The organism is Herbidospora sakaeratensis (assembly GCF_001570525.1).
Classification (GTDB): Bacteria; Actinomycetota; Actinomycetes; order Streptosporangiales; family Streptosporangiaceae; genus Herbidospora; species Herbidospora sakaeratensis.
Genome location: NZ_BBXC01000031.1, coordinates 1 through 56,665, shown reverse-complemented (window position 1 = coordinate 56,665; position 56,665 = coordinate 1). Strand labels below are relative to the sequence as shown.

The 56,665-nt window shown below is 70.8% G+C and carries 53 protein-coding genes (1 of these 53 cut by a window edge); 20 read left to right on the top strand and 33 right to left on the bottom strand.

What is annotated here, in order from left to right:
* Positions 1-3,288 carry the 5' portion of a bifunctional nitrate reductase/sulfite reductase flavoprotein subunit alpha gene (locus AW271_RS37330; RefSeq protein WP_218008282.1) on the bottom strand. Its footprint begins 648 nt before the window's first position, so 3,288 of the gene's 3,936 nt are visible here — the first part of the coding sequence; it begins with the start codon at positions 3,286-3,288; its stop codon lies off the left edge, out of view.
* A 642-nt stretch (positions 3,289-3,930) separates the two neighbouring features.
* Here AW271_RS37330 and AW271_RS37325 point away from each other — a divergent pair.
* The 4 genes from AW271_RS37325 to AW271_RS37310 are packed head-to-tail and all read left to right on the top strand — an operon-like array spanning position 3,931 to position 6,165.
* Complete coding sequence (locus AW271_RS37325) at positions 3,931-4,260, top strand: PadR family transcriptional regulator (RefSeq protein ID WP_062342957.1); 330 nt, start codon at positions 3,931-3,933, stop codon at positions 4,258-4,260.
* Positions 4,261-4,262: 2 nt separating this feature from the next.
* Entirely contained in the window at positions 4,263-4,667 is a 405-nt protein-coding gene (locus tag AW271_RS37320) for a DUF1048 domain-containing protein (protein WP_062342955.1), read from the top strand.
* On the top strand, positions 4,664-5,422 hold the full coding sequence (locus AW271_RS37315) for an ABC transporter ATP-binding protein (protein ID WP_062342953.1): 759 nt from the start codon (positions 4,664-4,666) through the stop codon (positions 5,420-5,422). Before AW271_RS37320 ends, AW271_RS37315 begins: the two co-directional genes overlap by 4 nt.
* Positions 5,419-6,165, top strand: coding sequence for an ABC transporter permease (locus AW271_RS37310; RefSeq protein ID WP_062342951.1), 747 nt, complete (start codon positions 5,419-5,421; stop codon positions 6,163-6,165). The genes AW271_RS37315 and AW271_RS37310 overlap by 4 nt, the downstream gene beginning before the upstream one ends.
* 292 nt (positions 6,166-6,457) lie before the next feature.
* On the opposite strand, the gene AW271_RS37305 is transcribed toward AW271_RS37310, so the two are convergent.
* Positions 6,458-6,706: a hypothetical protein gene (locus AW271_RS37305; RefSeq protein WP_062342949.1), complete on the bottom strand. Its 249-nt coding sequence runs from the start codon at positions 6,704-6,706 to the stop codon at positions 6,458-6,460.
* Between the two features lie 32 nt (positions 6,707-6,738).
* Positions 6,739-6,933, bottom strand: coding sequence for a hypothetical protein (locus tag AW271_RS40455; RefSeq protein ID WP_157555056.1), 195 nt, complete (start codon positions 6,931-6,933; stop codon positions 6,739-6,741).
* 1,256 nt (positions 6,934-8,189) lie between these two features.
* On the opposite strand from AW271_RS40455, the gene AW271_RS37295 reads away from it, so the two are divergent.
* The 4 genes from AW271_RS37295 (at position 8,190) to AW271_RS37280 (ending at position 10,503) form a co-directional block, all read left to right on the top strand.
* The gene (locus tag AW271_RS37295) at positions 8,190-8,564 is read left to right on the top strand and encodes a GntR family transcriptional regulator (protein WP_061298369.1); all 375 of its coding nucleotides are present in this window, start codon (positions 8,190-8,192) and stop codon (positions 8,562-8,564) included.
* A 5-nt stretch (positions 8,565-8,569) separates the two neighbouring features.
* Complete coding sequence (locus AW271_RS37290) at positions 8,570-9,466, top strand: ATP-binding cassette domain-containing protein (protein WP_218008281.1); 897 nt, start codon at positions 8,570-8,572, stop codon at positions 9,464-9,466.
* Complete coding sequence (locus AW271_RS37285) at positions 9,463-10,158, top strand: hypothetical protein (protein ID WP_062342941.1); 696 nt, start codon at positions 9,463-9,465, stop codon at positions 10,156-10,158. Before AW271_RS37290 ends, AW271_RS37285 begins: the two co-directional genes overlap by 4 nt.
* Positions 10,159-10,269: 111 nt before the next feature.
* Positions 10,270-10,503, top strand: coding sequence for a hypothetical protein (locus tag AW271_RS37280; protein ID WP_062342939.1), 234 nt, complete (start codon positions 10,270-10,272; stop codon positions 10,501-10,503).
* A gap of 320 nt (positions 10,504-10,823) precedes the next feature.
* Here the strand turns inward: AW271_RS37280 and AW271_RS42725 are convergent, their stop codons facing one another.
* Positions 10,824-10,985, bottom strand: a complete 162-nt coding sequence (locus AW271_RS42725; protein WP_275935796.1) for a TrmO family methyltransferase domain-containing protein — start codon at positions 10,983-10,985, stop codon at positions 10,824-10,826.
* Positions 10,986-11,069: 84 nt separating this feature from the next.
* Here AW271_RS42725 and AW271_RS37275 point away from each other — a divergent pair, with 84 nt between their 5' ends.
* Positions 11,070-11,468 (top strand): MmcQ/YjbR family DNA-binding protein, encoded by a 399-nt coding sequence (locus AW271_RS37275; protein WP_062342937.1) that lies wholly within the window; start codon positions 11,070-11,072, stop codon positions 11,466-11,468.
* Between the two features lie 389 nt (positions 11,469-11,857).
* On the opposite strand, the gene AW271_RS37270 is transcribed toward AW271_RS37275, so the two are convergent.
* The 3 genes from AW271_RS37270 to AW271_RS37260 form a co-directional block, all read right to left on the bottom strand.
* Positions 11,858-12,622, bottom strand: coding sequence for a DinB family protein (locus AW271_RS37270; protein WP_062342935.1), 765 nt, complete (start codon positions 12,620-12,622; stop codon positions 11,858-11,860).
* A gap of 269 nt (positions 12,623-12,891) precedes the next feature.
* Positions 12,892-13,101: a hypothetical protein gene (locus tag AW271_RS40450; RefSeq protein ID WP_062342932.1), complete on the bottom strand. Its 210-nt coding sequence runs from the start codon at positions 13,099-13,101 to the stop codon at positions 12,892-12,894.
* A 104-nt stretch (positions 13,102-13,205) separates the two neighbouring features.
* The gene (locus AW271_RS37260; RefSeq protein WP_062342930.1) at positions 13,206-14,369 is read right to left on the bottom strand and encodes an acyl-CoA dehydrogenase family protein; all 1,164 of its coding nucleotides are present in this window, start codon (positions 14,367-14,369) and stop codon (positions 13,206-13,208) included.
* A gap of 110 nt (positions 14,370-14,479) precedes the next feature.
* On the opposite strand from AW271_RS37260, the gene AW271_RS37255 reads away from it, so the two are divergent.
* Positions 14,480-15,790, top strand: a complete 1,311-nt coding sequence (locus AW271_RS37255) for a UDP-glucose dehydrogenase family protein (protein WP_157555053.1) — start codon at positions 14,480-14,482, stop codon at positions 15,788-15,790.
* A 340-nt stretch (positions 15,791-16,130) separates the two neighbouring features.
* Here AW271_RS37255 and purE read toward each other — a convergent pair whose 3' ends face one another.
* The 3 genes from purE to AW271_RS37240 are packed head-to-tail and all read right to left on the bottom strand — an operon-like array spanning position 16,131 to position 18,679.
* Entirely contained in the window at positions 16,131-16,613 is a 483-nt protein-coding gene (gene purE, locus AW271_RS37250; protein WP_062342991.1) for a 5-(carboxyamino)imidazole ribonucleotide mutase, read from the bottom strand.
* A 13-nt stretch (positions 16,614-16,626) separates the two neighbouring features.
* Positions 16,627-17,697, bottom strand: a complete 1,071-nt coding sequence (locus AW271_RS37245) for a 5-(carboxyamino)imidazole ribonucleotide synthase (protein ID WP_062342993.1) — start codon at positions 17,695-17,697, stop codon at positions 16,627-16,629.
* Between the two features lie 49 nt (positions 17,698-17,746).
* Positions 17,747-18,679, bottom strand: a complete 933-nt coding sequence (locus tag AW271_RS37240; RefSeq protein WP_062342926.1) for a hypothetical protein — start codon at positions 18,677-18,679, stop codon at positions 17,747-17,749.
* A 236-nt stretch (positions 18,680-18,915) separates the two neighbouring features.
* Here AW271_RS37240 and AW271_RS37235 point away from each other — a divergent pair, with 236 nt between their 5' ends.
* Positions 18,916-19,398 carry a GtrA family protein gene (locus AW271_RS37235; RefSeq protein WP_174553144.1) on the top strand — a complete coding sequence of 161 codons (483 nt, stop codon included), beginning with the start codon at positions 18,916-18,918 and terminating at the stop codon, positions 19,396-19,398.
* Here the strand turns inward: AW271_RS37235 and AW271_RS37230 are convergent.
* The 10 genes from AW271_RS37230 to AW271_RS37185 form a co-directional block, all read right to left on the bottom strand.
* Positions 19,371-20,642 (bottom strand): sensor histidine kinase, encoded by a 1,272-nt coding sequence (locus AW271_RS37230; protein WP_062342924.1) that lies wholly within the window; start codon positions 20,640-20,642, stop codon positions 19,371-19,373. The genes AW271_RS37235 and AW271_RS37230 overlap by 28 nt on opposite strands.
* Positions 20,643-20,647: 5 nt before the next feature.
* A complete protein-coding gene (locus tag AW271_RS37225) occupies positions 20,648-21,316 on the bottom strand; it encodes a response regulator transcription factor (protein ID WP_030451323.1) in 669 nt (222 codons plus the stop codon).
* Positions 21,317-21,577: 261 nt separating this feature from the next.
* Positions 21,578-22,060: a bacterioferritin gene (gene bfr / locus AW271_RS37220; RefSeq protein WP_062342923.1), complete on the bottom strand. Its 483-nt coding sequence runs from the start codon at positions 22,058-22,060 to the stop codon at positions 21,578-21,580.
* Between the two features lie 15 nt (positions 22,061-22,075).
* Positions 22,076-22,255 (bottom strand): (2Fe-2S)-binding protein, encoded by a 180-nt coding sequence (locus AW271_RS37215; protein ID WP_062342920.1) that lies wholly within the window; start codon positions 22,253-22,255, stop codon positions 22,076-22,078.
* An 86-nt stretch (positions 22,256-22,341) separates the two neighbouring features.
* A complete protein-coding gene (locus AW271_RS37210; protein WP_062342918.1) occupies positions 22,342-22,854 on the bottom strand; it encodes a PH domain-containing protein in 513 nt (170 codons plus the stop codon).
* Between the two features lie 42 nt (positions 22,855-22,896).
* Positions 22,897-23,712, bottom strand: a complete 816-nt coding sequence (locus tag AW271_RS37205; RefSeq protein WP_062342916.1) for a biotin--[acetyl-CoA-carboxylase] ligase — start codon at positions 23,710-23,712, stop codon at positions 22,897-22,899.
* A 143-nt stretch (positions 23,713-23,855) separates the two neighbouring features.
* Positions 23,856-26,504 (bottom strand): phosphoenolpyruvate carboxylase, encoded by a 2,649-nt coding sequence (locus tag AW271_RS37200; protein ID WP_062342914.1) that lies wholly within the window; start codon positions 26,502-26,504, stop codon positions 23,856-23,858.
* Between the two features lie 68 nt (positions 26,505-26,572).
* Positions 26,573-28,126, bottom strand: coding sequence for a hypothetical protein (locus AW271_RS37195; protein WP_062342912.1), 1,554 nt, complete (start codon positions 28,124-28,126; stop codon positions 26,573-26,575).
* Positions 28,102-28,866, bottom strand: coding sequence for an ABC transporter ATP-binding protein (locus AW271_RS37190; RefSeq protein ID WP_062342910.1), 765 nt, complete (start codon positions 28,864-28,866; stop codon positions 28,102-28,104). The genes AW271_RS37195 and AW271_RS37190 overlap by 25 nt, the downstream gene beginning before the upstream one ends.
* A 37-nt stretch (positions 28,867-28,903) precedes the next feature.
* Complete coding sequence (locus AW271_RS37185; RefSeq protein WP_062342908.1) at positions 28,904-30,217, bottom strand: APC family permease; 1,314 nt, start codon at positions 30,215-30,217, stop codon at positions 28,904-28,906.
* 83 nt (positions 30,218-30,300) lie between these two features.
* Here AW271_RS37185 and AW271_RS37180 point away from each other — a divergent pair, with 83 nt between their 5' ends.
* The 5 genes from AW271_RS37180 (at position 30,301) to AW271_RS37165 (ending at position 35,342) form a co-directional block, all read left to right on the top strand.
* Positions 30,301-31,890: an acyl-CoA carboxylase subunit beta gene (locus tag AW271_RS37180; RefSeq protein ID WP_062342906.1), complete on the top strand. Its 1,590-nt coding sequence runs from the start codon at positions 30,301-30,303 to the stop codon at positions 31,888-31,890.
* Positions 31,887-32,090 (top strand): acyl-CoA carboxylase subunit epsilon, encoded by a 204-nt coding sequence (locus AW271_RS39265; protein ID WP_083974178.1) that lies wholly within the window; start codon positions 31,887-31,889, stop codon positions 32,088-32,090. The genes AW271_RS37180 and AW271_RS39265 overlap by 4 nt, the downstream gene beginning before the upstream one ends.
* Positions 32,091-32,204: 114 nt before the next feature.
* Positions 32,205-33,143, top strand: coding sequence for an NYN domain-containing protein (locus tag AW271_RS37175; protein ID WP_062342904.1), 939 nt, complete (start codon positions 32,205-32,207; stop codon positions 33,141-33,143).
* A gap of 328 nt (positions 33,144-33,471) precedes the next feature.
* Positions 33,472-34,848, top strand: coding sequence for a DNA-3-methyladenine glycosylase 2 family protein (locus AW271_RS37170; RefSeq protein ID WP_062342988.1), 1,377 nt, complete (start codon positions 33,472-33,474; stop codon positions 34,846-34,848).
* Positions 34,845-35,342 (top strand): methylated-DNA--[protein]-cysteine S-methyltransferase, encoded by a 498-nt coding sequence (locus AW271_RS37165; RefSeq protein ID WP_062342902.1) that lies wholly within the window; start codon positions 34,845-34,847, stop codon positions 35,340-35,342. The genes AW271_RS37170 and AW271_RS37165 overlap by 4 nt, the downstream gene beginning before the upstream one ends.
* 62 nt (positions 35,343-35,404) lie before the next feature.
* Here AW271_RS37165 and AW271_RS37160 read toward each other — a convergent pair whose 3' ends face one another.
* The 12 genes from AW271_RS37160 to AW271_RS37105 form a co-directional block, all read right to left on the bottom strand.
* Positions 35,405-36,334 (bottom strand): hypothetical protein, encoded by a 930-nt coding sequence (locus AW271_RS37160; protein ID WP_157555050.1) that lies wholly within the window; start codon positions 36,332-36,334, stop codon positions 35,405-35,407.
* Positions 36,331-36,942, bottom strand: coding sequence for a hypothetical protein (locus tag AW271_RS37155; RefSeq protein WP_157555047.1), 612 nt, complete (start codon positions 36,940-36,942; stop codon positions 36,331-36,333). Before AW271_RS37155 ends, AW271_RS37160 begins: the two co-directional genes overlap by 4 nt.
* A 62-nt stretch (positions 36,943-37,004) precedes the next feature.
* Positions 37,005-40,205 (bottom strand): hypothetical protein, encoded by a 3,201-nt coding sequence (locus AW271_RS37150; RefSeq protein WP_062342898.1) that lies wholly within the window; start codon positions 40,203-40,205, stop codon positions 37,005-37,007.
* On the bottom strand, positions 40,202-40,663 hold the full coding sequence (locus AW271_RS37145; protein ID WP_157555044.1) for a pilus assembly protein TadG-related protein: 462 nt from the start codon (positions 40,661-40,663) through the stop codon (positions 40,202-40,204). The genes AW271_RS37150 and AW271_RS37145 overlap by 4 nt, the downstream gene beginning before the upstream one ends.
* 20 nt (positions 40,664-40,683) lie before the next feature.
* Complete coding sequence (locus AW271_RS37140; RefSeq protein ID WP_245653390.1) at positions 40,684-41,076, bottom strand: TadE/TadG family type IV pilus assembly protein; 393 nt, start codon at positions 41,074-41,076, stop codon at positions 40,684-40,686.
* Entirely contained in the window at positions 41,069-41,512 is a 444-nt protein-coding gene (locus AW271_RS37135; protein WP_245653389.1) for a TadE/TadG family type IV pilus assembly protein, read from the bottom strand. The genes AW271_RS37140 and AW271_RS37135 overlap by 8 nt, the downstream gene beginning before the upstream one ends.
* Entirely contained in the window at positions 41,509-41,733 is a 225-nt protein-coding gene (locus tag AW271_RS37130; protein WP_030451345.1) for a hypothetical protein, read from the bottom strand. Before AW271_RS37130 ends, AW271_RS37135 begins: the two co-directional genes overlap by 4 nt.
* Before the next feature lie 2 nt (positions 41,734-41,735).
* Entirely contained in the window at positions 41,736-42,674 is a 939-nt protein-coding gene (locus AW271_RS37125; RefSeq protein WP_062342893.1) for a type II secretion system F family protein, read from the bottom strand.
* Between the two features lie 199 nt (positions 42,675-42,873).
* Positions 42,874-43,755 (bottom strand): type II secretion system F family protein, encoded by an 882-nt coding sequence (locus tag AW271_RS37120; RefSeq protein WP_062342891.1) that lies wholly within the window; start codon positions 43,753-43,755, stop codon positions 42,874-42,876.
* A complete protein-coding gene (locus AW271_RS37115) occupies positions 43,752-45,056 on the bottom strand; it encodes a TadA family conjugal transfer-associated ATPase (RefSeq protein ID WP_062342889.1) in 1,305 nt (434 codons plus the stop codon). The genes AW271_RS37120 and AW271_RS37115 overlap by 4 nt, the downstream gene beginning before the upstream one ends.
* Entirely contained in the window at positions 45,053-45,793 is a 741-nt protein-coding gene (locus AW271_RS37110) for a CpaE/TadZ family protein (protein ID WP_062342887.1), read from the bottom strand. The genes AW271_RS37115 and AW271_RS37110 overlap by 4 nt, the downstream gene beginning before the upstream one ends.
* Positions 45,794-45,796: 3 nt before the next feature.
* Positions 45,797-46,498, bottom strand: a complete 702-nt coding sequence (locus tag AW271_RS37105) for a hypothetical protein (protein WP_062342886.1) — start codon at positions 46,496-46,498, stop codon at positions 45,797-45,799.
* Positions 46,499-47,047: 549 nt separating this feature from the next.
* Between AW271_RS37105 and AW271_RS37100 the strand changes: the two genes are divergently transcribed.
* Positions 47,048-51,541 (top strand): type VII secretion EssC family protein, encoded by a 4,494-nt coding sequence (locus AW271_RS37100; protein ID WP_062342884.1) that lies wholly within the window; start codon positions 47,048-47,050, stop codon positions 51,539-51,541.
* Positions 51,542-51,588: 47 nt separating this feature from the next.
* On the opposite strand, the gene AW271_RS37095 is transcribed toward AW271_RS37100, so the two are convergent.
* Positions 51,589-51,861, bottom strand: a complete 273-nt coding sequence (locus AW271_RS37095; RefSeq protein ID WP_030451352.1) for a WXG100 family type VII secretion target — start codon at positions 51,859-51,861, stop codon at positions 51,589-51,591.
* Positions 51,862-52,065: 204 nt separating this feature from the next.
* Between AW271_RS37095 and AW271_RS37090 the strand changes: the two genes are divergently transcribed.
* The 3 genes from AW271_RS37090 to AW271_RS37080 all read left to right on the top strand — a co-directional run bounded on the left by AW271_RS37090 (position 52,066) and on the right by AW271_RS37080 (position 56,625).
* Positions 52,066-53,811, top strand: coding sequence for an acetyl/propionyl/methylcrotonyl-CoA carboxylase subunit alpha (locus tag AW271_RS37090; RefSeq protein WP_062342881.1), 1,746 nt, complete (start codon positions 52,066-52,068; stop codon positions 53,809-53,811).
* A gap of 199 nt (positions 53,812-54,010) precedes the next feature.
* Complete coding sequence (locus AW271_RS37085; protein ID WP_245653388.1) at positions 54,011-55,300, top strand: hypothetical protein; 1,290 nt, start codon at positions 54,011-54,013, stop codon at positions 55,298-55,300.
* A gap of 125 nt (positions 55,301-55,425) precedes the next feature.
* Entirely contained in the window at positions 55,426-56,625 is a 1,200-nt protein-coding gene (locus AW271_RS37080; RefSeq protein ID WP_062342877.1) for a pentapeptide repeat-containing protein, read from the top strand.
* Positions 56,626-56,665: the final 40 nt, after the last annotated feature.

Sequence of the window (56,665 nt, the reverse complement as noted above, 5' to 3'; positions counted from 1 at the left end):
TTGCAGTCGCCGGAGCGTGCCGGCCCACTCCTGCGGGGTCGCCCTGACCGGGTGTTCGCCGATGACGTCGACGGCCTGGCGGCCCCAGGACCACTGCGCGAGCTCGTTCTTGTTGTCGGGGCGCAGGAGTTTCCTGAGCTCGCGGGCGCCGGTGCGGTCGGCGGCGAAGCGCAGCAGGTCGGTGGTGATCTTCGTGATGTCCAGGTGCCGGAGGAAGGCGTCCCTCAGTGGCAGGGTTCCGACGCCGTCGAGCTCGATCTCGGCGGCGCCGTCGAGTCGGGTGACGGCGAGCCACTCGGCCACGAGGTCGGGACAGTTCTCCGGACGCACGCCCAGGGCGTCGCCCACCCGATAGGTGAGAGGGCTGTCACGCAGGTCGAAGGTGAACCGGCGCACCTCCTTGGTCGCGCCGGGGCGGCTGAGCAACTGGTTGCCGACAAGAGGCGTCGACACGCCGGGCGATGCGACGGGGGCGGGCGGCGGAGCCGCCGGCGGACGGGAGCCCAGGACGGTGAGGACCTCGGACAACCACGCCTGCGCGGCGACCTCGTAGTCGGGTTCGCAGTCGGTCCGGTCGGCCAGGCGGACGGCGCCGAGTTCCTCCAGGCGCCCGTCCAGTCGGCGGCCGTGGCCGCAGAAGTCGTCGTAGGAGGAGTCGCCGAAGGCCAGCACCGCGAACCGCACGCCGTCGAGCCGGGCGGCGTCGGCGGCGGCCAGGCTCTCCCAGAAGCCGGCGCCGTTGTCGGGCGACTCGCCGTCGCCGAAGGTGCTGGTGATCAGCAGCAGGTCGGCGCCGGGGAAGGCCTTCGGGTCGGTGTCGGACATGCCGACGAGCCGCACCCGGTGGCCGGCGGCGGTGAGGCGCTGCGCGGCGACGGCGGCGAACTCCTCCGCGTTCCCTGTCTGCGACGCCCACAGGACGACCACCTGGGCCCCGGTGTCTTCTTCGGCGAGCTCGGGGAGACGGGAGAACATGCCGGCCAGCACGCCGTTGACCCACAACGCGTGGTCGGCGGCGAACGGCGCTCCCGGCGGCAGCACCGGCACGCCCGGCGTACCGGATCGCAGGCCGGTGAGGAACCCGGCCAGGTAGCGGCGTTCCTGGTCGGTCAGGACCGGCGGCACGGTGTCGGCCAGGCCGAACACGTCGGCCGGAACGGCCGGTGCGGCGACCCGGCTGAGCGCCACCGCGCACACCTTGAGCTCGGGCTGGAACGAGATCGGGTCGACCGCGTCGCTGGTCACCGCGTTGACGCTGAGATATTCGCCGAACAGGTCGTTCCAGTGGAAGGGCGCGAAGCAGGCGCCGGGCATCACCCGGTCGGTGAGCACCGCCGGGAGCACGGCCCGCCCGCGCCGTGAGGCCACCTCGACCGAGTCGCCCTCCTCGACGCCCAGGGCCCGCGCGTCCGACGGGTGGATCTCCAGGAACGGGGCCGGGTTCAGCTTGTTCAGCTTGCCGACCCGGCCGGTCTTGGTGAGGGTGTGCCACTGGTGCTGCACCCGGCCGGTGTTCAGGACGAACGGGAAGTCGTCGTCGGGCATCTCCTTGGCCGGCAGGTGCGGGCGGGGATGGAACACCGCCCGGCCGCTCGGCGTCGGGAAACGAAGACCGCCGTCGGGCTCGCGGTAGCGGATCGGGTTGCGGTCGGGCCCGCCGACGGCCGCCGGCCACTGGACGGGCGTGGCCCGTAGCCTGTCGTAGGTGACTCCCCGCAGGTCGTAGCCGGTCTTCGGGTTCGCGGCGCGCTTGATCTCCGCGAAGATCTCCTCCGCGCTGTCGTAGGAGAACCCCTGCTCGTAGCCCATCGCACGGGCGACCGCGGCGATGATGCGCCAGTCGGCGGTGGCCTCGCCGGGCGGGTCGACCGCCTGCCTGGCCAGGGTGAGGTTGCGCTCGCTGTTGATCAGCACGCCCTCGGCCTCGACCCACATCGCGCCCGGCAGCACGACGTCGGCGTAGGCGTTGGTCTCGGTCTCGGCGAAGACGTCCTGGGTGACGACGAACTCGGCCGCCTCCAGCGCCTCGATGACGGTGCGCCGGTTGGCCACCGACGCGATCGGGTTGGTGCAGATGATCCAGCAGGCCTTGATCTCGCCCGCGGCCATGCGCTCGAACATCTCGATCGTGCCCCGGCCCGCGCCGTCCGGGCGGATCGTGCCGGGCGGCAGCCCCCACAGGTCCTCGGCGAACGCCCGCTCCTCCTCGACGAGCACGGACCGCTGGCCCGGGAGGCCGGGCCCCATGTAGCCCATCTCCCGGCCGCCCATGGCGTTGGGCTGGCCGGTCAGGGAGAAGGGCCCGCTTCCTGGACGGCAGATCGCGCCCGTCGCCAGATGCAGGTTGACCAGGGCGTTGGTGTTCCACGTGCCGTGGGTGCTCTGGTTGAGCCCCATGGTCCAGCAGCTCATCCACTCCCCCGCCGTGCCGATCCACTCGGCCGCCTGACGGATTGCGGCCTCCGGGAGGCCGGTGATCTCGGCGACCGTCGCGGGCGGGTAGTCGTCCAGGAAGCCGGGCATCGCCTCCCAGCCCTCGGTGTGCGCGGCGATGAAGGCGGGGTCGGTGTGCCCGTTCTCGGCCAGCAGGTGGAGCAGGCCGTTGAGCAGGGCGAGGTCGGTGCCCGGCCTGATCTGGAGGAACAGGTCGGCCTTGTCGGCCGTGGCGCTGCGCCGGGGGTCGACCACGATCAGCTTCGCGCCCGCCTTGATCCGGTCCATCATGCGCAGGAACAGGATCGGGTGGCAGTCGGCCATGTTCGACCCGATGACGAAGAAGACGTCGGCCCGGTCGAAGTCGTCGTACGAACCGGGCGGCCCGTCGGCCCCGAGCGACAACTTGTATCCGGTGCCCGCGCTGGCCATGCAGAGCCGGGAGTTCGACTCGATCTGGTTGGTGCCGATGAACCCCTTGGCCAGCTTGTTGGCCAGGTACTGGGCTTCGAGGCTCATCTGCCCGGAGACGTACAGGGAGACGGCGTCGGGTCCGTGCTCGTCGATGACGGCGCGCAGCCGCCGGGCCGTCTCGGCGACGGCCTCGTCCAGTCCCACCCGGGCGGGCTCCAGGCCGCGTTCCCGGCGGACCAGCGCGGTGTCCAGGCGTCCGGGCGCGGCGAGCATGTCGGCGGTGGTCGCGCCCTTGGTGCACAGGCGGCCGAAGTTCGCCGGGTGGTCCTTGTCGCCGGAGACCTTCCGGACCGTACGCCGCCCGTCGGGCCCCGTCGCGACGTCGAGGACCATGCCGCAGCCGACACCGCAATACGAACAGACCGTCCGCACCTGCGCCACGGCGTCCCCCCTCGACGACTGATCGCGTCGAACGTATGAAATGCCCGTTTCGGGGTTGTGACGGCTGGGGGTCAGGAGGTGTTTCGAATGTCAACCGGATGGCACATCGACGAAACCCGCCAGGGCCACAGACGGGTGCGCTGCCACGCGTCACCTGCCCGGTCAGGCGGCTGGCAGGTCAGCGGGGAACAGCGGGAGGGATCGCAGCAAGTCGCGCAGGTTCTCGCTCATCCCCCCGTGATCCCCCCGCCCACTCCAGCACGACGAACGGGATGTCGCTCGACGGGTGGTGACTGCGCCGTCTGGTGATCCGGTAGGGCTCTCCCGCCGGCAGGTGGACGACGCCGATGTGCTGCCCGACACGGGTGAGCATTCCGTGGCACGGCCCACCGATGCAGAGGGCGTTCGGCGCGTTCGTCATTCGTGGGGACCTCCGAGCCGGCGGGGAATCCGCAAGAGACTACTCATCGGATCGAGCCCACCTCACTCCGGGGTCGGCGGAGAGTCTCTTGTCAACCATTCCCCGGTATACGTATGCTCATACGTATACCAAGACGGCGGTATTCAGCATTGCTATGTACCGGTAGTCAGTGTTACTTTGTACCAGTAGCTAGCGACGCTGAATAGCCAGATGGGGTGTCCATGGGCAAGCAGATGACGGAGATGCTCAAGGGAACGCTGGAGGGCATCGTGCTCGCGATCCTCGCCGTGCGGTCCGCGTACGGCTACGAGATCACCGCCTGGCTGCGCGACCAGGGCTTCGCCGACATCGCCGAAGGAACCGTCTACGCCCTGCTCGTCCGGATCGAGCAACGCGGGTTCGTCGACGTCGAGAAGGTCCCCTCCGAGAAGGGGCCCCCGCGCAAGGTCTACTCCCTCAACACACAGGGACGCGACCACCTCGAAGAGTTCTGGAGGACCTGGAGCTTCCTCTCCGAACGACTGGAACAGCTCCACAGAGGAGGCAACTAGCCATGGCAGAAGAGTCCGGCGAAGACAAGAACCGCTTCCTGAAGTACCTGGAGGTGGTCACCGGATCGTTCGACGACAAGAGGCGCTACCGGCACTACAAGGCACGAATCGCGAAGCTCCCCGACGACTACCGCACCGCCTTCGAGGCGATGGAGCGCTACCTGATGTTCTTCGGCCGGGCCGACGGCCCCGGCGCGATGGAGATGTACGAGGACCTCGCCGACCTGGCCGAGCAGAGCGCCGCCGACCGGACGCCGATCCGCGACATCTTCGGGGACGACCCCATCGAGTTCGTCGAGACGTTCATCCAGAACTACCCGATCGGCAGATGGATGGGACGCGAGCGCAACCGGTTCACCAACGCGGTCGCCCGGGCGGCCGGAGAAGAAGAAGGGACCAGCCGATGAGTCAGGCGATCCAGGTTCGTGGCCTGGAGAAGTCGTACAAGGACCTGAAGGTTCTGAAGGGCGTCGACTTCGAGGTGGCGCCGGGCAGCATCTTCGCCCTGCTCGGCTCGAACGGCGCCGGCAAGACCACGGTCGTGAAGATCCTGTCCACCCTGCTCAGGGCCGACGCGGGCAGCGCCGGCGTCAACGGCTTCGACGTCGCCAGGCAGCCGGCCGACGTGCGGAACTCCATCAGCCTCACCGGCCAGTTCGCGGCCGTCGACGAGATCCTCACCGGACGGGAGAACCTCGTCCTGGTCGCCAGACTGCGCCACCTCAAAGACGCCGGCACGATCGCCGACGACCTGCTGGCACGGTTCTCGCTGACCGACGCGGGCGGCCGGAAGGTGGCCACCTATTCGGGCGGCATGCGCCGCCGCCTCGACATCGCGATGAGCCTCATCGGCAGCCCGCCGATCATCTTCCTCGACGAGCCCACCACCGGCCTCGACCCGCAGGCGCGCATCGAGGTGTGGGCCGCCGTCAGGGAACTCGCCGCCCAGGGCACGACGGTCCTGCTCACGACGCAGTACCTCGACGAGGCCGAGCAACTCGCCGACCGCATCGCCATCCTCCACGAAGGAAAGATCATCGTGACCGGCACCCTCGCCGAGCTCAAGCAGCTGCTCCCGCCCGCCAAGGTCGAATACGTGGAGAAGCAGCCCACTCTCGAAGACGTCTTCCTCACCCTCGTAGGCACGAAGGACCAGAAATGACCGACATCTTCACCCTGACGGGCCGTTCTCTACGCCACATCAGCCGCAGCCCCGACACGATCATCACGACCTGCGTCACCCCGGTCATGTTCATGTTGTTGTTCGTGTACGTCCTGGGCGGCGCGATCCAGACCGGATCCGCGTCCTACGTGAACTACCTGCTGCCCGGCATCCTGCTCATCACGGTCGCCTCCGGCATCGCCTACACCGCGTTCCGCCTGTTCATGGACATGCAGAACGGCATCTTCGAACGTTTCCAGTCGATGCCGATCGCCCGCTCGTCGGTGTTGTGGGCCCACGTGCTGACCTCGCTCGTCGCCAACATGATCTCGCTCGTGGTCGTCGTGCTGGTCGCCCTGCTCATGGGCTTCCGCTCGTCGGCCGGACTGGCGTCGTGGCTCGCCGTCGCCGGCATCCTGATCCTGTTCACCCTCGCGCTGACCTGGCTCGCCGTCATCCCCGGCCTCACCGCCAAGACCATCGACGGCGCGAGCGCCTTCTCCTACCCGCTCATCTTCCTGCCGTTCATCAGCTCGGCCTTCGTGCCGACCGACAGCATGCCCGGCCCGGTCCGCGCCTTCGCCGAGAACCAGCCGGTGACCTCTATCGCCAACGCCCTCCGCAACCTGTTCACCGAACAGCCGGTCGGCGACGACATCTGGATCGCCCTGGCCTGGTGCGTCGGGATCCTGGTGGTGACGTACTTCTTCGCGATGTCGACCTACCGCCGCAAGATCTCCTAGCCGGCACACGACCCATCGTCCTGGGCGCCCAGGACGACAGGATCGCGCCCTCCACGCCCTACTTGAGCAACTGCCGGGCCATCACCATGCGCTGGATCTGGGTGATCTTCTCGCTGGGAACCGGCTACCAGGCAAGAAGTTTCGATCAAGCGCCTGAGCAGGGCAAACGCTTGTCGGTGACGTCCACCTTCTTTGACCATCGTCCGGCCTCTCACGGAACGGCCACGACCAGCTGAGGGCCGAGCTCGCCACCGCCCTGTCCGGTTCCGCGCCGAACGAAAGCGCCCCTCAGTCACTGATCATCTTCCTGCATAAACCTGATCATGTAGGCCCGACTCATGCCGCAGTGACCGAATTTCGGTGGACACTCCCGCGTCGTCTCGGGATCGGCCGTCGGCGCCCGTTTCCCGGCAACGCGGGCCCAGTAGGCGAGGTTGTCCCGGTCGGTCAGCGTGTCGGGGTGTTCAGCGCCCTGGACGCGTTCGCGGATGGGCAGCAGCGCGGCGAACTGATCCCGCGCCCCGGCCGCGTCCCCCGCCATCCCGGTGTAAAAGGCCAGGTCGGCTTGGGCGGTCAGGGTGTTGGGGTGTTCGGGGCCGTGGTGGTCGAGCTGGGCCTGGTAGCGCTGGTGTCGCAGGGTTTTGGCGGGGCGTAGTCCCCGCTGGCGTTGAGGTAGTCGATCACCTGGTACATCACCGGCGATCGCGGGGGCAGGGCCGCGCGGGCGTGGGCCAGCAGCCGCCGGTAGGCCGGCCACCTGCCGATCACGTTCGGATCCTCAGGCAGCTCGGCGGTCAGCAGGTCAGCGGCTAGGGCGCGGACGCTCTGACGCTCGTGTTGGGGGAGGTCGTTCAAGGTAACGGCCTGGACCAGGCGATGGACGCTGACGGCGTCGGAGCCGGTGCCGCTATCCGGGCTAATGGTGATCATGCTGTAGGAGGCCGGCAGCCCCAGCGCCTGGCCGATCTGGAGTTCATCGGCGTCGGGCAGGCGTCGGGCAGATGACGCAGGACGGTGATGGGCAGCTGGTCGGGGGCGTAGCAGGCCAGCAGGGCCAGTAGCCGGGGGGCCAGCGGGTTCTGGGTGGCGATCCGGCTGCGGGTGATCGTCCAGACTTGGGCGATGACCGGACACCACCACGATCAGCGCGGCCACCCCGGCCGCGATTCGCCAGCCTCTCCCGCTCCCCACCCGCTCATCGTCGCCGCTACCGCACATACCGGCAGCACATGCGCGCAAATCGTGATCAGGAACGCGCCGACCCCACAAGCGGCCGACAACCGATGATGCAGGCCCAATCGATGCGTGTTCGTCCCGTTTCAGGGAGCATCGAGGGCACGCCGAGATCCGCCACCACCTCCTCAGCGCCGCCGGACGGTGCACGGGATCGAGCACCTCGCCGATCTCGCTGACCTTGTCGATCTCGTCGATCTCGTGGCGGCATCTCGTTCTCGTGTGCTCGTGCTGGTCGGTCCGGTGATCGCGTAAGTAGAGGCTACGTCTCGCAGCGGCCCCGCCACCTTCACGGTGTCGGGGCCGTTCGCGTTCACCGGCCAGGCCCATCGTGAAGATTGCCCGCCGGGAGCCGGAGCGTCGATGCTCACCGCCAGGCACCCGCAGCTGTCACACGCCTGCGTAGCCAGGTGGCCGTCAGCGCGGTGGCGCCGGAGCCGCAGCCGCGGCGCTTCCCGCGGGCCGGTGGTGAGGGCGATGCCGTGTTCCTCGCCCGCCTTGTTCCTCACCCGCCTCGCCCAGGCCGAGCCCGCGGATCAGCACCGGTCCGTGGTGGTCCCGCCACGGGTCCCCGCTCGGCCCGGCCCGAGTCGGTGCCGAGACCGGCCTGGTGACCGGCCGGAGGTCCGCCCGGACGGCCGGCAGAGGGAGTCGTATCCGTAGGGGTAACGCTTCGTGATTGTCTCAGTCTGGAGAAGTCGTACAAGGAGCTGCGTGTGCTTGACAGCCGCGGCGCGCGGTTGCATGGTTAGTTACACATGTAGCTAACCAGTTGGGCGGCTAAGCCAACGATGGACGATGACCGACCGATCTTCCTTCAGATCGCCGAGCTGATCGAGAACTCCATCATCGACGGGTCGCTGGTGGAGGAGGCCCAAGTCCCGTCCACCAACGAGCTTGCCGCCTTTCACCGGATCAACCCGGCCACCGCGGCCAAGGGCGTCAACCAACTCGTGTCGGAGGGAACGCTCTACAAGCGGCGCGGCATCGGCATGTTCGTCGCCGAGGGCGCCCGGGCCAGGCTGCGCGAGCGGCGACGGGAACGGTTCACCGAACAGTACGTGGAACCCCTGCTCGCCGAGGCCCGCAAGCTCGGCATCGGCCACGACGAGCTGATGAAGATGATCGACTCATCCGGTGCGGTTGTCGGAAGGGACCTGGGATGACGGCGGTGGCAACCGCACACGGGCTGACCAAGCGCTTTGGTGACGTCACGGCGCTCGACGACGTGAGCTTCGAGCTGGCCGAGCACACGATCTACGGCCTGCTCGGGCGCAACGGGGCGGGCAAGACCACCCTGATGCAGATCCTCACCGGGCAGGCGTTCGCGTCGTCGGGGAAGGTGTCGGTCTTCGACGCGCCACCGGTGGAGAACCCGGCCGTCCTGTCGAAGGTGTGTTTCGTCCGGGAGAGCCAGCGCTACCCCCACGTCTACACCGTGCGCCACGTCTTTCGCACCGCACGCCGGCTGTTCGCGAACTGGGACGACACGTTCGCGCACAGCCTCGCCGCGGACTTCCAGCTACCGGCCGGGCGGCTGGTCCGCAGGCTCTCGCGGGGCATGCTGTCGGCCCTCGGCGTGACCGTAGGGCTGGCCGCGCGGGCGCCCCTGACGTTCTTCGACGAGCCGTACCTCGGGCTCGACCCGGCCGCCCGGCAGCTTTTCTACGACCGCCTGCTCGCCGACTACGCCGAGCATCCCCGCACCGTGGTGCTGTCCACCCATCTCATCGACGAGGTGAGCGATCTGGTCGAGCGGGTGCTGCTCCTCGACCGTGGCCGGCTGCTGCTCGACGAGGACGCCGACGACCTGCGCGGGCGAGCGGTGGCGGCCACCGGACGGGCGGAGGCCGTGGACGGGTTCGCCGCCGGACGCACCGAGTTGCACCGCGAGCGGTTGAGCGGCCTGATCCGGGCGACCGTCCTCGATGGGCTGGGACCGCACGCGAAGGCGCTCGCGCAGACGCTGAACGTCGAGCTGGAGCCGCTGTCGCTGCAGCAACTCGTGGTCCGCCTGACCGTACCGCCGACGACGACGGCGCCGGCGGACCGGGAGGCCGCCCGATGAACCGCATCCGTCAGGTGGCCCGTCTCCAGATGCCGGCCTGGCCGCAGATCGTGGGCTGGACGTGGAGCATCACAGCCGTCGCGTTCGGCATCAACCTGCTGAGCGTCATGGCGAACTACGACCCGGGCGACGGTGTGACGACCACCGGCGGCGTGGTCAGCCTGTGCGGCGGCGTGATCGGGATGGCCACCGTCTCGGTCACCCAGATCTTCCCGTACGCGCTGGGCATGAGCGTGACCCGCCGGGAGTTCTACCTGGCCTGGTCGCTGCTCGCGGTCGTCCAGTCGGTGCTCTACGCGCTGGTGCTCTGCCTGCTGCGCGCCGTGGAACAGGCCACCGGCTACTGGGGGTGGGGGATGCGCTTCTTCGGCCTGCCGTTCATGGATGACGCCAACCCGGTGCTGCTCCTGCTCGGGTACGCGGTACCCATGCTGGTCCTGACCCACCTCGGGATCCTGCTCGGCACGTTGTACCTGCGCTGGGGCACCACCGGCGTCCTCGCCAGCCTCACCCTGACGTTCACAGCGCTCGGGCTGGCCGCCACGCTGATCACGTGGACCCGGCAATGGCACGCGATCGGCCGCTGGTTGCTCGACCAGTCCCCCACGGCGCTGCTCGCCGGCTGGCCGGTCCTGGTGGCCGCCGCGTTCGCGGTCGGCGGGTACAGGCTCATCCGCCGTGCCACGGCGTAGGCGCGGCGGGCACTCGGCCGCTCCGGACACCGGACAACGCGAACGCCAACTCCGCCGTGATGGGCCGCCAGATTGTCAGCCCTGTCCGCCCACGTCCTTGGGAGAGACGCAATGACGAACAACAACACGCCCCCGCCCGCCGCAGGTCTCGGGATCTGGGCGAATCTCGGGATCTGGATCGCATTCGGCGCTGCCTTCGGCCTCCTCGTCGGCGTCGTCGTCGGGGGTGTCTTCGACAACCTCACTTACGGAATCGGGCTAGGTTCGTTCTTCGGTCCAGGCCTGGGTGTGGCCGCCTGGGCCGTCTTCATCGCGCCGCGAAGGAATGCCCGCCGCGACTCCTGAGCGTCGCGCCCGAGTATCGGCCCAGATCACCGATCAGGAGGTTCGCCCTGGATGAAGGAACCTCCCTCCACCAACCAGGACTGAAGCAAGCACCGGACACATAGACAGCGTGGGCTCTGCGAAGAGCCTGATTACTCTGGCCACTGGCCGTCGATCGGCCTCAACCTCTCGGCTTTGGTTCCTTCGCCCCACGGCTGGCGGTGTTTCATAGGCGTCCGTCTATGAAACGCCCGCCGGAATCGACCGGAGTGATCTCGCGGGCCCAGCCTTCAGCCGACCGGTTCTGTGGGACGAGATCTTCCGGGGCCCGCGATCCAGTTTCAGTAGTACTGATGCATCAGGTTGGTTGCCCAATGGGCTTGCCGTACCTCGTCCTGCGGCGCGAACTCGCGGAGGTACGGCTTGATGTCCAGCACCGGCGTGCCATCCAGGGCGTCAAGATCGGCCACGTGAAGCGCGCGTCCAGGGCCCGATAGTCCTATGACGTCGGCGCGGCCCCGCCAACCCCGCAGACTCTGAGGTGCTGATGTCCTACCCGGCGGGCAGGATGGGCGCGGGAGGTACAGATGAGCGACATCGCGGACGTTCCACCCGCCGTTGTGGGCCGGTTCCGGGTGATCTGCGGGGAGCTGCCCGAGGCGTACGAGGAGCCGGCGTGGATCGGCTTGCGGTGGCGGATTCGCCGGGGGACGTTCCTGCACGTCTACACCACCGACGAGAGGGGGTCGGCGTACATCGAAACGGACGATCCGGCCATCCTGATGACCTTCCGGGCGCCGCCCGGGGAGTTGGCCGCGCTGGCGCATGCCGGCCCTCCGTTCTTTCGGGCCGACTGGGGTGTGAATGTCGTGGGAATGGTGCTGGACGACGAGACGGACTGGGTCGAGGTTGCCGAGCTGGTGACGGACAGCTATCGCGTGCAGGCGCCCCGCCGCCTCGCGTTCCGGCTGAAAGCAGGTGGATGAACCGCCGGCTACCTCCCCACGTTGCCGCTTATCCAGGTTCGGTGCTGAGAAACATTCCTATTCACGGTGGGATAGGTCGGGTTGCCGCACTGACCAGAGATATTTCAGGAGACGATTCCGACGACGACATCACTTAGTGCCGCGTGCTCCGGCCGTCTGGCCGGATTTGCGGGTGCAGTTCATTCCGGGCGTGATCGGCTTGAGGAAGACCTCTCGTCGTTCGTTGGGGAAGCCCGCATTGCTGGTCTTTCCGTAGCCGGTCGTGACTACCTCGCCGGTCGGCACCGCGCCCTGGCTGGGCAGTGCGGGTGCGATGAGGGGCTCCGACAGCAAGATGGGCTGGTCAAGCGCAGGATCCCGAGATCGCCGTCCATCGCCGGGACGCGCCTTCACTCGGTTCGCGCACCGGCCTCGAGCACGGTGAGGTCGCGGACCGCATACCGGTGATGCTCGGCCTCTTCCTTGCACACCACCGTGAGGCAGCGGCGCACGACGTACTCCTTGTCCGGGTAGGGGTCGGCCGGCTTGCGACCACACACCCGATCGAGCTCGGCCTCGGTGAGCTCGTCGACGACCCGGCGCATCGTGGCCATGCGGGCGAGCCGCGGCGCGAGTACCTCGTCGAGCGTCGGGGTGGCATCGAGGGTGAGCCCGAGCTTCGCCGATGCTTCGGCCGGCATCCCGCCGGCAGGAAGGCCCAACGGGTGGTACGGCGCGTCCTCCTCGAGCACGGCGTTGCCGATCCAGGCATCGCTGGCCATCAGCAGATGCCGCTGCGTCTCGACGAACGACCATTCGCCGTCGACCTGCTCGTGCAGCTTCGCCTCGGGTAGGCGCCTGGCGCGGTCGAGCGTCTCCTCCCATTGCCTCTCGATGGCATCCCAAGCGGCCCGGTATTCGGCGGCGGACGTGGCCTCACGGGCCAGCACCCGGTTGGGATGCAGCCGGTCGAGCTCGGCCTCGACGTAGGCGGTCACGTCGACGTCGTTGACAACGACACGCTCGAAGCCGCCACCGAGGGAGACGCTGCCCCCATAGCAGTCCACGATCTTCAGGCCGGTGACGTCGCAATCGCGAATTTCGAGGCCGGAGAGGTCGCTCAGGTGGATACGAGCACCACGGAACTGGTCACTTTGGGTGTACTCAGCAGGCATCGGGACAGTTTCCCGTATCCGTCCCGCCTGTGCCAGTGAATGGCACAACGTGAGGGTTGCGTGTTGCGTCTGGGAGGGGGAGTGCGGGATCGAGCATCTTGGCGAGCGCTTGACGATCGATCTTGCCCGCACGGTTGAGGGGGTCGGAGTGATTTGGAACGAAATCCCGATTTTGGACAAGGTCAGACGGGGTCGCCATGATCACGAATTTGGCGGCTGGGCGCATGCCTCTTACTTACGACCCCTCATGGGCGGGTTAAGGCCTGCGATCAGCCCTCGTCTTCTTCGTGCTGGGAGGGGTCTCGTAGCGGGCGAAGGCCTTCGCCGGGCTGGGAGGCGATGAAGTTGTAGCGGCCCAGCGTGTTGATGTGCTTATAGCCGAGGGGTGAGACCCGGGGTTCACTCTCCGTGTCTATGCGCACCTGATGCCCGGCTCCCACGATCGAGCTCGTCAAGCGATCGACGACCGCCTGTTCCATCCGCCTCTCATCTCTCACGGAACAGTGATCCTTTAGGTCGCTGGAGCCGAACCACGAAACCCCGCCACAGGTACATCCCGGGCGGGGTTTTCGCTGTTCAAGTCCTACTTGAGCAACTGACGCGCCATCACCATGCGCTGGATCTGGTTGGTCCCCTCATAGATCTGGGTGATCTTGGCGTCGCGCATCATGCGCTCCACCGGATAGTCCCGCGTGTACCCATAACCGCCAAGCAGCTGCACCGCGTCAGTAGTGATCTCCATCGCCGCATCCGAAGCGGCCGTCTTCGCAGCCGAAGAGAAGAACGTCAGATCCTTCACCGGCGTCCCGTGCATGGCCAGCTCCGACTTGGCCGCCGCCGCGTACGTCAGCTGCCGCGCCGCCTCCAGCTTCATCGCCATGTCGGCGATCATGAACTGGACGCCCTGGAAGTCGCCGATCGCCTTCCCGAACTGCCGCCGCTCCTTGACGTACCCGATCGCGAAGTCGAGCGCCCCCTGGGCGATGCCGAGGGCCTGGGCCGCGATGGTGATGCGGGTGTGGTCGAGGGTCGCCAGGGCGGTCTTGAAGCCCGTTCCGGGTTCGCCGATCATCCGCGAGGCGGGGATGCGCACGCCTTCGAGGATCACCTGCCGGGTCGGCGAGCCCTTGATGCCGAGCTTCTTCTCCTTCGGCCCGAACGAGACGCCCTCGTCGGACTTCTCGACCACGAACGCGGAGATGCCCCGGGCGCCGGCCGACGGGTCGGTCACCGCCATGACGGTGTAGAACTCGGAGATCCCGGCGTTGGTGATCCACGTCTTCACGCCGTCGAGGACGTAGGAGTCGCCGTCGGCCACGGCGCGGGTGCGCATCGCGGCGGCGTCGGAGCCGGCCTCGGCCTCCGACAGGGCGTAGGAGAACATCGCCTCGCCCCGGGCGACGGCGGGCAGGTAGGCCGCCTTGAGCTCCTTGGACGCCGACAGCAGCAGGGGCACCGTGCCGAGCTTGTTGACCGCCGGGATCAGCGAGGACGACGCGCAGACGCGCGCCACCTCCTCGATGACGATCACCGCGGCGAGCGCGTCGGCGCCCGCGCCGCCGTATTCCTCGGGCACGTGGACCGCGTGGAAGTCGGCCGCGACGAGGTCCTTGTAGGAGTCCTCGGGGAACTCCTCGTTCTCGTCGGCCGCGGCGGCCCGCGGGGCGATCTTCTCTTCTGCCAGGGCGCGGACCGCCTCGCGGAGCATGTCGTGCTCCTCCGCCGGCGCGTACAGAGGAAAGCTCATGTACGGATTGTAGGACGTCCAACTATCACAGCGGTGGGCGATCTGCCCCGGATAGTCTCATGTAGCATCACACACCCTGATAGATGCAGGTCATCGAGGGGAGCGGCGGCGTGACACACCGACTGACGGTCCTGGGGACCGGATATCTGGGCGCGACGCATGCCGCGTGCATGGCGGAGCTCGGCTTCGACGTGCTCGGCCTCGACGTCGACCCCGACAAGATCGCCCGGCTGCGGCGCGGCGAGTCGCCGATCTACGAACCGGGCCTGGAGGCCCTGCTCAAGAAGCACGTGGCCACCGGCCGTCTCCGGTTCACCACCTCCTACGAGGAGGTCGCCGAGTTCGGCGACGTGCACTTCGTCTGCGTCGGCACCCCGCAGAAGAAGGGCGAGTACGCCGCCGACGTCTCCTACCTCGACCAGGTCGTCGACTCCCTCGGCCCGCACCTGCGCCGCGACTGCGTCGTGGTCGGCAAGTCGACCGTGCCCGTCGGCACCGCCCAGCGCCTGGCGACCCGGCTCCGGCGGCTGGCCGGCGACCACGTCGAGCTGGCCTGGAACCCCGAGTTCCTCCGGGAGGGCTACGCCGTCGACGACACCCTCCACCCCGACCGGATCGTCCTCGGCGTCGCCTCCCCCCGGGCCGAGCAGATCCTCCGTGAGGTGTACGCGCCCCTCGGCGAGATCCCCATCGTGGTCACCGACTTCCCGACCGCCGAACTCGTCAAGACCGCCGCCAACGCGTTCCTGGCCACCAAGATCTCGTTCATCAACGCCATGGCCGAGGTCTGCGAGGCCACCCAGGCCGACGTGAAACTACTCTCCAAGGCGCTCTCGTACGACGAACGCATCGGCGGCCGCTTCCTCAACCCCGGCCTCGGCTTCGGCGGCGGCTGCCTGCCCAAGGACATCCGCGCCTTCATGGCCCGCGCCGGGGAACTGGGCGCCGACCAGGCCCTGACCTTCCTGCGCGAGGTCGACGCGATCAACATGCGCCGCCGCGCCCGCATGGTCGACCTGGCCCGCGACATGGTCGGCGGCTCGTTCCGCAACCGCGTCGTCGGCGTCCTCGGCGCCGCCTTCAAGCCCAACTCCGACGACATCCGCGACTCCCCCGCCCTCGACGTGGCCGCCACCATCGGCCACGAGGGCGGCTCCGTCACCGTCTACGACCCGGTGGCCCTCGACAACGCCCGCAAGGCCCAACCGACCTTGGGCTACGCCGAATCGGCCCTGGACGCCTCCCGCGACGCCGACGTGGTCCTGCTCCTGACCGAATGGCAGGAGTTCGTCAACCTCGACCCCCACACCCTGGGCAGGGTGGTCAACGTCCGCAACATCGTCGACGGCCGCAACGCCCTCGACGCCACCGTCTGGCGCGAGGCCGGCTGGAACTACCGAGCCCTGGGCCGCCCGCAGTAGACCATCACCAAACCGCGATAGACGGACACTAGACCACTCCATACGATCACGGTCATGTCAAACGACCACTTCGTGACGTATACCACCCCACGGGGAAGTGTGATCACCCTCCCGTTCCTCAGCGAGCAGCAGAGGAACGCCGTCGTCGCCGCCCTCCATCCAGGCCCCAAAGGCGGCCACACCGTCGTCGACGGCGAAACCTGCACTCGGTGCCAAGGAGTCGGCGGGTGGCACGAGGTTGTCGAGTTCAAAACGTCATCCGGCGCCACAGTCGTCACGCGAAAATGGGTTAACTGCCGCCAATGCGGAGGGACCGGACAAACACCGAAGAAGTAGGCGCCTACGAGACGCCCTCCGACGCGGCCTTCCGGAGTGCCTCGCCCTTCGCGTAGGCCGTCTTCTTCAGGTCGGCCTGGAACTCCACCATGCGCTCCTGCAGCGCCGGGTCGGACGCCGCCAGGATCCGTACCGCCAGAAGACCCGCGTTGCGTGCCCCGCCGACCGCGACCGTCGCGACCGGCACCCCCGCCGGCATCTGGACGATCGACAACAGCGAGTCCATGCCGTCGAGGTACTTCAGCGGCACCGGCACGCCGATGACCGGCAGCGGGGTCACGGAGGCCAGCATGCCGGGCAGGTGGGCCGCGCCGCCCGCGCCCGCCACGATCACCTTCAGGCCACGGGAGGCGGCCGACTTGCCGTAGGCGATCATCTCCTCGGGCATGCGGTGGGCCGACACCACGTCGGCCTCGAAGGACACGCCGAACTCGCGGAGCGCCTCGGCGGCCTGGCCCATGACGGGCCAGTCCGAGTCGCTGCCCATGACGACGCCGACGTCAGGCACTGATGGGTCCTCTCAGACAGGTGACCGCGTGCCTCGCCCGGGCGCGGACCTCGTCGAGGTCGTCGCCCAGGGCGGTCACGTGGCCGATCTTGCGGCCCGGACGGACGTCCTTGCCGTAGAAGTGGATCTTGATGCCGGGGTCGTTGGCCATCACGTGCTCGTAGCGCGAGTAGACGTCGGGGTCGTCGCCGCCCAGCAGGTTGGCCATCACGACCACCGGCGCGGCCATCTCGGGCGAGCCCAGCGGCAGGTCGAGCACCGCCCTCAGGTGCTGCTCGAACTGGGAGGTGCGGGCGCCCTCGATCGTCCAGTGACCGGAGTTGTGCGGGCGCATGGCCAGCTCGTTCACCAGCAGGCCCGTGGCGGTCTGGAACATCTCGACGGCCAGCAGGCCGGTCACGCCGAGCTCCTCGGCGATGGTCAGGGCGATGCGCTGCGCCTCGGCGGCGAGCTCGGGGTCGAGACCCGGAGCGGGCGCGATCACCTCGACGCAGATCCCGTCTTCCTGGACGGTCTCCACGACCGGGTAGGCCACCCCCTGCCCATGGGGCGAGCGCGCCACCAGCACCGCGAGCTCCCGCTCGAACGGCACGATCTCCTCGGCGATGAGGTCGACCCCGTGGGAGACCACCTCGTCGACCTCGGCCTGGGTGCGGGCCACCCACACGCCCCGGCCGTCATAGCCGCCCCTGACGGCCTTCAGCACGACGGGGGCGGTGAAATCGGTCGAGCTCCACTTGGGGCACGGCACCCCGAGAGCGGTCAGCCGCTCGCGCATGACCCGCTTGTCCTGGGCGTGGACCAGCGCCGCGGCGCCCGGCCGGGCCGGCACCCCGAGCGACTCGATCAGCTCGGTCGGCACGTGCTCGTGGTCGAAGGTCACCACGTCGCAGCCCTTGGCCAGCGCCATGAGGTCGTCGAGGTCGCGGTGGTCGCCGAGCCGGGTGTCGACGACGACCTTGGCCGCGCTCTCGTCGCGCGATCCGGCCAGCACCCGGAGCTCGACGCCGAGGGCGATGGCGGCCTGCTGGGTCATCCGGGCCAGCTGCCCGGCGCCGACCATGCCGACGATGAAGGGGCTGTTCACGAACGGGAAGCTTACCCAGCCTCGCTCAGGCGTTCGTCACGGAGGCCAGCCTGCGGCCCATCCCCACGGTCGTCATCCGGCCGTCGGCGTCGACCTTCGTGGCCAGGAACAACAGCTCCTCGGCGGTCACCTCGCCGAGCCGGCCGCCCCCGGCGAAGGCGCGCAGGTCCCGCTCGGGGAAGGAGGGCTCGGCCAGCTCGCTCCGGCCGGGGCCGGGCGTCTGGGTGGTGACCACGCGCAGGGTGTGGAAGACGAGGGACGCGCCGCCGGGCAGGGCCAGCGCGTGGGCCGGCGCGCCGCGCACCAGGCGCACGTCGACGCCGACCTTGTCGGGGCGGTGGGCGGCCGGGGCCCGGGTGATCGAGTCGCGCAGCCCGCGCATGGCGTCACCGGAGGAGACGCGGATGCCGTTGACGCCCGTCGGGTCGGTCAGATAGGTCAGGCAGCGCTGCGCCACCAGGCTCGCGGTGACCTGCGGGTTGACGTCGCCGGTGGGCACCACGGCCTCGGTCACGGACACCTCGGGGGCGCCCTCGGGCACCGGGATCGGCCCCAGGGCCAGCCGCCAGCCGTCCTTGGCCTGGGTGAACACGAAGTAGGCGGGATCGGGCTTCCTGGCCAGGGCGGCGAACCAGGGTTTGCCCTTCGCGCCCCGGCTGGGCGGCAGGTAGAACTCCGGCTCGGCGTAGTCGAACCGGGCGCCCTCGTGGCCGAGCGCGGTGGCCGTGCAGGCGGCGCCGCCCAGCTCGGAGGCGGGGGCGGCGAGCAGCCGGGCGACGCCGTCGCAGTCGCTGTCGCCCCAGGCGGTCTCGAGTTCGCCCAGCCCGGCGAAGGCGGCCTCGGCGGCGGCCAGTGTGAGGGTCTCGGGCTCGCGGGAGGGAGACTCCCGGGCCGTGGTCTCGGCGGGCAGCCCGCCGCAGGCGGCGGAGAGGCCCAGCACGATACCGAGGATCGCCATCCGGCTCAGTCGGCCCATGAAGATGCCCGCACCTCTTTCAAATGTGCGCGCGGGTGTGACGTCGGGCGCCAACGTAGCCCGTGGCGACCCCGATCGGGCCGCAAAGTCTCAAATTTCTTGAAATGTTCTTGGACGACCTGGGCAGAAAGGGACTCAGAGGAAGCTTTCAGCCCGCCTAACAGCCCCAACCGGTAGCCTGAGACGACCCCATCCCACCAGGAAGGACTGTGCGGCTCGTGCAGCAACTCATCCGCGGCGCATACGCGCGATTCGCCACCCTCCTCCACGAGTTGATCAAATTCGGCTCCGTCGGGGCCATCGCCTTTGTGATCAACTTCGGTGTGGTCAACATCCTGTGGGCCATGTGGGGCTCCGAGGGCACCCTGTCCGCCAAGGTCATCGCGACGGTCGTCGCCGCGACCTTCGCCTACTTCGGCAACCGCTACTGGACCTTCCGCCACCGCGAGCAGAGCGGTCTCGCGCGGGAGTACGTGCTCTTCTTCGTGCTCAACGGCGTCGGCCTGCTGATCGAGCTGATCTGCCTCGGCCTGAGCCGCTACACCCTCGGTCTCGAGAGCATCGTGGCCAACAACATCGCCACCCTGATCGGCACCGGTCTCGGCACGCTGTTCCGCTTCTGGTCGTACAAGCGCTGGGTGTTCATGGCCCCGCCGGTGGTCCAGGAGGAAGGTCAGGCGGGGCCGCTCACCACGCGGTAGCCCTTTTCGTCGTCGCCGACCTTCCGGAGGAAGATCGCGAACGTCGCCGGCCGGGGTTTGACCAGCTCCAGCCGGCCGCCGTCGGCGGCGACCAACGACCGGGCGAGCGTGAGCCCGAGCCCGGTGCCGCTGCCGCCGGTCACACTCCGTTCGAAGATCCGGGTGCGGATCTTCTCGGGCACCCCCTCGCCCTGGTCGGAGACCTCGATGACGATCGACTTCTCCGAGCTCGTCGTGGTGATCGACACGATGCCGCCCCCGTGGTGCAGGGAGTTGTCGAGCAGCGTGGCCACGACCTGGCTGAGCCCGCCCGTGGTGGCCAGCGCGTGCAGGCCCCGGCTGCCGGTGAGCTGTATCGACCGGTGGGAGCGCCGGAACGCCGGATCCCACTCGGTGATCTGCTGGACCAGCACCTCGTCGACGTCGATCGGCTCGGCCTGGGAGTGGCGCTGGCGGCGGGCCGCGTTGAGCAGTTCGTCGATGACCGCCGTCAGGCGTTCGGCCTGGACGATCGCCGCCTCCCCCTCCTCGCGCACGATGGCCGGCTGGGACGCCGCCGCGACGATCTCCTCCAGGCGCATGGTGAGCCCGGTCAGGGGCGTGCGGAGCTGGTGGGACGCGTCGGTGGCGAACTCGCGCTCCCGGCCGAGCAGCTCGGAGATGCGGATCGCGCTGCGGTCGAGCACCTCGGCGACCCGGTCGAGCTCGGGGATGCCGTAGCGGTGTTTGCTCGGACGGGCGTCGCCCGAGCCCAGCCGCTCCGCGATCTTGGCCAGATCGAGGAGCGGCAGCGTGAGTCTGCGCGACGTCACGACCGCCAGCCCGATGGCCACGACCAGCGCGGCGACCGCCAGGGCGATGGTCAGCAGCAGCCGCGCCCGGATGTCCCGGTCGATCTCCGCGGTGTCGCGGCTGAGCCGGACGACGCCGTTCTCGGAGCGCGCGTCTTCGGTCAGCGACCGGTTCACGGGAGGTTCGACGCCGACGGTGATCGGCTCTATGCCGCGGAACGCGACCTGGATGAACCGGTTGGGGTAGTTCCGCTCCAGTTGTTTGGGATCGACCGGCTGCTCCTGGCTGATGGCGTACTCAACGCTGATCAGCACGCGCGTGGCCTCCGCTCGGAGCTCCTGCGCGGCTTCGTCGTTGATGAGACGTACGACGACCACACCGAGGGGAACTCCGAGCAGCAGCACCGCGATGACCGCGACGAGCAGCATCGAGGAGAGCAGACGCCTCCGCATGCCCCTTACTCGCGTTCGAAGCGGAAGCCGACCCCTCGGACGGTCGTGATGTACCGCGGCTTCGCCGCGTCGTCACCGAGTTTGCGCCGCAGCCAGGAGATGTGCATGTCGAGGGTCTTGGTGGAACCCCACCAGTTGGTGTCCCAGACCTCCCGCATGATCTGCTCTCGGGTCACGACCTTGCCGGCGTCGCGCACGAGCACGCGGAGCAGGTCGAACTCCTTGGTGGTCAGGTGGAGTTCCTTGTCGCCCATCCAGGCCCGGCGGGAGTCGGCGTCGATCCGGACGCCCTGGACCACCGGCGTCTCGGAGGTGCCCCGCCGCAGCAGGGCCCGGACGCGGGCGAGCAGTTCGGCGAGCCGGAACGGCTTGGTGACGTAGTCGTCGGCCCCGGCGTCGAGGCCGACCACGGTGTCGACCTCGTCGACGCGAGCGGTCAGGATCAGAACGGGAGTGCCGTGGCCCTCGGCCCTGATACGGCGGGCGACCTCCAGGCCGTCCATCTCCGGGAGACCGAGGTCGAGAACGATGAGGTCGACGCCTCCCGAGAGTGCCCTTTCCAGGGCCTGCGGGCCGTCGGGACTCACCTCGACTTGGTAGCCCTCCCGGCGCAGGGCGCGCGCAAGCGGCTCGGAGATCGAGGTGTCATCCTCGGCGAGAAGTACGCAGGTCATGGAAGCGATCGTAGGACCTTAGGCGATCGTTTCCCGGGCACAGCGCGCGGTTTGACTCCACGTTGACCCATCAATTGACCTGGGCAAACACGGACAAAGGCGTTTTTGCAGCGGCATGTCCGGGCGGCCTGGCGGCCAGGAAAGCGAGACGCGGATGGTCGAAGACTGGCCGCGTCTCGCGCCCGGAATCTGCCCGGCAACAAAGCGAACGCCCGCCGGGACCCCGGCGGGCGTTTCTCGCGGCCCTGCGTCTCGGCTGTGTCAGGACGCGGACGGCGGCTCGGCGTACCGCTGGAGGTACAGAGCGTCACCAAGCGTCTCCATGAGGGACAACTCGGTCTCCAGGTAGTCGATGTGGTGTTCCTCGTCCTTGAGGATCTCCTCGAAGAGCAGCGCCGAGACGATGTCGCCGCGCTCGCGCATCAGGGCGATGCCCGGCTTCAGGCGCTTGACGACGCCGAGCTCGAGCTCCAGGTCGCTCTGGATCTGCTCCTTGACGGTCTGGCCGACGTGGAGGGTGAAGAGCTTCTGGTAGTTGGGCAGGCCGTCGAGGAAGAGGATGCGGTCGGTCAGCGCCTCGGCGTGGCGCATCTCGTCGATCGATTCGGCGCGGGTGAAACTGGCGAGCTTGGTGAAGCCCCAGTTCTCCTGCATCTTGGCATGGAGGAAGTACTGGTTGATGGCCGTCAGCTCAGACGTAAGCTGCTCGTTGAGCAGCGCAATGATGTCCTTGTCGCCCTGCATGCCGGGGCCCCTTGCCTAAGCGGTCGTGATCAAACTCTCTGACCGCTTCAGAATGGCACAGATCTTTCTGACACAAGAGGCGCAGTCGCCCCCGGCGCCCGTGGTGTCGCGGATCTGCCGGACGGTCCGGGCGCCGTTGGCGATGCAGTCGTGCACCTCGTTCTCGGTGACGGCGCGGCACACACAGGCGTACATCCAGGGACCCTTCGGAGATGCATAGGTAAGGCTCTCCTAAGGTAGCCGACTTTGGTAAGGCTTGCCTATGTGAGGACCGCCACAGATCAGTGACCGTCGACGACCCCGTCGGACGCGTCCTCCACCAGCCGGAACAGGTCGGCGCGGATGGTCTGGATCTTGGGAATGTCGCGGTAGTCGATGACCCCGCGTTCGGACGCCGACTCGACCTTCAGGGTCCCGCTGCCCAGGACGCGCTCCATCAGCGACTGGTCGGAGCTGACCGAGTTGACCTTGGCGAGCGGGATGTCGTCCTGGGACTTGCTGAGGACGCCGGTGCTGATCGTGAACCGGTGGGTGGTCAGGGTGTAACCGGTCGTCTTCCACCGCAGGTAGGGCACGAAGGTGAGCAGGACGAGCGCGACCACCGAGACCACCGCGACCGCGACGCGGGCGATGCCGGAGTATTCGTAGTCGTTCGGTATGAAGTAGATCGCGGCCGACGAGGCGGCCACGACGAGAACCAGCGCGAGGAACGGACCGACGAGCCGCTTCCAGTGCGGGTGGAACGAGTGGACGACTCGCTCACCGTCGGTCAGGTGGTGATCAGGGAGACCCATGGGCCACATCGTGGCACGTACCAGTCCGTTCCGGGCGTGGTTCTACTTGCGAACGTGGACGACGTCGCCCGCGCTCAGGGGATGGTCGGTTCCGCCGCTCGTGACGATCAGCTGACCCGACTCGCTGATGCCGGTCGCCCGGCCGGCGAGCAGCCGTTCGCCGGGCAGTTCGACCCGGACCTCCTGCCCGACCGTCGCGCTCGCCGCCAGGTAGGCGGCCCGCAGGCCGGACGCCTCGGCGTCGCCGCCGGCCAGGCACCAGTCGCGGTAGAGCCGTTCGAGCTCCCGCAGCACCCCGGCCAGCAGCCGGTCGCGGTCGAGGCAGGTCGCCCCGGCCAGCGCGAGCGAGGTGGCGTGGCCGACGGGCAGCTCCGACTCGCGGAGGCTGACGTTGAGGCCCATGCCGATGACGACGGCCGAGTCGATGCGCTCGGCCAGGATGCCGGCCAGCTTGCGTTCGTCGTGGAGCAGGTCGTTGGGCCATTTGAGCCGGACGTCGACCTCGGCGACCTGGCGGATCGCGGTGGCGGCGGCCAGCCCGAACAGCAGCGGCAACCACCCCTGGAAGGCGACCCTGACCTCGGGCCGCAGCAGCACGGAGAAGGTGAGCCCGGACCGGGGCGGGGCGATCCAGACCCGGCCGAGGCGACCCCGCCCGGCGTACTGGGACTCGGCCGCCAGGACCGCGCCCTCGCGGACGCCGTCGCGGACGGCCTGCCCGAGGTCCGCGTTGGTGGAGCCGGTGCGCTCGACCACGGTGAGGGACGACCACAACGATCCGGGCCGGACCAGCTCGGCCCGGAGGGCGGCCTGGGACAACTGGGGTCGGTCGAGATCGGGATACGAAGGTTCGGGCATGACTGCCATTCTCCCTTCCGAACACCGTTCCGTTCGACGAACAGTCGATGACCTGGGATTACTACCCCATGTAGTCACCCCTACCCGTGAGGGTCACCGGTTGACCGTTATGAGGGGAATGGCAGATGCCCGCGCGACCTCCGTCAGCCGGTGTTCTGCAGGCCGGCCGCGACGCCGTTCACGCTGAGGAGGAGCAGCGTCGAGAGGCTCTCACGCTCCTCGTCGCCCAGGTCGCCGGAGGTCCGCAGCGCGGTCAGCGCCCGCAGCTGCAGGTGCGACAGCGCGTCGACGTAGGGGTCTCTCAGCTGGACGGCCCTCGACAACACCCGCCTCGACTCCAGCAGCCGGGAGTGGCCGGTGATCTCCAGCACCAGGCGGCGGGTCAGGTCGTACTCGTCCATGACCTGCTTGTAGAAGTCGTCGCGGCCGCCCAGCGCCAGGTAGCGGCTGGCGATGGCGCGGTCGGTCTTGGCCAGCGACATCTCGACGTTGTCGAGCAGCGAGGCGAACAGCGGCCACTCCTTGTAGGCCTCCCGCAGTTCCGCCTGGCCTCCGGCGTCGAGGACGGCGGCCAGGCCGGAGCCCAGGCCGTACCAGCCGGGGAGGTTGACCCTCGTCTGGGCCCAGGCGAAGACCCACGGGATGGCGCGCAGGTCGTCGAGCGACTTGGGCGCCCCCAGGCCGCGCCGGGCCGGACGGGAGCCCAGGCGCAGCGAGCCGATCTCCTCCAGCGGGCTGACCGCCGAGAACCACTCGGGGAAGCCGGGCGCCTCGGTCAGGCCGCGGTAGGCCCGCTCGGAGGCGGTGGCGACCTGGTCGGCCAGCTCGCGGAACTTCGCGGCGGCGTCGGCGGTGCGCTGCTCGACCGGGCTGGTCGAGGCGAGCAGGACCGCGTTGGTGACCTGCTCGATGTGGCGGCGGGCGATGGCCATGTGGCCGTAGCGGGCGAAGATGACCTCGCCCTGCTCGGTGACCTTGAACCGGCCGTTGACCGAGCCCGGCGCCTGGGCGAGCACCGCCCGGTTGGCCGGTCCGCCGCCCCGGCCCAGGGCGCCGCCCCGGCCGTGGAAGAGGGTGAGCACGATCTCGTTCTCGGCGGCCCACCTGGTGAGCGCGGCCTGGGCGTCGTAGAGGCGCATGGTCGCGGCGGCCGGGCCGAGCTCCTTGGCGGAGTCGGAGTAGCCGAGCATGACCTCGACCCGGCGGCCGTTGGCCGCCAGCCGCTTCTGGACGGGCTCGCTGGCGATCATCCCGGTCAGCACGCGCACCGAGTTGTCGAGGTCCTCCCCCGACTCGAACAGCGGCACCACGTCGAGCACCGGCGCGCGGTCGCCGAGGGCGTGCTGCGCCAGGGCGTAGACGGCCAGGATGTCGTCGGCCGAGCGGGTGAACGAGACGACGTAGCGGGAGCAGGCGGTGACGCCGAAGCGCTCCTGGATCCAGGCGATGCTCCGGATCGTGGCCAGCACCTCTTCGGTGCGCTCCGACCGGGCCCCGCCGGCCTCGATCTCGGCCAGCGCGGCGGCGTGGACCTGGGAGTGCTGCCGCACCTCCAGCTCGGCCAGGTGGAACCCGAAGGTCTCCACCTGCCAGATCAGGTGCTGCAGTTCCCCGTACGCCTGCCGCACCGCGCCGGCCGCCACGAGCGACTCCTGGGCCAGCCGCAGGTCGGTGAGCAGGTCGGCGGGCGAGCGGTAGGCGAGGTCGAGGTCGCGGCGGCGGGTCGCGGCGATGCGCCCGGCCACGAACAGCAACCACTGCCGGTGCGGTTCCTGCGGCGAGCGGGTCGACATCTCCGAGACCAGGTCGGGGAAGTCGCCCTCGGCGCGGGAGAGGGCGGCGCGCAGGCCGGGCGAGAGCGGCGTGCGCTCGGCGGCCAGGGTCATCGTGCGGCCGATGCGGGTGGCCGCGTTCTCGAGCGCGATCAGCACGTGCTCGTTCTGGATCAGCATGGCCTCACGCGTGACCTTCGAGGTCACGTTGGGGTTGCCGTCGCGGTCGCCGCCGATCCAGGAGCCGTAGCGGATGTAGGGGCGGGCCAGCGGCGGGCGGGTGCCGGTGCCCGGCTCCAGCGCCCCGTCGAGCGACCGGTAGATCAGCGGCACGGCCCGGAAGAGGGTCTCGTCGAAGGCCGCCATCGCGGTGCGCACCTCGTCGAGCGGGTCGAGCTTGGTCGACCGCAGCTGGGCGGTCCGCCACAGCAGGTCGACCTCCTCGCGCAGCCGCCGCTTGGCCTCCTGCTGCTCCCCCGCACCCCGGCCGGGCGTGTTGTAGAGGTCGAGGTGGCCGCTGACGCGCTGGATCGCGGTGACCACCGCGCGCCGCCGGGCCTCGGTCGGGTGGGCGGTCAGCACCGGCCGGAACTCCAGCTCGCCGATGAGCCGGTCGAGCTCCCCGGCCCCGACGTCGCCGCGCAGCGCCCGCACGGCCTGCGGCAGCGACTCGGGCACCGGCACGTCGTCGCGGTCGCGCTGCCGCAGGATGCGGATGCGGTAGTGCTCCTCGGCCAGGTTGGCGAGGTGGAAGTAGCACGTGAAGGCACGGGCGATCAGCACGGCCCGGTCGAGGGGCCATTCGGCGACCAGAGCCGCCACGTCGTCGACCGTGGTCTCCCGCCGGCGGGCGGCGATGACCGCTTTGCGGAGACGTTCGACATCGGCCAGCAGGTCGGGGCCGCCGTCTTCGGCAATTGCCTGCCCCAGGATCTCTCCCAGGAGGCGGACGTCGGCGCGGAGGTCGTCGGGCATCTCGGAGACGGCGCTGTGGCGGTCGTGGTGAGACAGGGCGGCCATGGTTGGAAGACTAGCGAGTGGTCTCGAACCGCCTCAGACCGGTCTCACCCATTGGACTAGACCAATGGTCAGGTGGGACGCGACACGTCGGCCATCAGCTCCGGCATACGCCGCAACCCGATCACCGACGCCTTCGCGCGGGCCAGCCAGGCGAGCCCGAACCCGAGGACCGGCATCAGCACCGACACCCACACGTGGCCGGCCATGACCGGGATGAGCACCGGCAGCGAGAGCACCGCACCGCCGACCAGCGACCCGATCGACGACAGGAACGCCTGCCCGCCCTGACCGGGGGCCGCGCCGGTGAAGGCGTTGATGCGCTCGGGCTGGGTGTAGGCGACGTAGACGCTGGTGAACGACCCGACCGCGAAGACCAGCCCCATCACGCCCACGCCGGTCAGCGCCGCCGGGACGATCCACTCCGGCTTGGTCAGCACGCCGGTGACCACGGCCGCGAAGCAGAGCAGCGGGGCGCCGAGCAGGGTGATGGCCAGGTGGCGGCCGGCCAGGTCGGCGCGGAGGGCCGCGGGTTTGGCGTACACGACGGCGTTGATCCACAGGGCCCGGCCGTCGATGCCGAAGGAGTTGGTCGCCTGCAGCGAGACCACCAGGCCGCCCAGCCAGACGGGGAAGACGCCCATCCAGATGATCGGCTCCCCGCCGGTGTTGTTCCGGGTCGAGAAGATCATGATGATGACGACGGCCAGCGCGCTGACCCAGGTGACGCGGCCGCGGGGGTCGCGGCGGGCGTACTTGAGCTCCTTGGCGACGACCGCGCCGAGCACGCCCTCGGGCAGCAGCCCGCCGAACCGCGACCGCCGCACACTCCCGCCGCCCTGGCTGGAGGAGTCGGCCCTGGTGAGGGCGGCCTTGAGGGCGACGATCCACAACCACGCGCAGACGGCGGTGAACAACGCCACCGCCACGACCTCGGCGACCCCCACCAGCCCGCCGTCGGCGATGGCGTGGGCGGCCAGCCCGGTCGGCGACCAGCGCAGCACCCCGGCGGTCTGGGTGATGATCTCAAGACCGTTGCCGATGCCCTGGTTGAGCAGCATGCCCGGCAGCTGCGAGCCCACCACGAGGAGGATGACGGCGACCGCCATCAGGTCGCGCCCGCGCCGGGTCCGGAGCGCGCCGGACAACGCGGTGGTGACCAGCCGCGACACCACCAGGCAGCAGGCGAACGCCACGGGCACCGCGACGACCCCGATGAGCGCGCCGGTGACCGAGCGGGCCAGCCCGAAGATCACGCCCGTCATGGCGAACAACGAGGCGACCGGCCAGATGCCCACGGCCGAGGAGGCCAGCAGGCCGCGGGTGAGCTGCCCGGTCGTCAGCGGGAACAGGGCCAGCCGGGCGGGGTCGAGGGTGTCGTCGAGCCCGAACATCAGCAGCGGCCCGACGACCCACATGACCAGGATCGCGAAGAAGAAGACCACGCCGACGTCGGCGGCCATAGAGGGGTCGAGCGTCCGCAGCCCCGCCATCAGGTAGAACCCGGCGACGGCGACCACCAGCCCGGCGATCAGCGAGAAGACGAACCCGAACCGCTGCTGCGAGGTGCCCTTGAGGCTCCCGGCGAGGAGCCGCAGCTTCAGCCGGACGAAGAGCCCAACCACGACAGCCCCTCCTCTCCGGAACCGCCGGCCCCGACGAGGTCGAGGAACGCCTCGTTGAGCGAACGCCCGCGCCGCACCTCGTCGGTCGGCCCCTGCGCGACGATCTGCCCCCGCGACATGACCGAGACCCAGTCGCACAACCGCTCGACGAGGTCCATGACGTGGCTGGAGAAGATCACGGTCGACCCGGAGGCGGTGTAGCGGCGCAGCACCTCGGTGAGGGTGTTGGCGCTGACCGGGTCGACGCCCTCGAACGGCTCGTCGAGGAACAACACGGCCGGGTTGTGCAGCAGCGCGGCGGCCAGGCCGATCTTCTTGCGCATGCCGGTCGAGTAGTCGACGACGAGCTTGTCCTGCGACTCGACGAGGTCCATGACCTTCAGCAGCTCGGCGGCCCGCTTGGCGCCCTCCTCCCGGGAGATGCCGCGCAACTCGGCGTTGTAGAGCAGCAGCTCCCGCCCGCTGAGCCGCTCGAACAGCCGCAGCCCCTCGGGCAGCACCCCGATCGAGCTCTTGACCTTGACGGGCTCGGCCCAGGCGTCGGCGCCGTGGATCTCCACCAGCCCGCCGTCGGGCCTGAGCAGCCCCGTGATCATGCTGAGCGTGGTCGTCTTCCCGGCCCCGTTGGGCCCCACGAGCCCCGCGAAGCTCCCGGCCGGCACGACCAGATCCACCCCGGCAACCGCGACCTGCTGCCCGAAGGCCTTCACCAGGCCCCGCGTCCGAACCGCCTCTGTCATGCCCTCCACTCTGCCCTGGCACCGCCCTGCCCGGAGGTCACGATTTCGACCGGCGGCCCGCGAGGTGGTTCACCGCCCACAGGACCACGCCGATGGCCAGCAGGATGAGGGCGCGCAGGTAGACCGAGCCCTCGCGGCCGGTGATCGGGAGGATCAGGATCACGCAGGCGACCGCGCCCAGGACCGGGGCCCACGACGGGGCGTGGAAGTGGGCGTGGTCGACGGTCTCGCGGCGCAGGACCAGGACGGCGATGTTGACGATCGTGAAGACGCAGAGCAGCAGCAGGACCGTCGTGTCGGCCAGGCCGCCCACGTCGCCGGTGCAGACCAGGACGACCGCGATGGCGACGGTGAAGAGGATGGCGACCCATGGGGTGGCGCGGCTCGGGTGGACCGCGCCGAAGACCTTCGGGACGATGCCCTCGCGGGCCATGCCGTAGACCAGGCGTGAGGCCATCAGCATGTTGATCAGGGCGGTGTTGCCGACGGCCAGCAGGGCGATGAGGGCGAACAGCTTAGGGGGGAACTCCAGGCCGGCGACCTTGACCACTTCGAGGAGGGGGCCGGTGGAGTTCCTCAGGGTCTCGGTGTCGACCAGCATCGTCGCGGTGAAGGCCACCGCCAGGTAGATGACGCCGGCGATGGCCAGGCCGCCGAACAGGGCGCGGGGGAAGGAGCGTTGCGGGTCCTTGGCCTCCTCGGCCAGGTTGACCGAGTCCTCGAAGCCGAGGAGGGCGTAGAAGGCCAGGGCGGTGCCGCCCAGGATGCCGAGGAAGGCGCCGTTCTCGGGGTGGAACTCCAGGGCGCGCGAGGGGTCGCCGTCGCCGGTGAGGAGGGCGTACACGCCGATCGCGATGATGACCAGGAGGCCGAACGCCTCGATCAGGGTCAGCACCACGTTGACCTTGACCGATTCGGAGATGCCGGCGAAGTTCACCAGGGTCACGAGGGCCAGGAAGATCAGCGCGCCGACCACCGTGGGCAGGGTGACGAACTCGGCGAGGTAGGTGCCGCCGAAGGCCCTGGCCGCCGCGCTGGCCGAGGTGACCCCGCTCATCAGCACGGCGAAGGCCACGATGAAGGTCAGGAACGGGATGCCGAAGGCGCGGTTGGTGTAGAGGGCCGCGCCGGCCGCCTGCGGGTACTTGCCGACCAGTTCGGCGTAGGCGGTGGCGGTCAGGGCCGCCAGCACGAACGCGACGAGGAACGGCACCCACAGGGCGCCGCCGACCTCTCCGGCCACCTTGCCGGCGAGGGCGTAGATGCCGGCGCCCAGGATGTCGCCGACGACGAACAGCAGCAGCATGCGGCGTCCGATGACGCGCTTCAGACTCGGGGCCTGCGGGCTCATGCGACGCGACTACCCAGCGTCACGCGGGTCACGCTTGAACACCCCCTGGAAGTCGGAGGGGGTGTCCGGATTACCCTTGCGCCATGACTGCTCAACCGGTGCCAGAGATCGACGTGCACACGACCGCGGGGAAGATCGCCGACCTGGAGCGACGGCTCGACGAGGCGGCCCACGCGGGATCGGCGCGCGCGGTCTCCAAGCAGCACGAGAAGGGCAAGATGACGGCCCGCGAACGCCTGACGGCGTTCCTCGACGAGGACTCCTTCGTCGAGTTCGACGAACTGGCGCGGCACCGGTCGACCAGCTTCGGCATGGACCGCGAGCGGCCCTACGGCGACGGCGTGGTGACCGGCTACGGCACGGTCGACGGGCGTCCGGTCGCGGTGTTCGCGCAGGACTTCACCGTCTTCGGCGGGTCGCTGGGCGAGGTCTTCGGGGAGAAGATCGTCAAGGTCATGGACCACGCGCTGAAGACCGGCTGCCCGGTCATCGGCATCAACGACTCGGGGGGCGCGCGCATCCAGGAGGGGGTGGTCTCCCTCGGCCTGTACGCCGAGATCTTCCGCCGCAACGTGCACGCCTCGGGCGTGATCCCGCAGATCTCGCTGATCATGGGCCCGTGCGCCGGCGGCGCGGTCTACTCGCCGGCCCTCACCGACTTCGTGCTGATGGTGTCCGAGAAGTCCCACATGTTCATCACCGGCCCCGACGTGATCAAGACGGTCACCGGCGAGGAGGTGACGTTCGAGGAGCTCGGCGGCGCGCACACGCACAACTCCAAGTCGGGCGTGGCCCACTACGAGGCCACCGACGAGCAGGACTGCCTCGACTTCGCGCGGGCGCTGCTGTCGTACCTGCCGTCGAACAACCTCGACGAGCCGCCGGTCTTCGACGCCGAGGCCGACCTCACGGTCACCGACGAGGACCTGGAGCTCGACACGCTGATCCCCGACTCGGCCAACCAGCCCTACGACATGCACACCGTGTTGTCCCACGTGCTCGACGACGGCGAGTTCCTCGAGACGCACGCCGGGTTCGCGCCGAACATCCTGGTCGGGTTCGGGCGGGTCGAGGGGCGTCCGGTCGGGATCGTGGCCAACCAGCCGATGGCGCTGGCCGGCACGCTCGACATCGCGGCCTCCGAGAAGGCGGCCCGGTTCGTGCGCACCTGCGACGCGTTCAACCTGCCGGTGCTGACCTTCGTCGACGTGCCCGGCTTCCTGCCCGGCACCGACCAGGAGTGGAACGGCATCATCCGGCGCGGCGCCAAGCTCCTGTACGCCTACGCCGAGGCCACCGTCCCCCTGGTCACCGTGATCACCCGCAAGGCGTACGGCGGCGCCTACGACGTCATGGGCTCCAAGCACCTCGGCGCCGACATCAACCTGGCCTGGCCGACCGCGCAGATCGCGGTCATGGGCGCCCAGGGCGCGGTCAACATCCTCTACCGCCGCGAACTGGCCGACGCGAAGGACCCCGACTCGGCGCGGGCCCGCTACATCACCGAGTACGAGGACACCCTCGCCAACCCCTATCTCGCCGCCGAACGGGGCTACGTCGACGCGGTGATCCGGCCGTCCGACACCCGCGTGAAGATCATCAGGTCGCTGCGGACGCTGCGGAACAAGCGGGCCTCCCTGCCGCCGAAGAAGCATGGGAACATCCCGCTATGACCCACCTGAGGATCGTGCGCGGCGACGCGACGCCCGAAGAGGTGGCCGCGCTCGTCGTTGCACTACGTGACATTTCACTGACGGAGCAGAAAAGTGAGCCGAGTCCGCCCAGGTGGCGGGCCCCTTCGCGAAGGATGCGGGGAAACGTCCCCCCAAGACCCGGTAAGGGAACCTGGAGGGCCAGCGGACTACCCGAATAGACAGGGATTAGATCGGCCGAACCGGGTGTCAAGTGGCCCAAGAGTTGGGAGTATCTCCAAAAGGGCAATAGCAGCTAGACCAACAACACACGGAGACGAGGCCTGGAGGACGCGATGGCCATCCCGGACCTCGCAGTGCACAGCATGGCAGCGAAATACGCGGTTCTCGTCGACGTCGGTTATCTCTACGCCGCCGCCGGCGAGGTTCTGCTGGGCGCGAAGGAACGCAAGGAATATCGCGTCTCCGCCGACGAACTGATCCAATCCCTGCAGAAGCACGCGATGGAGCGCCTCCCCGGCGAGCTCCTGCGTGTCTATTGGTACGACGCGGCCCGCGACCGGGTCCCCACCGTCGACCAGCGGGTGATCGCCCAGCTTCCCTGGGTGAAGGTGCGGCTTGGCAACCTCAACGCGCGTGGCCAGCAGAAGGGCGTCGACGCGCAGATACGCAGTGACCTGGAGGCGCTGGCCCGGCACCACGCCGTCAGCGACACCGTCTTGATCGCCGGCGATGAGGACATGGTGCCGGCGGTGGAGGCCGCCCAGGCCTACGGGGTGAGGGTGCACCTGTGGGGGGTCGAGCCCCCTTTCGGCACCAACCAGGCCGAACGGCTGGTCTGGGAGTCCGACACCGTTGAGATCATCACCGCTGATTTCCTGAGGGCCTTTTTCACGCGTGCGCCGATCCCGGTGGCGGTGACCCCGCCGCCCTCCCCGGCCCAGGTCTTCGCGGGCCGCACCGCGAAACCGGCCGCCCCGCCGCAGAAGCAGGCCGGCCAGCCCAAGCTGGGGCCCAGCCGCCCGCGCGTCGAAGAGGTGGGCGAGCACGTCGCCCAGAAGTGGATCCTCACGCGGGGCCGCGACAACATCCGCGACCTGCTCCCGGGACCGCTCCTGCCGACGGTCATCGACACCGAATTGCTGATCGAGGCCGAGAAGGAACTCGGCCACTCGCTGCGCCCCTACCCGGAGGCCCGCGTGTGGTTGCGCGACGGCTTCTGGGCCCGGGTCTACCGCGAGTTTGACCTGGGCGTCGGCATCTCGTCGAAGTAGCGCGCCCGGAGGCCGTGCGGGCACGGGCGGGTCGATATGCCGAAATTTCGGGCGGCGCAAGCCGCCCGAAACAGCGCCGACTCGCCCTTGAAGCTGCGGCACCGACTCACCCTTTGAAGCTGCGGCACCGACTCGGCTCTTCGAAGGGCTTTTCCGTTACGGCTCCGCCTGGCCGGCCCCGCCGCCGGTCTCCGGCTCGGCCGTAACCGGCGCCAACCGGCCGCGAAAGCGGGGCGGTCGTAACGTCGTCCCTGGTCAGAGGGCTTTGCCACGCTGACGTCCGAAATCCGCCAGCTTGGGGCGGTGAGCTGGGCGTAGCGTGTTCGACGTGAACACACTCGACTTCGAAGAGCGTTATCTGGTGATCTCGGCCAGAGATCGCAGGTTCGACGGGCGGTTCTACACGGCGGTGACCTCGACCGGGATCTACTGCCGGCCGATCTGCCCGGCGCGCACCCCCGCCCGCAAGAACGTGCGGTTCTACGACCACGCCGCCTCCGCCGAGGCGGCCGGGTTCCGGCCGTGCCGCCGGTGCCGGCCCGAGTTGTCGCCCGGCGCGCCCGGGTGGGACGTCCGGGCCGACCTCGTCGGGCGGGCGCTGCGGCTGATCGACGACGGGATCGCCGACGACGGCGGGGTGGCCGAGCTGGCCCGCCGCCTGCACGTCAGCGAACGCCACCTGCACCGCCTGTTCTCGGCCGAGCTCGGCACCGGGCCGCTCGCGGTGGCGCGCACCCGGCGGCTGCTGCTGGCCAAGCAGCTGCTGACCGAGACCTCTCTCCCGATGGCCGACGTGGCCTTCGCGGCCGGGTTCGGCTCGGTCCGTCAGTTCAACGCGGCCATGAAGGAGTCCTACCGGTTCGCGCCCGGCGACCTGCGCCGGTCCGACGGGCCGTTGGCGGCCGGGGGGTTGACGCTGCGGCTGGGCGTGCGGCAGCCCTTCGAGGCTCGGGCGCTGCTGGGCTTCCTCGCCGCGCGGGCCGTGCCGGGTGTGGAGGAGGTCGTCGACCACGCCGTCTACAAACGGCGCATCCCCGGCGGGGAGGTCACGCTGACCCCGGTCACCGACCACGTCCGGCTGACCGTGACCGGCGGGGACACCCGCCACCTGGCCCGGATCGTGGCCCGGTGCCGCCGGTTGCTCGACCTCGACGCCGATCCCCACGCCATCGCCGCCGCGCTCGAACCGACCATGCTCGGGCCGCTGGTGGCGGCCCGGCCGGGGTTGCGGGTGCCGGGGGCGTGGGACTCCTTCGAGCTGCTCGTCCGGGCGATCGTCGGCCAGCAGATCTCCGTCGCCGGGGCCCGCACGATCCTGGGGCGCATCGCCGCCCGGTCGGCCGGGATCTTTCCCTCAGCCGGGGAACTGGCCGGCCTCGACCTCGACGGGCTGGGCCTGACGAACCGGCGGGTGACCACGTTGCGGGCCGCCGCCGAGGCCGTGGCGTCCGGGGAGATCGACCTGGAGGCCGGCGATCCGGCCGAGACGGTCGCGGCCCTGGTGGAGCTGCCCGGGATCGGGCCGTGGACGGCCGGATACGTGGCCCTGCGGGCGCTGCGCGACCCCGACGCGTGGCCCGACGACGACCTCGGGCTGCGCCGCACGATGGCCGCGCTGGCCATCCCCCTGAGTGAGACCGAGCGCTGGCGGCCCTGGCGGGCCTACGCCGCGCTGCATCTGTGGAACGCCGAGGAGAAATCATGATCATCGCTCAGACCGTGCAGACGCCCGCGGGACCGCTGGCCATGCTCGCCCACGACGACGTCCTGGTGGCGGCCGGCTTCACCGGCGACCCCGAGGCCATGTTCGTGCGGCTCTCTCCGGAACTGCGGCAGCTGGGCCTGACCGTCGGGGAGGTGCCGGGGGCGGCGGGAGCCGTAAAGGAATATCTGGACGGACGCCTCGACGCCCTCGACGGCATCGCGGCCGCTCAGCCCGGCAGCGACCGGCGGCAGCGGCTCCTGACCGCGCTGCGCGGGGTCAGGGCCGGGACGACGGTGAGCTACGCGGAGCTGGCCGAACGGGCCGGCATGCCGCGGACGGCGGCCCGCGCGGCGGGCGGCGCGTGCGCGCAGAACCTGGTCGCGCCGTTCGTGCCGTGTCACCGGGTGTTGCCGTCGACGGGCGGCTACGGCGGCTACTACTACGGCACGCCGGTCAAGGAGTGGCTGCTCGCCCACGAGGGCGCAAGCGTGTGATCAAGGGCCGTGATCGTGCGCCGAAGGAGATGTGACGGACGCACGATCACGGGATGAGACGACTACCCCTCGACAGAGGTTTGCACCTCACCCACGGGCACGTCTCGGGTCACCGTCGCCTCAACCGGATCGTAAACGAAGGGCACGACAGACTGGTCGACATTGCTCGTCACCGGCCAGACCGTCGTCACGGTCATCGTGTAGACCTTGCGCGGCTGATCGGCCGAGGCGCGCTTGTAGACGACGCCGCACCGGAACTTCTCGTTCTTGACGTAGGGATGTCCGGTCGTGCCGCAGTTCGTCGCCACCGTGGCGCGGTCGTCGGTGGTACCTGAATTGATCTTGATTCCGCCGAGTTCCGCGGTGACCGTCGCCGACATCACGCCCGGCAGGGTGGCGGTGACAGACCGGACGGTGTCGCCGGGGTTGCCCAGCCAGACCCAGGTCTCCAGGTTGACGTAGCTCTTGGCGTCGGGGTTCAGCTGGATCGTCGGTTCGGGCACGGTCAGCGCGGCGCGGGCGATCTGGAGGAGTTCCTCCATGGTGATGCCCCCGGCCGGGGTCTCGCCCTCGGGCACCCACAACGCGCCTTCGAGGTTCGACCAGCAGGCCATGCCGCCCGGGTCGGCGGCGTTGTAGGCCGGCGACCACCAGCGGCCGTCTTGGCCGACCTTGTCCTTGTACTGCTCCAGGAACTTCTGGAAGTCCTCTTCGGTGCCGCCCGGGTTGGTGTGGAACCACCAGCTGCGCAGCTGCTCCTGGGTCTGCAGCATGTCTTCGGCGGACCTGCCGGGTTCGTACCAGCACGGGCGCTTGATCCGGTAGCCGTCGGCGCGGCCGCTGGTGCCGTTGCCGCTGATGATGATGGCGGAGTTGGTCAGCTGGACCCCGACGGTCCGGCCCGTCTGGAAACCCTCGCCGTGGGCGCCGCCCGGGGCGGGGTCGGCGGTGACCAGGTTCAGGGCCAGTGTCAACGCGAGCGCGGCTTTCACCGTTGGCACTCCTTCGCGGCTTGGTCGGGAAAGGCGGCGTGCTGGAAGTGCTTGACGCGCCAGGTTCCGTCGTCCCCTCGCCGTACGGCGGCGACCTGGAGGTAGATGGATTTGGGAGGCTTGGTCCAGTTGGGCTGCTGGGCCAGGGGGGTGTCGGCGGCGTCGACCACCCGCACCCCCGAGGTGTCGACGCAGGCGTCGATCTCGGCGCCCCGGCCGTCGACCGCGGCGACCCGGATCGAGTAGAGCTTGGCGGTGCCCTTCGCCGAGGTCTTCGTCTTGGCGAAGCCCGACACCCAGGCGTAGGCGACCCGGCTCGCCTCGTCTTCGACGTTCCCCAGGTACGTCTCGTCGGCCCCGCCGGAGGCCACCGCCTTCCACTGGTTCACGTAGGAGTCGGTGAAGGCGGTGATCATGTCGTCGCGCCGGTCGGGCCACTCGATCGAGACGGCCAGGCCATCGGTGATCGCGACGGTCTCGGCGGTCGCCGGCGGGGCCGCGACCGCGGCCTTCGACGGCCCCGCGCCCTGCGGCGTGAAGCCCTTGTCCGCCGGGGCTCCGCAGGCGGTCAGGGTGGTGACGAGCCCGATGACGGCTACCCAGCGCACGGGGTGAACGTAACGACCGGGCGGGACCGTGATCCAGTGATGTGTGTGTTTCGGCATGGTTCTCACGCCGTGGTCGTCGCTCGCCACACGGGGAGCAGCTCGTCGATGAGGGCTTCGGTCTCGGGGGCCATGCCGCCTCCGTACGGATGGGAGGCCGCCCGGCGGTGCAGGCCGTCGACGACGGCGCGGAGCCGGGCCGGTTCTCCGGTGGCGTGGGCGGCTCTGAGCAGGTCGCGCCAGAGCCCTTCGTCGTCGGCGGCCAGCAGCAGCCCGGCCCTGGCGGCGGCGATGGCCGCCTCGGCGTCGCCCCGGTAGAGGCGCGACTCGCACAACCGGTGGGCGGCGTCGGCGACCGACGCGGTGACGTCGAACTCCAGCGGGTCGGCGGCCAGCCACGCGTAGCGTCCGGCCGGCCTGGAGTTCAGCAGCGGGCCCCTGACCAGCTGCAGCGCCTTCTCCAGCGACATCGGGTCGCCTCGTCTGACCAGGTCCTGGAACATCGACCAGTCGGTTCTGACCTCGTCGCTGAGGTTGAGGCGGCCGGAGGCGTCGGCGTACAGGTAGGGGCGGCCCCGGTCGTCGGCGCCGAGCCATTCGGCGACGCGGGCCAGGGTGGCGTCGCGGACCATCGGCTGCACGCCGCGCGGCCACAGCACCCCGCCCAGCACGACGGGGTGCACCCCGCCCGGGTGCGTGGCCAGGTAGACGACCAGCTCGTTGGCCAGCGCGGCGCGGCCCTCCTCAAGGGCGTTGACCGGGGAGATCTCGATCGAGCCGAGGATGCGGACCTCGATGGCCGGGGGTTCGTCGTGGCGGCGGATGTCGGGCAGCGGCAGCGGTTCGCCCTGTTTGTCGTCGGCGGTGCGGAAGAGGTCGACGATGGCCTGGTAGTGGCGGCGCGGCAGCAGCTGCGCCTGCACGTCGAAGCCCAGCGCGTCGATGACCGAGCGGCCGTCTTCGGTGACCTCCCACGTCCAGGTGGCGTGCTGGAGCGGCGCGGCGATCACGTATCCGGCCGCCGACCTGGTGTTCTTCGCCAGGACCGCGAGCCTGCGCGCCTCCTCGGCGGTCGGCTGGACGGCGCTCAGCAGGTAGTGGGGCGGGTGGACGGGGTCGTGCGCCCGGCCGTGGATGCGCCCGGTGAGGACGTCGGGCGGCTGGGCGGCGTTCTCGAACTCCGGCAGGACCTCGGCGAGCGAGGCCGCGACCCGCACCCGTTCCGGGGCGATGGCGCGGAGTTCCTGGCCGAAGCCGACGAGGGTGACCTTCATCGTGTCCGACCAGCGGTTGGTGACCAGCTCGACGGCCAGCGCCGACAGGGCCGCGACGGCCTGCGGCCCGACGACGCTGATGACGCCGTGCGCGGCTTCGAGGTCGACCAGCACCCGGCCGGTGTCGGCGGTGCCGAGCGAGAACAGGCCCGGGTAGGGGGCCGGGACGTCGGCCAGGGCCAGGTCGTCGAGCCGGCGCGCCTCGTGGGCGGCCAAACGCCAGATCTGCCCGCCGTCGGCTGCTTCGAAGGGGGCCGGGGCGTCCTGGCTCGGCGGGTGCACCCACAGGTCCATGCCGCGCGCCGACAGGTGCAGGGCGTAGATCGCGGGCGGCCGCCGGTCGGCCTCGGCCAGCAGCCGGCCGAGCAGCCGGAGCCCGGAGTCGAGGACGCGGCTGCCCGGGGCGTCGGCCCCCAGCCGCATCGCGACCTCCGCCGAGGCGGCCTCTCCCCTGGGCCGCTGGATCCGGTGCCCGAACGCCCGCGTCCAGAGTTGCCGCCTGCGCCTCCTGCCCAGCAGCAGGAGCAGGCCCGCCGAGAGCAGCCCGGCCCCGGCGAGGAAGTCGGCCAGGTCGACCTGCTCGGTCCAGCCCTGGGAGGCGGCCGGGGTGGTGAGGATGGTGCCGCCTTCGGGGGCGGCGACCACGCCTGACCGGGGGATCGTGGTGTCCCCGATGCCGGCCTCTTCCGCGGGGGTGGTCGCGGTGACGGTGGGGATCGGTTTTCTGGGTTGTGTACGTTCCGGGGCGGCGGTGGCCTCGGGCTTGCTTGTCTGGGGCCGTTCCGACTCGGGCTTGCCGGTCTCGGTCTGGCCGGGGCGGGTCGGGTCGGCGGTCGGGCGGTTGCGGTCGGCCTCCGCGGGGGGTCGGGTTTGGTCTCCCGTGGCGGGCGGCCTGGTGGAGTCGTCCAGGCCGGGGCGGCTCGCATCCCCGGGAAGGGTCAGGTCGCCGTCGACCGGCGGGCGGGTCGGCTCGTTCACAGCCGGTGGGCGGGTGGCGGTGCCCTCCCCCGCGGCGGGCGGCGGGGTCGGCTTGGCGGTCGGCTGCCGGTTCTCCGCAGGGGGCCGCGTGGGGTCGGCGGTGGGCCGCTCCACGGGGGGCTGGGCGTGGGTGTTGTCGCGGTTCTCGAAGCGGGTGTCGTCGCCCGGCCGGGTGGTGTCGCGGTCGGGTTGCGTGGTCCGGTCGGGTTGCGTGGTCCGGTCGGGTTGCGTGGTCCGGTCGGGCTGGGGGGCGGTTCGTTCGGATTTGTCCGCGCCGGGCGGGCCCGGGTGGTCTTCGAGGATCTCGGTGCGGCTGTCGTCGGCGGGGACCACATGGGTGTTGCGGGAGTCGCCCGGCATGTCGAGCACCCAGCCCGGGCGGATCAGGTCGGCCATGTGGAGGCGGGCCCCGTCGGGCTGCTCCTTGTGCTTGTTGAGCTCGTAGATCTCGCCGTAGCGGCGGCCGTCTCCGAGGCACTTCTCGGCGATCTCCCACAGGCTCTCGTGGTGCCGGCCGTGGGGCGGCTGGACGACGTACACCTTCTTGACCTCGCCGCGCGGCACCAGGGCGGCGCGCTCGGGGATCGCCGACTCGGCGCTCACCAGCGTCGGCTTGACGGGCATCACGGGCGTGGACGCGAACCTCATCAGCGGCACGGCGACGGCCGAGACCGTGAAGAGCACCAGCACGGCCGAGACCAGCCGGTTGGCCAGCACCTGGGTGCCGCCCGACAACGGGACACGCGCGGGCATGCCGATGCGGCGGATGCCGGCGTACACCTCGACCAGGACGCAGACCACGAGCTGGGCCCAGGCGACCCACACGAGCAGCACCAGCACGGCGATGATCGTCTCGGTGCCGACCTGGCTCATCAGCGCGTCGAGGTCGAGCAGTTCCGCGGGGATCGGCGGCCCGGCGAACCGGATCAGGGCGTACGGGACGCCGCCCAGCAGCGCGACCAGCGCCACCAGGGCCGCCAGACCGGCGAAGACGTCGCCGGCGGTCCGTTTCACGCGCCGTCTCCCCGACTTCGAGGCGGATTCATCGACGCGAGCCACAGCCGGCCTCCGGCCGCCAGCGTCTCGCTCTCGGGAACGGCCGTCGCCGACGCGGTCATCTCCGAGCCCGGAAACCCGATCGCGGCCAGGAAGAACGCTTCCCATGTGACACTCACCTCCACCGTCACCTCGGTCTGGCCCGCACCGACCGTGCACCGTCCCATCGCGACCCCGTCGGCGTCGTGCGCGGACACGATCTCGCCGGCCCGGCCGCACACCTCGGCGTCGCCGAGCAGCCGCAGCTGCCCCGTCGCCCGGAGCGTCTCGACGTCGATCTGGTCGGCCGCCGCCCGTGCGCCCTGCTCGGCGATGTCGGCGGCGCGCAACCGGGCGTTGATCGCCGCGCCCCCGTCGACGAGCAGGCCCGCGAGCAGGAAGACGGCGACCGAGAAGAGCACCACGAAGGTGGACATGGAACCCCGGTCGGCCCTTCTCACTCGACCCTCCGGAACTGTTCGAGCGGCACGACGGAGTCGCCGGTGATCGTCACGGCGGCGCCGAAGCCGAGGAAGTCGAGGTCGAGCGTGCAGGTCACGGTCACCTCGACCTGGCCGCCCTCCTGCCAGTCGGTGCCGCCCATCGACACCTCGGGCGGGCAGTCGGCGAGCGCGCCGGCGGCCGCCGACGTGGCGGCCTCCTCGGCCGCGCCGCGGTCGCGCTGCACGGAGGCGGCCCGGGCGGCGTCGCGGGCGGCGCCGTTGACCTCGCCCTGAGCTTCGACGACACGTCCGGCGCCGACCAGGAACAGCAGGAAGAGCAGCAGGACGGGCGCCAGCATGACCGTCTCGACCGACATCGATCCCCGGTCGGTCAGCTGCTCATCCATCCGGCGCACACCCCCCGCTGCCGTCGTCGGGCCGGAAACACTCCACCGGCCCGCCGAAGCGGGCCGTGATCGTGAACGAGATCTCCGGCAGCAGCGGCACGACCTGCACCGCGCTGCCCGTCACCTCCACGCCGCGCGAGTCGCCGTCCTCCCACGCGGTGGCCGTGGCCGACTGCAGGATCTCCGGCCCGATGGCCTGGATGATCTGCCGGGCCTTGGCCTCGGCGGCGCCCTGCCAGTCGTCGTCGCCGGCCCGCGCGATCCTGGCTCCTTCGCGCGCGGCCGCGTCGGCGACCTGCCGCCCGTGGAACCACAGGGCCATCTGGACGATCAGCAGCACCACGACCAGGACGACCGGCATGAGCAGCGCGAGCTCGATGACGGTCGCGCCGCGGTCGCCGTCCGGCCGGTGGGCCCGCCGGTCAGGACGTCTCACTCACCACCGCCGCCGCCACCGGATTCGCCGCCGCCGAAGTTCGTGGTGATCTCGGCCGAGCGCGACTCGACGAGACCTTGGATGAGCGCGGCCAGGCCCAGCGCCACCCCGGCGATGATCGCCGTGATGATGGCCCACTCGACCGCCGACGCCCCCCGTGAGGGGGCCGTCCTGGCCTTGTGGATGCGGACGCTGATCATCGCCACCAGGTAATCGATCATGTTCAGGATCCCAACATTTTCATCGCGGCCGGGTAACTGAGAAAGATCACGAAGCCCGCGCACAGCAGCAGCTGCGCGACGAGCATCGACTGCGAACGTTCGCCCGCCTTGCCCTCGATCTCGGCCAGCTCCCGCCTGCGGAGCGTGGCCGCGCGGGCCGTCAGCGACGACCGCACCTTGGCGCCGTCGTCGGCGACGAGCCCGAGGGCGGCCGACAGGTCCCTCAGCTCGTCGACGTTGATCTCGTCGCCGAGCTGGCCGAGGGCCTGCCAGGGGGTGATGCCGACGATCCGGGCGTTGGCGAGCGCCTCGCGGATGCGCTCCATCGCCCAGTTGGAGCCGGGGGCGTTCACCTCGTTGCCGGTGCCGACGGAGACGGCCATCATGAGCGCCTCGGGCACCCCGCGCCCGCCGGCCAGGTTCATCGCGACCAGGTCGAGGAACGCCCCGACGGCGTGCCGGAAGTCGCGGCGGCGGACGGCCGCGTCCTTGCCGATCTGGACGTCGGGCAGGAAGAAGAAGATCACGCTGACCAGCAGCGCCGACCAGAGCGGAATCTGGAACGACACCCCCCACCCCATGACCGCCAGCCACCCGACGAGCAGCGGGAAGGCCAGCAATCCCGAGACGGCGAGCAGCACCTTGGTCGCCAGGAAGCCCTCGAACGACTTGCCCAGCAATGTGAGATCGGCCCGGATCGACCGCGCCTCCCACCCGCGCGCGGCATAGAACTTGGCCAGCCGCTGCCCGAGGGCCTGCCGGAAGGCGCTGACCTCCTCGTCGGGCGCGACGAGCGGCGTCCTGGGCGCGTCCTCACCGGTCCGCGCGACGTCGAGCGCCGCGAGGCGCGTCGCCAGCCCGGGGCGCGGCGGGAACAGCGCCCGGAGCAGCAGCAGAATGCCGAGCCCGAGCACGCCCCCGGCGAATGCGGTGGCGATCACGCGATCACCTCCAGAGGGACGGCGCGGCCCTGATGCCGCAGAGCCACGCCCGGCCCCTGTTCGAAGGACGTTCCCGGCGCCAAGCGGGAGGACCGGCACGCCGTGTCATGCCTGATCGGTCTGACGGGAACAGGCCCACCCGGGCGCTTCCGCGCCCGGGATTTCGGCATATCGCCAGGCCCTGGGCAGGTCAGGACGTTCATGAGGTCACCGCTTCCGCTGGTTCCGGGCGGCGGTAGGGGGCCAGGATCCGGCCCGGCTTGTCGAAGCGGGCCAACCGGCGCATCCAGGCGAAGCCCGCGCCGAACAGCGCCGCCACGACCACGAGCACGGCCTGGCCGAGCAGGGAGTCGTATTCGGCCACGTAGTCGCGGTTGGCGATGACCAGGAAGGCCGCGAACGCCAGCGCCGTGCCGACCACGATCTGCACGCTGCGCCTGGTCGAGCGGCGTTCGGCCTCCACGCGGCGGCGCATGTCGAGTTCCTCGCGGGCCGAGACGGCCAGGGCCGAGAGCACGTCGCGCAGGCCCGGGCCCCGGAGGCGGGAGTTGAGGATCAGGGCCGCCACGACCAGGTCGGCCGAGGGGTCGTCGAGTTCGTCGGCGAACATGCGCAGGGCGTCGCCGAGGGCCATGCGGGCGCGCAGGCGGTCGACCAGGGCGCGCAGGTGGGGCTGGAGCATGGGGGCGGCGGCCCGGATCGAGGCGGGGATGGCCTGTTCGAGGCCGGCCGCGCCGGCGATGGTGTCACGCAGCGACTCGGCCCAGGCGGCCAGACCTTCGAGGCGCTTCATCGCGGCGCGTTCCTCGGCCGCGCCGCCGGTGAAGCCCTTCCAGGCGATCACCAGAAGCACCGCGCCGACGGCCACGACCGGCCAGCCGGTCACCACCAGCGTCAGCCCGCCCGCGATGGCCGCGACGGCTCCCCGCGTGGTCAGCGACTGGAACCACTTGAGCCGCTCGGCGCCGCTGTCGGGCGAGGCGGGGCGCGGGCGCAGACCGTACAGGGAGAGGAACAGCAGGAACAGGCCGCCGCCGGCGGCCGCGCCGGCCAGGATCACGAGCGGGTCGAAGGGGATCATGACCAGCCACCGCCCGACGGCACGTAGCCGTGGTGCACGAGTTCGTCGATGCAGGCGATCGGCGCGTGGGCCACGGCCACCCCGGCCTCCGAGGCGGTGAAGATCTCCGACGACAGGACACGGCCGTCGCAGCCCGCGACCTCGCGGACGGAGGACACGAAGCGCTTCAGCGCCCCGCCCCGGTGGTAGTCGTTGCGCTTCTCGATGAACACCACGAAGTCGATCGCCCCGGCGATGAGCATGTGCGACGCCTCGATCGGCAGCCGCTCCTCGGCCTGCAGGGCGTAGGTCGCGATGCGGTTGAAGACCTCCATTGAGGAGTTCGCGTGGATGGTCGACAACGAGCCGTCGTTGCCCTGGGTCATCGCGTTGAGCATGGTCACGATCTCGTCGCCCAGGACCTCGCCGACGATGACCCGCGAGGGGTTCATGCGCAGCGAGCGGCGCACCAGCTCGGCCATGGTGATCTCGCCCTGGCCCTCGGAGTTGGGCAGCCGCTGCTCGAAGGCGACCACGTTGGGGTGCAGCTCGGGGAACTGGTCGAGGCCGAGTTCGAGGGCGCGTTCGACGGTGATCAGGCGTTCGTGGACGGGGATCTCGTTGGCGATGGCCCGCAGCAGGGTCGTCTTCCCGGCGTTGGTCGAGCCGGCGATCATGATGTTCTTGCGGGCCTGCACGGCCGCCGCGAGGAAGCGGGCCAGGTCGGGCGTCAGCGTGCCGTTGCCGACCAGGTCGGTCAGGAACACCTTGCCCAGCCGGGCCCGCCGGATCGAGATCGCGGGCCGCACGGCGACGTCCATGACCGCCGACAACCGCGACCCGTCGGGCAGGCGCAGGTCGAGCTGGGGGTTGGCGGTGTCGAAGGGGCGCGACGACAGGCCCGAGTAGGCCGCGAGGATCTGGATGAGCTCGATCAGCTCCTCGTCGGACTCGGCGACCGGCTCGTGGCTGAGCTCCTGGCCGTCGGCGTAGCTGACGAAGACCCGGTCGCAGCCGTTGATGTCGATGTTCTCGACCTCGGGGTCGTCGAGGAGCGGCTGGAGGCGGCCGACGCCGAACAGGGCGGCGTGGATGCCGGCCGCGAGGGCCTCCTCCTCGTCGACCGTCGGCGGGGTGCGGCCGACGCCGATCTCGCCGCGCGCGAACTCCTCGAGGACCTGGGCGATCAGGGCGCGGGCGAACTGGCGTTCGTCCTCGCCGCTCATCGGCGGGACGCCGCCGGCCTGGTCGAGCCGCCGCTGGTGGGCCAGCCGGTCGCCGACCTCCTGGCGGAACCGTTTGACGAGCGTGTGGTCGATCACTGGGCCACCTTCTTCTGGAGGTGGCCGGCCAGCCGCCCGGCGAGTTCGCGGGCGGTCCGGATGAGCGGGCTGCGCTCCAGCCGGCCGCCCCATTCGCCGCGCAGCAACTCGGCGCCCTTGGGGTCGTAGGCGATGCCGCCGACGAAGGAGACGTCCCAGCCCGACACGATGCGCCGCACCTCGTCGAGGGAGGGCCGGTAGTTGCGCGGGTCGGCGACCACGACCACGCCCACCCGGCGTTTCAGCAGGGTGAGGCGTTCACGCAGGTGGGCGACGTGGTCGAGGCTGGCCCGGGTGAACAGGATCACCTGGTCGGCCTCGTCGACCAGCTCGTTGATCGCGGGCTGTACGCCCAGCCGCCCGCAGTCGGCCAGCACGTCGGCGTGGTCGAGCGCGGCGAACGAGCGCCCCAGTGGCCCCCAGAGCCAGGTCAGCCCGGCCGCCTGCTCGCCGTTGGTGAGCCCGGCCAGCACGTCGAGACCGCCGACGAGCCGCTGGGTGTGTTCGTACACCTGGTCGGGATAGAGCCCGCGCCGGGCGACCGCGCCGAGGCTGAGCAGGCCGCGGGCCGGGTTGAGCACCCCGCCCTCGGCCGCCGGCAGCCGGTAGGCGAGGTCTCCCCCGGAGGGGTCGCACTCGGCCAGCAGCACCGGACGCGGCCACACGGCCCCCAGGGCGGTCGCCGCGGTGGTGACCCCGGGCGCGCCCTTGTCGGCGGCGAGCACGATCAGCGCCATCGGCTACCTGGCCCCCGGGAGCACCGCCAGGGCGATCTCCCCGGTCGAGGCGAACGCCGCGACCTGCGGCGAGAGCGAGGCGTCGACGATCACGGTCACCAGCCCGGACGCGCCGCGCTCCGACGATCCGACGCTGTGCACGCGCGCGGAGGGCACCAGCACCTTCTGCGGCACGGCACCGGCCCGCGCGTTGCCCGGCACGTAGATGACCTGGACGACGTCGCCGGCGGTCAGCCCCGACGGATACTGCCCCGCCTTGAGCGAGAGCCCGACGCGGGCCCGGTTGGGCCCGACCTCCTCGCTGTCGGTGGTGACCATCGTCTCGGTCAGCAGCGTGCCGGGCAGCAGGGTGACGGCGGCGAAGGTCTTGGTGACCTGGTCGCGGTGGCGCCAGGGGACGTAGGCGATCCCGGTGTCGGCGATCTGCACCTCGCGCAGCGCGGCGACCGGGATCTGCTGCCCGGCGCCGATCTGCTCGGCGACGCCGACGGCCGAGACGCGGTCGCCGCTGCGCATGACGAGGAGGGTGCTGGTGAGGGCGCCGCCGATGATGAGGAGCACGGCGACGGCCGCGAGCGCGGGTTTGCGCTCCCGTGGTGGCACCGGCAGCTTGCGCGAGGCCGGTCCGGAGAGGGTGGGCCGATCGACGGGGGAGCCGTTGACGGGACGGGGGGCGTCCCGGACGGGCTTCTCGCTGGTCCTCATGGGCAGGGAACTCCCAGATCAAAAGCAATTTAGGATTCGCGACGAAATATCACGCCATTATGGACATCGCCGAACCCGTGAGTTCCGAAAAATGGCGAGCCATGCTTATCGGTTATAGGTCACGCCGTCAAAGAGAACGGCATCATCTCCCGTTTTCCCAGGTAGACGGGTCGACAAGTCCCACTGGCCACAAAGGCCACAATTACCCCAGCCTCTTTCGTATAACACTGGAGCCGGTCACAACCACAACGGATATGGAATTTCGGTATATGTCGCCCGAAGCTCCCGGCCCCTGTGGACGAACCTCCTGGTTTTCCACAGAAACGCCAGGTGAACGTGGTGGATCCGGCGCGAGAGAACCCGGCAAAGGCCCCACTTGGCAGCCACGGCGCCGTTGTACGCCCTTCCTGAACACCCGCGAGTTATCCACAGGGTTACCCACAGGGATGCGGGCTTGTCCACAGACCAACCGATTCGGTCATACACCGCCGTGGTGACACGCCGTCTCTGTACGGTGACCCCGCCACCGATCCCCTTGGAGTACCGCCGATGCGGATCACCCTCACCGTCGTCGGCGGCGCCGGTCACCGTGACGTGATCGTCGACGGCGACGAGTCGACCACGGCCACCGGCCTGGCCACCGCCCTCGACACCCGCAACCTGGGCAACGTCGTGCGGCTCCCGCGAGCGCGGGCGCCGTACGGCATCGACCGGGAGCAGGCCCCCGACGGCGTGTTGTGGCTCGACGGGCGTCCGCTGCCCGCCGACGCCCGCGTGTTCGGCCTGCTGCGCGACGGCGACCGGGTGGCGCTCGACCCCGCCGGGGCGGCCGCGACCGTGGTCGAGGAGCCCGGCGGCACGGCCGAGTTGCGGGTCGCCGGCGGCCCGGGAGCCGGGTCGGTCCACCGCCTGGGGCTTGGCGCACACGTGATCGGCGGCGATCCGGCGTGCGCCGTGGCGGTGGCCGACCCTCTTCTCCCGCCCGAGGCGGCGGTGGTGCGGCTGGGGCCGACCGCGATCACGGTCGAGCCGGTCGGCGAGGCGCCGCTGCGGCTGGCCGGCGAACCGGTGACCGAGCCGGTCGACTGGCCTGAGGACGCCGTGCTGGCGATCGGCCACTCGGTCTTCACGGTCGGCCGCGTCGAGCCGCCCGACGCCCACCTCGACGCGCTGCCCGACGGCGGGCTGGCGTACAACCGGCCGCCCCGGCTGGTGCCGCCCGAGCGGGTGGCCAAGATCGAGGTGCCGCAGGAGCCCCGCAGGGCCGAGGGGGCCCGGCTGCAACTGCTGGCGGCGTTCCTGCCGGCCGCGTTCGGGCTGGTCATGGCGTGGGCGTTCAAGAACTGGTACTTCCTGCTGATCGCGTTCATGACCCCGATGATCATGATCGGCCAGTGGGCCAGCGACCGGCGGCACGGCCGCAAGCAGTACCGCCAGGCCGTCAAGGACCACAAGGCGGCCATGGAGTCCTTCCACCGCGCGGTCGAGAAGGCCCGCGCGGCCGACGAGGCGGCCCGGCGGGCGGCCGCCCCCGACCCGGCCGAGCTGCTGCTGACCGCGACCGGCCCCCGGCGGCGGTTGTGGGAGCGGCGCACCCACGACCCCGACGCGCTGCGGCTGCGCGTGGGCCTGGCCGACCTGCCCGCCGAGATCGCCTTCGAGCCGCCCGCCCCCGAGCGGGTGCCGCCGGCCCGCGACGTCCCGGTGGCGCTGGCGATGCGGCGGCTCGGCGTCGCCGGCGTGACCGGCCCCCGGCCGGCCGCGCTCGCGGTCGCCCGCTGGCTGGTGGCCCAGGCCGCCACCCTGCACAGCCCGCGCGACCTGGCGATCGTGGTGTTGTCGGCGAGCCCCGACGGCGCGTCGCAGTGGAGCTGGGTGCGCTGGTTGCCCCACTGCGTCACCCACGCGACCGGCAGCCTGGCCTCAGTCGGCGGCGACCTGGAGTCGGCCGCCCGGCGGGTGGCCGAACTGGCCGCCCTGATCACCGAGCGCCAGGGCGACGAGGGCGGCCCGCTGCTGAAGCCGGGCCGGTTGACCGGCGGCCCGTCGAGCTGGAACGACCTGGGCCGGGGCGCCCCCAAGCAGAGCGAGCCGTCGTTCGGCACCTACGACGAACGGCCCTACGACGTGCTGGTCGTGCTCGACGGCGCCCAGGCGATGCGGGCGCTGCCCGGCATGCCGCAGGTGCTGCGCCAGGGCCCGCCCGCGGGGGTCTACACGATCGCGATCGACGACGCCCAATCGCTGCTGCCGGAGGAGTGCGCCACGGTCGTGGCCTGCGACGAGGACGACGGCACGATCCGGCTGCGCGGCGGCGGCCTCGACGCCCTCGGCGCGATCCGCCCCGACCACGTCTCCCCCGCGTGGGCCGACCGGCTGGCCCGCTCGCTGGCGCCCCTGCGCGACGTGAGCCGCGACGACCCGTCGGCCGCGCTGCCCGACTCGGCGCGGCTGCTCGACCTGATCGACGTACCCGACAACCCCGGCCGGTCGACCCGGGCGATCCTGGGCGTGGGCCCCGACGGGCCGTTCGCCATCGACCTGCGCCGCGACGGCCCGCACGCGCTGATCGCCGGCACGACCGGCGCCGGCAAGTCGGAGCTGCTGCAGACGCTGATCAGTTCGCTGGCGGCGGTCAACCGGCCCGACGAGATGACGTTCGTGCTGGTCGACTACAAGGGCGGCGCGGCGTTCAAGGAGTGCGTCCGGCTGCCCCACACGGTCGGCATGGTCAGCGACCTCGACGCCCACCTCACCCAGCGTGCGCTGGCGTCGCTGGCCGCCGAGATCCGCCGCCGGGAGCGGCTGCTGCTCGACGCGGGGGCCAAGGACGTCGACGACTACCTCGACGACCGCGGCACGACCTGGATCATGGGCGCCACCGGCGTCCGGCAGGCCACCGCGCCCGGCATCTTCGGCCGGGCCGCCGTGCGGACGACCGGCGTCCGGGAGCCGATGCCGCGCCTGGTGCTGATCATCGACGAGTTCGCCGCCCTGGTCGCGGAGTTGCCCGAGTTCGTCGAGGGCCTGGTCGACATCGCCCGCCGGGGCCGGTCGCTGGGCATCCACCTCATCCTCGCCACCCAGCGTCCCGCCGGTGTGGTGACCGCCGACATCCAGGCCAACACGTCGCTCCGGATCGCGCTGCGGGTCACCGACGCCCGCGAGTCGGCCGACGTCATCGACGGGCCGGAGGCCGCCCACATCCCCAAGTCCACCCCCGGGCGTTGTTACGTCCGGTCGGGCGCGGGGCCGGCGGTGGCCGTCCAGGCCGCTCGCATCGGGGGGCGGGCGCCCGGCGGGGGCGGGCCGCCCGGGCAGGTACGGGTGACCGACCTGCCCTGGGAGGCCCTGGGGCGTCCGCCGGCGAGCACCCTGGTCTCCGAGCTGGCCGGGACGACCGACCTGGCCCGCCTGGTCGACCGGGTGATCGAGGTGTCGCGCGGGGTGCCCAAGCAGCCGAGCCCCTGGTTGCCCCCGCTCACCGACCAGGTCGCGCTGCCCGAGGTCGGCGGCGAGACGATCGCGTTCGGCGTGACCGACCTGCCGTGGGCGCAACGGCGCCGCCCCCTGACGCTGGGCCCCGGCCACCTGCTGATCGCCGGCACCGCCCGCAGCGGCCGCTCGACCGCCCTGCGCACCATCGCCGGTTCGCTGGCCGGCCAGGTCACCGCCGACGACCTGCACCTGCACGCGATCGACTGCGGCTCGGGCGCGCTGCTGCCGCTGGTCGCGCTGCCCCACTGCGGCGCGGTCGTCACCCGCGACCAGCTCGACCGGGTCGAGCGGCTGCTGGCCCGGTTGCGGGCCGAGATCGCGCGACGGCAGCAGTTGCTCGCCGAGGCCGGTTTCGCGTCGCTGGCCGAGGCCCGCGCGGCCGGGCTGAAGGAGCCGTGGCTGCTGCTGATGATCGACCGGTGGGAGGGGTTCGTCGCGGCCTTCGAGAACTACGACTACGGCCGGCTGGTCGACGGGGTGATGCAGATCCTCCGCGAGGGCCCGGCCGTGGGCCTGCGGGCCGTGGTGACCTCCGACCGGTCGGGCCTGATCGGCCAGATCTCGACGGTGTTCGACGACCGGCTGGTGCTGCGGCTGTCCGACCCGGCCGACTACGGCCTGGCCGGGCTCCCGGCGAAGAACGTGCCGACGGCGATGCCCAACGGGCGGGCGTTGTCGATGAGCGAACACGGCATCGTGGAGAGCCAGATCGCCCTGCTGGCCGACGACCCCTCGGGCCCGGCGCAGGTCGCGGCGCTCCAGTCGCTCGCCCGCGCGGCCGCCCCCGCGACGGTCAACCGCCCGCTGCGGGTCGACGCGCTGCCCGCCCGCATCACCGCCGACCAGGCGATGGGTCTCGTCCGCGGCTTCCGGCCGCCCTCGCGCCTGTGGGCCCTCCTGGGGGCGGGCGGCGACGCGCTGGCCCCGATGGGCGTCGACCTGCTCGCCCAGGGCCCGGCGGCGGTGATCGCCGGGCCGTCGCGGTCGGGGCGTTCGTCGACGTTGCTGACGGCGGCGCAGTCGCTGCTCGACCGCGACGTGCCGGTGCTCGTGATCGCGCCGCGCCGGAGCCCGCTGCGGGAGCTGAGAGGCGTGCTGGCGGTGCTCGACGGCAACGCGCGCAGCGTGCGGGAAGACGACCAGGCGGCGGCCGGCGGGGGCTTCGGGGGCCTGCCCGGGGCGCACGACCCGATGAAGCTGCTGGAGGGCCAGGAGAACTACGTGGTGATCGTGGACGACGCCGAGCTCATCTCCCCCGACTCGGCGCTCGGCACGGCCCTCGACGAGATCCTCCGCACGGCGCGGGACGGCGACCACGGCCTGCTGATCGCGGGCACCACGGGCGACCTGGCGACGGCGTACCGGGGCTTCGTGGCCGAGGCCCGCAAGGCCCGCACGGGCCTGCTGCTGTCGGTCCAGAGCCCGGCCGACGGCGACCTGTTCAACGTGCGCCTCCCCAGGGGCGCGACGGGCGGCGGCCCGGCGGGCCGGGGCCTGCTGATCGTCTCGGGCACGGCCACCCCGATCCAGACGGCCGTCCCCTGACGGACGAAAGGCGTGGTTCCCGGCGCGAGGGAACCACGCCCACTGGTTCAGCGGGTGGCGGACTCGATGTTGCCCCGGTAGGTGTTGATGGTCCGGGACGCCTCGTTGAGCTCCTCCGACATGCGCTGGAAGGCCGCCCGGTAGTTCTGCCAGGCGTCGCGGAACCGTTCGGCTCCGGGGCCGGTCCAGACCGAGCCGACCTTGGCGGCCTCGCGGTCGAGGGTGGCCATCGTCGCGCGGACCTGGTCGGCCTGCTGGGTGAACTGGGCGGCCATGGTCTGCATCTCCGCCGGGTCGCCGCCGAGCAAGCTCTGACTCATCTTTTTTCCCTTCACGGACACCGATATGGCGCCCTCACCGTAGACGCCGGACCGGTCCTGAGCACCGGTTATGCGCAGTCGCTATAAGCCGGGGCTGTTTTGGGGAGGTCAACGGTGAAAAACCGGCCCAAACCCGGGTCGGCAGTTGGTCACCGGCCGAGGATCCTTACACTCCAGTCTCAGGTCGAGGGATAGGAGCTCCCGGTGCAGAAGGTCCTGATCGCCAATCGGGGCGAGATCGCCGTTCGGATCGCCCGGGCGTGCGCGGACGCGGGTCTGGCGAGCGTCGCCGTGTACGCGGACCAGGATCTGGACGCCCTGCACGTCAGAGTGGCCGACGAGGCCCACGCGCTGGGCGGGCAGAGCCCCGCTGAGACATACCTGGACATCGAGAAACTGCTCAAGGTGGCCCGCGAGACCGGGGCCGACGCGGTGCACCCCGGTTACGGCTTCCTCGCCGAGAACGCGGGCTTCGCCCAGGCCGTCATCGACGCCGGGCTGACCTGGATCGGCCCGCCCCCGTCGGCGATCATGGCGCTCGGCGACAAGGTGCAGGCGCGGCACATCGCCCAGCGGGTCGGCGCCCCCCTCGTGGCGGGCACCCCCGACCCCGTCTCCGGCGTGGAGGAGGTCGTCGCGTTCGCCGCCGAGAACGGCCTGCCGATCGCGATCAAGGCGGCCTTCGGCGGCGGCGGGCGCGGCCTCAAGGTGGCCCGCACCACGGAGGAGATCCCCGACCTGTACGAATCCGCGGTGCGCGAGGCCGTCACCGCGTTCGGCCGGGGCGAGTGCTTCGTCGAGCGTTACCTCGACCGCCCCCGCCACGTCGAGACCCAGTGCCTGGCCGACTCCCACGGCAACGTGGTCGTCGTCTCGACCCGCGACTGCTCCCTCCAGCGCCGCCACCAGAAGCTCGTCGAGGAGGCCCCCGCGCCGTTCCTCACCGAGGAGCAGATGGTCATCCTGTACGACAGCTCGAAGGCCATCCTCCGCGAGGCGGGCTACGTGGGGGCCGGCACCTGCGAGTTCCTCGTGGGCCAGGACGGCACGATCTCCTTCCTGGAGGTCAACACCCGCCTCCAGGTGGAGCACCCGGTGACCGAGGAGGTGTCCGGCATCGACCTGGTGCGGGAGATGTTCCGCATCGCCGACGGCGAGACCCTCGGCTACGGCGACCCCAAGCTGCGCGGCCACTCCTTCGAGTTCCGCGTGAACGCCGAGGACGCCGGGCGCGGCTTCCTGCCCGCCCCCGGCACGCTGACCGCGCTGCGCACCCCGTCGGGGCCGGGCGTCCGGCTCGACTCGGGGTACGAGGCCGGGATGACGGTCCCCCAGTCGTTCGACTCGCTGGTCGCGAAGCTGATCGTCACCGGCGCCACGCGCGCCCAGGCGCTGGAGCGGGCCCGCCGGGCCCTGGCGGAGTTCGAGGTCGAGGGCATGCCCACGGTCATCCCGTTCCACCGGAAGGTCGTGACCGACCCGGCGTTCGTCTCCGAGCCGTTCTCGGTGCACACCCGCTGGATCGAGACCGAGTTCGTGAACGACGTCCCGCCCTACGACGGGGCCCAGGAGACGGCCGAACCGGCCGCCCGTGAGCGGATCACGGTCGAGGTCGGGGGCAAGCGGCTGGAGGTGGTCCTGCCGTCGGGGTTCTCGGGCGGGGGGACGGCGAGATCCGTACAGAAGGCTCCCAAACGCTCCGGCGGCGCGGCCAAGAAGGCGGCGGCGTCCGGCGACTCGCTGGTGAGCCCGATGCAGGGGACGATCGTCAAGGTCGTCGCCGGAGACGGCGAGTCGGTGTCGCCCGGCGACACGATCGTGGTCCTGGAGGCCATGAAGATGGAGCAGCCGCTCACCGCCCACAAGGCCGGCGTGATCACCGGGCTGGCCGCCGGGGTCGGTCAGACGGTCACCGCCGGGTCGGTGATCTGCGAGATCAAGGACGCGTAGCGTTTCCCCTGCCGGGCAGGCCGATCCACGCGCGTGGCGCGGTCCACGGGCGGATACGGTGGAGTGCAGAGGAACCATCGCGCAACGCCGTTCGTCCTCATGGGCGAAGGAGGGCCGAATCGTGACAAAATCCCACCCACTAGGCCGCCTTGGGGCCGCCGTCGCGGCCCTGTTCGTCGGCTTGTCCGCCCTTTTCCTGGTGAGTCCCCCGGCGGGCGCCGCCGCCGCGCCTCCTGACGCGGCGACCGTGGTCGGTGCGTGGAAGACGAGCCCGCTGTTCACGGTGAGCGGATCCCCCCTGACGAGCGCCCAGCAGTCCGAGATCACCCAGGCGCTTGAGGACTCGAAGTTCCCGATCTACGCCGTCGCGCTGCCCGAGGGCACCGTGACCCGCTCGAACGTCGCCCAGTTCATCCCGGGCCTGCTCACGCAGCTCGACAAGGAGGGCCGTTCCGCGGCGACCGTGGCGGTCCTCGACGGCACCAGCCTGTTCGCCGGGAGCACCGCGTTCCCGCAGAACGCGGCCGGCAAGATCGCCAACGAGTCGGCCTACGCCCACGTCAAGGACCCGGTCGCCGTGATGCAGGAGTTCACGAACCGGGTCGACATGCAGCTCTCGGGCAACCCCCGGGGAGCGCAGGGCCCCGGCGACACGATCAGCGGCAACGCGGGTGTCTGGATCGGCCTCGGCGTCATCGCCGTGGTCGGCGGCGGCGGCATCTGGCTGATCTCCCGCCGGAACAAGCGCCGGCGCGAGGAGAAGGAGGCCGCCGAGCTCAAGGCCGTCAAGCAGACGGTCGAAGAAGACGTCACCAAGTTCGGCGAGGAGATCACCTCGCTCGACCTCGACGCCAAGATGCTCCCGGCGGCCGGCACCGACCACGACTGGCAGCACGCCCTCGACTCCTACGAGAAGGCGAAGGTCCAGCTCGGCCAGGTCAGGCGGGCCGACGAACTGCGCGACGTCACCGCCACCCTGGAAGACGGCCGCTACGCCCTGGCCGTGGTGAAGGCCAAGGTCAACCAGCTGCCGCTGCCCGAGCGGCTGCCCCCGTGCTTCTTCAACCCCCAGCACGGCCCCTCGGTCCGCAACGTCCGCTGGGCCCCGCCCGGCGGCGCGCTCCGCGACGTCCCGGCCTGCGCCATGGACGCCAACGCGATCGAGCGCGGCTTCGACCCGCAGATGCGCGAAGTGGTCCTGCCCAACGGCCAGCGGGCGCCCTACTGGGCGGCCGGCCCGGCCTACCAGCCCTACGCCAACGGCTACTACGGCGGCTTCGACGGCCTGCTGACCGGCATGCTGGTCGGCACGATGCTCGGCAGCGCCTTCGGCGGCTTCGGCTACGGCGGATACGGCTACGACGCGGGCTACGCCGACGGCGTGGCAGCCGACGGCGGAGGCGACCTCGGCGGCGGCGGTGACTTCGGCGGCGGCGGCGACTGGGGCGGCTCCGATTTCGGCGGCGGCGACTTCGGCGGCGACTGGTAAAACCCACGGGCCCCGCGGACCTTTCACGAGGTTCCGCGGGGCTCTTTCATGTGTTCAAGGTGACTGCAAGCGGGGCGAAAGGGCGCGTGAGAAACTCGGAGCATCCCCTCAGGAGGCTGTTTCCCGTGCGTGCCCTCGTCGCGTTATCTTTCGCCCTGTCCCTGGTCCTCGTCCCGGCCACCGCCGCGAACGCGGCCGCCGCGCCCTGCCAGAAGGGCTCCGGCCCCAAACTCCGCGGCGCCGACTTCACCAACGGACGCCAGCTCCCGAGCGACCTCCGCTGCGCCGACCTGACCGGCGCCAAGCTCGACGAGGTCGACTTCACCCAGAAAGACCTGACGGGCGCGATCCTCCGCAACGCCTCCATGAAGGAGGCCGACTTCACCCAGGCCCACCTCGAGTACGCCGACCTCCGCGGCGCCGACCTGACCTCCGCCGACCTGGGCCAGCTCCGGGCCAAGCAGGCCGACCTGCGCGGCGCGACCCTCATCGACGTCGAGGCGGGCCAGGCCGAGTTCCCCCACGCCGACCTCACCGGCGCGGTCATGACCAGGGCCAACCTGACCCAGGTCACGCTGACCAACGCCAAGCTCGTCGGCGCCGACCTCAACGAGGCCGAGCTCGGCCAGGTCAAGGGCCGAACGGCCGACTTCTCCCGGGCGAAGATGAAGGAGGCCGAGTTCGGCCAGGCCCAGCTCCAGCACGCGGTCTTCAAGGAGACCGACCTCACCGAGGCCCAGTTCACCCAGGCCGAGCTCCAGGGGGCCGACTTCACCGGCGCGGTCGTCGAGAAGACCAGCTTCGTCCAGGCCGACGACCTGAACCTGACCGGCGCCCGGGGCACCCCGGCCGACCTGCCGACGGGCGTGACGTTCGAACCGCCGGCCGAGGAGCCCGCGTCCGACTCCGGCGGCGACCCGACGGCCGCGCCCACCAGCCGCCAGGGCCCCTCGCGCGTCCTGGGCATGTCCCCCGCCCTGCTGATCGCCCTGGCCGGCGGCCTGGGCCTGAGCCTGACCCTGATCGTCTGGGGCCTCAGCCACCAGCGCCACCGCCGCCACGACGCGACCTTCGCGATGGCCCGCCGCGTCGCCGAGGAAGACGTGACCCGCTTCGGCGAGGAGATCGACACCCTCGACTTCGACATGAAGGTCAACGCGGTCAGCGGCCCCAGCCACGACTGGCGAGCGGCCCTGGACGCCTACGAGGCGGCCAAGCAGGCCCTCTACCTGGCGCGAACGCCAGAAGAACTCCACGCGGCGGCCGCGGCTGTCCACCACGGCAGGCAGGCCCTCCACCGAGTCCGCTCGGTCCTACCCCGCTGAACCAGTCCTGTTTGGAGCTGCCCCGCTTGAAGCTGCCCCG

Coding starts and splice junctions, on each gene's coding strand:
- AW271_RS37325 (WP_062342957.1), top strand. CDS start 3,931: ATGGGCAAGCAGATGACGGAGATGCTCAAGGGAACGCTGGAGGGCATC.
- AW271_RS37320 (WP_062342955.1), top strand. CDS start 4,263: ATGGCAGAAGAGTCCGGCGAAGACAAGAACCGCTTCCTGAAGTACCTG.
- AW271_RS37315 (WP_062342953.1), top strand. CDS start 4,664: ATGAGTCAGGCGATCCAGGTTCGTGGCCTGGAGAAGTCGTACAAGGAC.
- AW271_RS37310 (WP_062342951.1), top strand. CDS start 5,419: ATGACCGACATCTTCACCCTGACGGGCCGTTCTCTACGCCACATCAGC.
- AW271_RS37305 (WP_062342949.1), bottom strand. CDS start 6,706: ATGGCGGGGGACGCGGCCGGGGCGCGGGATCAGTTCGCCGCGCTGCTG.
- AW271_RS37295 (WP_061298369.1), top strand. CDS start 8,190: ATGGACGATGACCGACCGATCTTCCTTCAGATCGCCGAGCTGATCGAG.
- AW271_RS37285 (WP_062342941.1), top strand. CDS start 9,463: ATGAACCGCATCCGTCAGGTGGCCCGTCTCCAGATGCCGGCCTGGCCG.
- AW271_RS37280 (WP_062342939.1), top strand. CDS start 10,270: ATGACGAACAACAACACGCCCCCGCCCGCCGCAGGTCTCGGGATCTGG.
- AW271_RS37275 (WP_062342937.1), top strand. CDS start 11,070: ATGAGCGACATCGCGGACGTTCCACCCGCCGTTGTGGGCCGGTTCCGG.
- AW271_RS37270 (WP_062342935.1), bottom strand. CDS start 12,622: ATGCCTGCTGAGTACACCCAAAGTGACCAGTTCCGTGGTGCTCGTATC.
- AW271_RS40450 (WP_062342932.1), bottom strand. CDS start 13,101: ATGGAACAGGCGGTCGTCGATCGCTTGACGAGCTCGATCGTGGGAGCC.
- AW271_RS37260 (WP_062342930.1), bottom strand. CDS start 14,369: ATGAGCTTTCCTCTGTACGCGCCGGCGGAGGAGCACGACATGCTCCGC.
- purE (WP_062342991.1), bottom strand. CDS start 16,613: ATGGGCAGCGACTCGGACTGGCCCGTCATGGGCCAGGCCGCCGAGGCG.
- AW271_RS37245 (WP_062342993.1), bottom strand. CDS start 17,697: ATGGTCGGCGCCGGGCAGCTGGCCCGGATGACCCAGCAGGCCGCCATC.
- AW271_RS37240 (WP_062342926.1), bottom strand. CDS start 18,679: ATGGCGATCCTCGGTATCGTGCTGGGCCTCTCCGCCGCCTGCGGCGGG.
- AW271_RS37230 (WP_062342924.1), bottom strand. CDS start 20,642: ATGCGGAGGCGTCTGCTCTCCTCGATGCTGCTCGTCGCGGTCATCGCG.
- AW271_RS37225 (WP_030451323.1), bottom strand. CDS start 21,316: ATGACCTGCGTACTTCTCGCCGAGGATGACACCTCGATCTCCGAGCCG.
- bfr (WP_062342923.1), bottom strand. CDS start 22,060: ATGCAGGGCGACAAGGACATCATTGCGCTGCTCAACGAGCAGCTTACG.
- AW271_RS37215 (WP_062342920.1), bottom strand. CDS start 22,255: ATGTACGCCTGTGTGTGCCGCGCCGTCACCGAGAACGAGGTGCACGAC.
- AW271_RS37210 (WP_062342918.1), bottom strand. CDS start 22,854: ATGGGTCTCCCTGATCACCACCTGACCGACGGTGAGCGAGTCGTCCAC.
- AW271_RS37205 (WP_062342916.1), bottom strand. CDS start 23,712: ATGCCCGAACCTTCGTATCCCGATCTCGACCGACCCCAGTTGTCCCAG.
- AW271_RS37200 (WP_062342914.1), bottom strand. CDS start 26,504: ATGGCCGCCCTGTCTCACCACGACCGCCACAGCGCCGTCTCCGAGATG.
- AW271_RS37190 (WP_062342910.1), bottom strand. CDS start 28,866: ATGACAGAGGCGGTTCGGACGCGGGGCCTGGTGAAGGCCTTCGGGCAG.
- AW271_RS37185 (WP_062342908.1), bottom strand. CDS start 30,217: ATGAGCCCGCAGGCCCCGAGTCTGAAGCGCGTCATCGGACGCCGCATG.
- AW271_RS37180 (WP_062342906.1), top strand. CDS start 30,301: ATGACTGCTCAACCGGTGCCAGAGATCGACGTGCACACGACCGCGGGG.
- AW271_RS39265 (WP_083974178.1), top strand. CDS start 31,887: ATGACCCACCTGAGGATCGTGCGCGGCGACGCGACGCCCGAAGAGGTG.
- AW271_RS37175 (WP_062342904.1), top strand. CDS start 32,205: ATGGCCATCCCGGACCTCGCAGTGCACAGCATGGCAGCGAAATACGCG.
- AW271_RS37165 (WP_062342902.1), top strand. CDS start 34,845: ATGATCATCGCTCAGACCGTGCAGACGCCCGCGGGACCGCTGGCCATG.
- AW271_RS37145 (WP_157555044.1), bottom strand. CDS start 40,663: ATGTCCACCTTCGTGGTGCTCTTCTCGGTCGCCGTCTTCCTGCTCGCG.
- AW271_RS37140 (WP_245653390.1), bottom strand. CDS start 41,076: ATGGATGAGCAGCTGACCGACCGGGGATCGATGTCGGTCGAGACGGTC.
- AW271_RS37130 (WP_030451345.1), bottom strand. CDS start 41,733: ATGATCGATTACCTGGTGGCGATGATCAGCGTCCGCATCCACAAGGCC.
- AW271_RS37120 (WP_062342891.1), bottom strand. CDS start 43,755: ATGATCCCCTTCGACCCGCTCGTGATCCTGGCCGGCGCGGCCGCCGGC.
- AW271_RS37110 (WP_062342887.1), bottom strand. CDS start 45,793: ATGGCGCTGATCGTGCTCGCCGCCGACAAGGGCGCGCCCGGGGTCACC.
- AW271_RS37105 (WP_062342886.1), bottom strand. CDS start 46,498: ATGAGGACCAGCGAGAAGCCCGTCCGGGACGCCCCCCGTCCCGTCAAC.
- AW271_RS37100 (WP_062342884.1), top strand. CDS start 47,048: ATGCGGATCACCCTCACCGTCGTCGGCGGCGCCGGTCACCGTGACGTG.
- AW271_RS37095 (WP_030451352.1), bottom strand. CDS start 51,861: ATGAGTCAGAGCTTGCTCGGCGGCGACCCGGCGGAGATGCAGACCATG.